Origin of the sequence: Pseudomonas sp. FDAARGOS_380 (assembly GCF_002591235.1) — a bacterium.
Classification (GTDB): domain Bacteria; phylum Pseudomonadota; class Gammaproteobacteria; order Pseudomonadales; family Pseudomonadaceae; genus Aquipseudomonas; species Aquipseudomonas salmasensis.
The window spans coordinates 5,144,092-5,201,762 of record NZ_CP023969.1 but is presented as its reverse complement, the minus strand read 5'-3'; the positions used below and the strand labels follow the sequence as shown (position 1 = coordinate 5,201,762).

General features: G+C 60.2%; 47 protein-coding genes and 2 pseudogenes (2 of these 49 only partly in view). 13 read left to right on the top strand and 36 right to left on the bottom strand.

All coding sequences use genetic code 11. The annotated features are described in order from the left end of the window. Window positions 1-775 carry the 3' portion of a C4-dicarboxylate TRAP transporter large permease protein DctM gene (gene dctM, locus CRN80_RS24415; protein WP_014718351.1) on the top strand. It extends 506 nt beyond the left edge of the window, so the window shows 775 of its 1,281 coding nt (coding positions 507-1,281); the start codon falls outside the window, past its left edge; its stop codon occupies window positions 773-775. A 47-nt stretch (window positions 776-822) separates the two neighbouring features. Here the strand turns inward: dctM and CRN80_RS24410 are convergent, their stop codons facing one another. Beyond that, window positions 823-2,457 (bottom strand): methyl-accepting chemotaxis protein, encoded by a 1,635-nt coding sequence (locus CRN80_RS24410; protein ID WP_032892009.1) that lies wholly within the window; start codon window positions 2,455-2,457, stop codon window positions 823-825. 226 nt (window positions 2,458-2,683) lie between these two features. On the opposite strand from CRN80_RS24410, the gene CRN80_RS24405 reads away from it, so the two are divergent. Continuing rightward, window positions 2,684-3,514 carry an undecaprenyl-diphosphate phosphatase gene (locus tag CRN80_RS24405; protein WP_003191045.1) on the top strand — a complete coding sequence of 277 codons (831 nt, stop codon included), beginning with the start codon at window positions 2,684-2,686 and terminating at the stop codon, window positions 3,512-3,514. Continuing rightward, on the top strand, window positions 3,511-3,894 hold the full coding sequence (locus tag CRN80_RS24400; RefSeq protein WP_032892008.1) for a DUF1294 domain-containing protein: 384 nt from the start codon (window positions 3,511-3,513) through the stop codon (window positions 3,892-3,894). The genes CRN80_RS24405 and CRN80_RS24400 overlap by 4 nt, the downstream gene beginning before the upstream one ends. Here CRN80_RS24400 and CRN80_RS24395 read toward each other — a convergent pair. Both CRN80_RS24395 and CRN80_RS24390 read right to left on the bottom strand, forming a co-directional pair. Continuing rightward, window positions 3,883-4,239 carry an MmcQ/YjbR family DNA-binding protein gene (locus tag CRN80_RS24395; protein ID WP_003191047.1) on the bottom strand — a complete coding sequence of 119 codons (357 nt, stop codon included), beginning with the start codon at window positions 4,237-4,239 and terminating at the stop codon, window positions 3,883-3,885. The genes CRN80_RS24400 and CRN80_RS24395 overlap by 12 nt on opposite strands. After that, window positions 4,236-5,144, bottom strand: coding sequence for a LysR substrate-binding domain-containing protein (locus CRN80_RS24390; RefSeq protein ID WP_032892007.1), 909 nt, complete (start codon window positions 5,142-5,144; stop codon window positions 4,236-4,238). Before CRN80_RS24390 ends, CRN80_RS24395 begins: the two co-directional genes overlap by 4 nt. 125 nt (window positions 5,145-5,269) lie before the next feature. Between CRN80_RS24390 and CRN80_RS24385 the strand changes: the two genes are divergently transcribed. Next, entirely contained in the window at window positions 5,270-5,881 is a 612-nt protein-coding gene (locus tag CRN80_RS24385; RefSeq protein ID WP_003191051.1) for an FMN-dependent NADH-azoreductase, read from the top strand. Window positions 5,882-6,072: 191 nt separating this feature from the next. Then, a complete protein-coding gene (locus CRN80_RS24380; protein ID WP_098951605.1) occupies window positions 6,073-7,110 on the top strand; it encodes a dienelactone hydrolase in 1,038 nt (345 codons plus the stop codon). On the opposite strand, the gene CRN80_RS24375 is transcribed toward CRN80_RS24380, so the two are convergent. The 3 genes from CRN80_RS24375 to CRN80_RS24360 form a co-directional block, all read right to left on the bottom strand. Then, complete coding sequence (locus CRN80_RS24375) at window positions 7,104-8,276, bottom strand: MFS transporter (RefSeq protein WP_098951603.1); 1,173 nt, start codon at window positions 8,274-8,276, stop codon at window positions 7,104-7,106. The genes CRN80_RS24380 and CRN80_RS24375 overlap by 7 nt on opposite strands. Before the next feature lie 216 nt (window positions 8,277-8,492). Next, complete coding sequence (locus CRN80_RS24365; protein ID WP_003191057.1) at window positions 8,493-10,079, bottom strand: ABC-F family ATPase; 1,587 nt, start codon at window positions 10,077-10,079, stop codon at window positions 8,493-8,495. A 142-nt stretch (window positions 10,080-10,221) separates the two neighbouring features. Further along, window positions 10,222-11,460, bottom strand: a complete 1,239-nt coding sequence (locus tag CRN80_RS24360; protein ID WP_098952680.1) for an MFS transporter — start codon at window positions 11,458-11,460, stop codon at window positions 10,222-10,224. Between the two features lie 155 nt (window positions 11,461-11,615). On the opposite strand from CRN80_RS24360, the gene CRN80_RS24355 reads away from it, so the two are divergent. After that, the gene (locus CRN80_RS24355) at window positions 11,616-12,428 is read left to right on the top strand and encodes a bifunctional 2-polyprenyl-6-hydroxyphenol methylase/3-demethylubiquinol 3-O-methyltransferase UbiG (RefSeq protein ID WP_098951602.1); all 813 of its coding nucleotides are present in this window, start codon (window positions 11,616-11,618) and stop codon (window positions 12,426-12,428) included. A gap of 242 nt (window positions 12,429-12,670) precedes the next feature. Here CRN80_RS24355 and CRN80_RS24350 read toward each other — a convergent pair whose 3' ends face one another. Beyond that, on the bottom strand, window positions 12,671-13,057 hold the full coding sequence (locus CRN80_RS24350) for a TIGR03067 domain-containing protein (protein ID WP_098951600.1): 387 nt from the start codon (window positions 13,055-13,057) through the stop codon (window positions 12,671-12,673). A 340-nt stretch (window positions 13,058-13,397) separates the two neighbouring features. Between CRN80_RS24350 and CRN80_RS24345 the strand changes: the two genes are divergently transcribed. Both CRN80_RS24345 and lpxO read left to right on the top strand, forming a co-directional pair. Continuing rightward, window positions 13,398-14,723: a Wzz/FepE/Etk N-terminal domain-containing protein gene (locus CRN80_RS24345; RefSeq protein WP_098951599.1), complete on the top strand. Its 1,326-nt coding sequence runs from the start codon at window positions 13,398-13,400 to the stop codon at window positions 14,721-14,723. Between the two features lie 264 nt (window positions 14,724-14,987). After that, entirely contained in the window at window positions 14,988-15,887 is a 900-nt protein-coding gene (gene lpxO, locus CRN80_RS24340) for a lipid A hydroxylase LpxO (protein WP_003191066.1), read from the top strand. Between the two features lie 18 nt (window positions 15,888-15,905). Here the strand turns inward: lpxO and ligD are convergent, their stop codons facing one another. Together ligD and CRN80_RS24330 are read right to left on the bottom strand one after the other, a co-directional pair. Beyond that, complete coding sequence (gene ligD, locus CRN80_RS24335; protein ID WP_098951597.1) at window positions 15,906-18,422, bottom strand: DNA ligase D; 2,517 nt, start codon at window positions 18,420-18,422, stop codon at window positions 15,906-15,908. Window positions 18,423-18,446: 24 nt separating this feature from the next. Next, entirely contained in the window at window positions 18,447-19,286 is an 840-nt protein-coding gene (locus CRN80_RS24330; protein ID WP_003191069.1) for a Ku protein, read from the bottom strand. A gap of 185 nt (window positions 19,287-19,471) precedes the next feature. On the opposite strand from CRN80_RS24330, the gene CRN80_RS24325 reads away from it, so the two are divergent. Next, window positions 19,472-19,783, top strand: coding sequence for a hypothetical protein (locus CRN80_RS24325; RefSeq protein WP_032892000.1), 312 nt, complete (start codon window positions 19,472-19,474; stop codon window positions 19,781-19,783). A gap of 12 nt (window positions 19,784-19,795) precedes the next feature. Then, window positions 19,796-20,953 (top strand): PQQ-dependent sugar dehydrogenase, encoded by a 1,158-nt coding sequence (locus tag CRN80_RS24320; RefSeq protein ID WP_098951595.1) that lies wholly within the window; start codon window positions 19,796-19,798, stop codon window positions 20,951-20,953. A gap of 526 nt (window positions 20,954-21,479) precedes the next feature. Here CRN80_RS24320 and CRN80_RS24310 read toward each other — a convergent pair. Continuing rightward, on the bottom strand, window positions 21,480-21,959 hold the full coding sequence (locus CRN80_RS24310; protein ID WP_032891998.1) for a nuclear transport factor 2 family protein: 480 nt from the start codon (window positions 21,957-21,959) through the stop codon (window positions 21,480-21,482). Between the two features lie 54 nt (window positions 21,960-22,013). Then, window positions 22,014-22,577 carry a TetR/AcrR family transcriptional regulator gene (locus CRN80_RS24305; RefSeq protein ID WP_098951592.1) on the bottom strand — a complete coding sequence of 188 codons (564 nt, stop codon included), beginning with the start codon at window positions 22,575-22,577 and terminating at the stop codon, window positions 22,014-22,016. A 125-nt stretch (window positions 22,578-22,702) separates the two neighbouring features. Here CRN80_RS24305 and pssA point away from each other — a divergent pair, with 125 nt between their 5' ends. Then, complete coding sequence (gene pssA, locus CRN80_RS24300) at window positions 22,703-24,046, top strand: CDP-diacylglycerol--serine O-phosphatidyltransferase (protein ID WP_032891996.1); 1,344 nt, start codon at window positions 22,703-22,705, stop codon at window positions 24,044-24,046. A gap of 71 nt (window positions 24,047-24,117) precedes the next feature. Here the strand turns inward: pssA and efeO (CRN80_RS24295) are convergent, their stop codons facing one another. Genes efeO (CRN80_RS24295) through efeU form a run of 4 tightly spaced genes read right to left on the bottom strand, consistent with a single transcriptional unit; the run spans window position 24,118 to window position 28,336 of the window. After that, window positions 24,118-24,933 carry an iron uptake system protein EfeO gene (gene efeO / locus CRN80_RS24295; RefSeq protein WP_098951590.1) on the bottom strand — a complete coding sequence of 272 codons (816 nt, stop codon included), beginning with the start codon at window positions 24,931-24,933 and terminating at the stop codon, window positions 24,118-24,120. 25 nt (window positions 24,934-24,958) lie between these two features. Then, window positions 24,959-26,263 (bottom strand): iron uptake transporter deferrochelatase/peroxidase subunit, encoded by a 1,305-nt coding sequence (gene efeB / locus CRN80_RS24290; RefSeq protein ID WP_098952679.1) that lies wholly within the window; start codon window positions 26,261-26,263, stop codon window positions 24,959-24,961. A gap of 14 nt (window positions 26,264-26,277) precedes the next feature. Beyond that, on the bottom strand, window positions 26,278-27,480 hold the full coding sequence (gene efeO / locus CRN80_RS24285) for an iron uptake system protein EfeO (RefSeq protein ID WP_098951589.1): 1,203 nt from the start codon (window positions 27,478-27,480) through the stop codon (window positions 26,278-26,280). Window positions 27,481-27,490: 10 nt separating this feature from the next. Beyond that, entirely contained in the window at window positions 27,491-28,336 is an 846-nt protein-coding gene (gene efeU, locus CRN80_RS24280; RefSeq protein WP_098951587.1) for an iron uptake transporter permease EfeU, read from the bottom strand. 167 nt (window positions 28,337-28,503) lie between these two features. Between efeU and CRN80_RS24275 the strand changes: the two genes are divergently transcribed. After that, window positions 28,504-29,523 (top strand): AraC family transcriptional regulator, encoded by a 1,020-nt coding sequence (locus CRN80_RS24275; protein ID WP_098951585.1) that lies wholly within the window; start codon window positions 28,504-28,506, stop codon window positions 29,521-29,523. Window positions 29,524-30,248: 725 nt separating this feature from the next. On the opposite strand, the gene CRN80_RS24270 is transcribed toward CRN80_RS24275, so the two are convergent. From CRN80_RS24270 to CRN80_RS24180, 19 genes and pseudogenes are all read right to left on the bottom strand, one after another. Beyond that, window positions 30,249-30,773, bottom strand: coding sequence for a hypothetical protein (locus CRN80_RS24270; RefSeq protein WP_098951584.1), 525 nt, complete (start codon window positions 30,771-30,773; stop codon window positions 30,249-30,251). Window positions 30,774-31,063: 290 nt separating this feature from the next. Further along, window positions 31,064-32,479 (bottom strand): efflux transporter outer membrane subunit, encoded by a 1,416-nt coding sequence (locus tag CRN80_RS24265; protein WP_098951582.1) that lies wholly within the window; start codon window positions 32,477-32,479, stop codon window positions 31,064-31,066. After that, complete coding sequence (locus tag CRN80_RS24260; RefSeq protein ID WP_044273664.1) at window positions 32,476-35,655, bottom strand: efflux RND transporter permease subunit; 3,180 nt, start codon at window positions 35,653-35,655, stop codon at window positions 32,476-32,478. The genes CRN80_RS24265 and CRN80_RS24260 overlap by 4 nt, the downstream gene beginning before the upstream one ends. A 12-nt stretch (window positions 35,656-35,667) precedes the next feature. Then, window positions 35,668-36,909 (bottom strand): multidrug efflux RND transporter periplasmic adaptor subunit MexE, encoded by a 1,242-nt coding sequence (gene mexE / locus CRN80_RS24255; RefSeq protein WP_098952677.1) that lies wholly within the window; start codon window positions 36,907-36,909, stop codon window positions 35,668-35,670. A 217-nt stretch (window positions 36,910-37,126) separates the two neighbouring features. Next, window positions 37,127-38,023: a LysR substrate-binding domain-containing protein gene (locus CRN80_RS24250; protein WP_098951581.1), complete on the bottom strand. Its 897-nt coding sequence runs from the start codon at window positions 38,021-38,023 to the stop codon at window positions 37,127-37,129. A gap of 84 nt (window positions 38,024-38,107) precedes the next feature. Further along, on the bottom strand, window positions 38,108-39,451 hold the full coding sequence (locus CRN80_RS24245) for a TolC family outer membrane protein (protein ID WP_098951579.1): 1,344 nt from the start codon (window positions 39,449-39,451) through the stop codon (window positions 38,108-38,110). Window positions 39,452-39,473: 22 nt separating this feature from the next. After that, the gene (locus CRN80_RS24240; protein ID WP_098951577.1) at window positions 39,474-40,991 is read right to left on the bottom strand and encodes a DHA2 family efflux MFS transporter permease subunit; all 1,518 of its coding nucleotides are present in this window, start codon (window positions 40,989-40,991) and stop codon (window positions 39,474-39,476) included. After that, window positions 40,988-42,055 carry an HlyD family secretion protein gene (locus CRN80_RS24235; RefSeq protein ID WP_098951576.1) on the bottom strand — a complete coding sequence of 356 codons (1,068 nt, stop codon included), beginning with the start codon at window positions 42,053-42,055 and terminating at the stop codon, window positions 40,988-40,990. Before CRN80_RS24235 ends, CRN80_RS24240 begins: the two co-directional genes overlap by 4 nt. 229 nt (window positions 42,056-42,284) lie before the next feature. Beyond that, complete coding sequence (locus CRN80_RS24230; protein ID WP_098951574.1) at window positions 42,285-43,013, bottom strand: AraC family transcriptional regulator; 729 nt, start codon at window positions 43,011-43,013, stop codon at window positions 42,285-42,287. A 747-nt stretch (window positions 43,014-43,760) separates the two neighbouring features. Continuing rightward, the gene (locus tag CRN80_RS24220) at window positions 43,761-44,342 is read right to left on the bottom strand and encodes a TetR/AcrR family transcriptional regulator (RefSeq protein ID WP_098951572.1); all 582 of its coding nucleotides are present in this window, start codon (window positions 44,340-44,342) and stop codon (window positions 43,761-43,763) included. Next, window positions 44,339-45,979, bottom strand: coding sequence for an AMP-binding protein (locus tag CRN80_RS24215; RefSeq protein ID WP_098951570.1), 1,641 nt, complete (start codon window positions 45,977-45,979; stop codon window positions 44,339-44,341). The genes CRN80_RS24220 and CRN80_RS24215 overlap by 4 nt, the downstream gene beginning before the upstream one ends. A 93-nt stretch (window positions 45,980-46,072) precedes the next feature. Then, window positions 46,073-46,264 (bottom strand): annotated as a pseudogene (locus tag CRN80_RS32190) (methyl-accepting chemotaxis protein); the annotation flags it as partial. A gap of 126 nt (window positions 46,265-46,390) precedes the next feature. Continuing rightward, a pseudogene (locus CRN80_RS32185) lies at window positions 46,391-47,005 on the bottom strand (PAS domain-containing protein); the annotation flags it as partial. A gap of 354 nt (window positions 47,006-47,359) precedes the next feature. Further along, window positions 47,360-48,604 (bottom strand): GTP-binding protein, encoded by a 1,245-nt coding sequence (locus CRN80_RS24205; RefSeq protein ID WP_032891982.1) that lies wholly within the window; start codon window positions 48,602-48,604, stop codon window positions 47,360-47,362. Beyond that, window positions 48,601-49,257, bottom strand: coding sequence for a nitrile hydratase subunit beta (gene nthB / locus CRN80_RS24200; protein ID WP_032891981.1), 657 nt, complete (start codon window positions 49,255-49,257; stop codon window positions 48,601-48,603). The genes CRN80_RS24205 and nthB overlap by 4 nt, the downstream gene beginning before the upstream one ends. Before the next feature lie 41 nt (window positions 49,258-49,298). Continuing rightward, window positions 49,299-49,892 (bottom strand): nitrile hydratase subunit alpha, encoded by a 594-nt coding sequence (gene nthA / locus CRN80_RS24195; protein ID WP_098951567.1) that lies wholly within the window; start codon window positions 49,890-49,892, stop codon window positions 49,299-49,301. Window positions 49,893-49,967: 75 nt separating this feature from the next. Continuing rightward, window positions 49,968-51,482, bottom strand: coding sequence for an amidase (locus CRN80_RS24190; RefSeq protein ID WP_032891979.1), 1,515 nt, complete (start codon window positions 51,480-51,482; stop codon window positions 49,968-49,970). 169 nt (window positions 51,483-51,651) lie between these two features. Then, window positions 51,652-52,518: a transporter gene (locus CRN80_RS24185; RefSeq protein ID WP_098951565.1), complete on the bottom strand. Its 867-nt coding sequence runs from the start codon at window positions 52,516-52,518 to the stop codon at window positions 51,652-51,654. A gap of 83 nt (window positions 52,519-52,601) precedes the next feature. Further along, window positions 52,602-53,660 carry a phenylacetaldoxime dehydratase family protein gene (locus CRN80_RS24180; RefSeq protein WP_098951563.1) on the bottom strand — a complete coding sequence of 353 codons (1,059 nt, stop codon included), beginning with the start codon at window positions 53,658-53,660 and terminating at the stop codon, window positions 52,602-52,604. Between the two features lie 882 nt (window positions 53,661-54,542). Between CRN80_RS24180 and CRN80_RS24170 the strand changes: the two genes are divergently transcribed. Further along, window positions 54,543-55,478 carry a helix-turn-helix domain-containing protein gene (locus CRN80_RS24170; protein WP_032897442.1) on the top strand — a complete coding sequence of 312 codons (936 nt, stop codon included), beginning with the start codon at window positions 54,543-54,545 and terminating at the stop codon, window positions 55,476-55,478. A gap of 486 nt (window positions 55,479-55,964) precedes the next feature. Here CRN80_RS24170 and CRN80_RS24165 read toward each other — a convergent pair whose 3' ends face one another. Together CRN80_RS24165 and CRN80_RS24160 are read right to left on the bottom strand one after the other, a co-directional pair. Further along, entirely contained in the window at window positions 55,965-56,693 is a 729-nt protein-coding gene (locus tag CRN80_RS24165; protein ID WP_218197443.1) for a hypothetical protein, read from the bottom strand. A gap of 172 nt (window positions 56,694-56,865) precedes the next feature. Then, window positions 56,866-57,671, bottom strand: partial view of a hypothetical protein gene (locus CRN80_RS24160; protein ID WP_098951562.1) — the 3' portion only. The gene runs 196 nt beyond the window's last position; 806 of the gene's 1,002 nt are visible here — the last part of the coding sequence; its start codon lies off the right edge, out of view; the stop codon is at window positions 56,866-56,868.

The following is a 57,671-nucleotide window of genomic DNA, read 5'->3' as shown; positions in this document are numbered from 1 at the left end:
ATTGTTCATGGCCGGGGTGATTCCGGGTTTGCTGCTGGGCCTGATGTTGATGGTCGCGATCTACATCGTCGCCCGCATCAAGAAGCTGCCAGCGCAACCCCGGGCGACATTCCGTGAGTGGCTGAGCTGCGCACGCCGGGCGTTCTGGGGCCTGTTGCTGCTGGTGATCATCCTTGGGGGCATTTACAGCGGCATGTTCACCCCGACCGAGGCGGCGGCGGTGGCGGCGGTGTATTCGGCGTTTGTCGCGCTGTTCGTCTACAAGGACATGAAGCTGCGCGACTGCCCCAAGGTGCTGCTGGAATCCGGGCGATTGTCGATCATGCTGATGTTCATCATCGCCAACGCCATGCTGTTTGCCCACGTGCTGACCACCGAGCAGATCCCCCAGCAAATTACTGCTTGGGTGATCTCCGAAGGGCTGACGCCGATTGGCTTTTTGATCATGGTCAACGTGGTGCTGCTGATTGCCGGCAGCTTTATGGAGCCTTCGGCCATTGTGCTGATCCTGGCGCCGATCTTTTTCCCGATTGCGATGAAGCTGGGTATTGATCCGATTCACCTGGGCATCGTGATGGTGGTGAACATGGAAATCGGCCTGGTGCATCCACCGGTGGGGCTGAACCTGTTCGTGACCTCGGCGGTGACGGGGCTGACCCTGGGGCAGACCATCCGCGCGGCGATGCCGTGGCTGATGATCCTGTTGGTGTTCCTGATCATGGTCACCTACCTGCCGTTCATTTCCCTCGCGCTGCCGCAGTGGCTGGGGATGTGAGGCCGCTAGGCGGTGGGAGAGGGCAGCCCTCCCACCGCTCAGGGGCTTTAGACCTTGAACTGACGCAAAAGCCCATCAAGCTGCTCGCTCAAGCCACGCAACTGTGCACTCGCCACGCTGGATTGCTCCGCCGCCAGCGCGGTGCTGTGGGACAGCCCGGCCGCTTGGGTGACGTTCTGGTTGATGTCTTCCACCACGTGGGCCTGTTGCAGGGTGGCGCTGGCAATCGAGGCGTTCAGGCCGTTGAGGTTGTGCAGCGCCTGGCCGATGGCGGTGAGGCTTGCGCCCGCCTGGCCGGCTTGTTCGATGGTCAGTTGCGAGGCGCTGTGGCTGTCGCTGATCACCTTGACCGCCGCTTCCGAATGGCCTTGCAGGCGCTCGATCATCACCTGGATCTCGGCGGTGGATTTCTGCGTGCGCTGGGCCAGCAGGCGCACCTCATCGGCGACCACCGCAAACCCACGGCCTTGCTCACCGGCGCGGGCGGCTTCGATGGCGGCATTGAGGGCGAGCAGGTTGGTTTGGTCGGCAATGGAGCGGATCACTTCCAGTACGCCGCCGATCTGCGTGCTTTCGCTGGAGAGCGTGCGGATCACCTCCACAGCCTGGCTGATAGTGGTGGAGAGCTGGTCGATCTGCTGCAAGCTACCGTCGATATTGACCTGGCCCTGTTGTGCCTGGGCCTGGGCATCGCGCATTTCGCTGGCAGCGTGCTCGGCATTCTTGGCCACGTCCTGCACGCCGTAGGTGACTTCGTTGATGGCGGTGGCCACCAGTTCCATCTGCTGCGATTGCTGCTGGCTGCGGTCGTGGGCCTGGCTGGCGTTGTGGCCCAGCTCGGTGGACGACTGGCCCAGGGCGTTCGCGCACACCTGCAACTGGCCGACCACCTGGCGCAGCTTGGCGGTAAAGCTATTGAAGTGCTGGGCCAGTTGCGTCAATTCGTCACGGCCGTGGGTGTCGAGGCTGTGGGTCAGGTCGCTTTCGCCGCTGGCGATATTGCCCATGGCATTTACCGCCGCCTGCAACGGCTGCACGATGCTGCGGGCAATCAGCACCACTAGCACTGCCATCATCAACGCAATGCCCAGGCCAATCGCCGAGGCCTTCCACACCTGGCCCCTGAATTCGGCCTGCACATCGTCCACGTAGACGCCGGAGCCGATAATCCAGCCCCAGGGTTCGAACAGTTGGATGTACGAGGTTTTCTCTACCGGCGCTTCGGCGCCGGGCTTCGGCCAGCGGTAGTTGACGATGCCGGCGCCCTTGGCCTTGGCCAGGCTCACGAATTCGTTGAACACGGCGAAACCGTCCGGGTCGCGAATCGCCGAAAGGTTCTGGCCGTCGAGCTTGGGGTTGGCCGCGTGCATGATCATCACGGGGGTGAGGTCGTTGATCCAGAAGTAATCATCGTGGTCATAACGCAGGCCGCGCACCGCGCTCAAGGCCTGTTGTTGCGCGGCGTCGCGGGTCAGTACGCCGGTTTTCTCCAGGTTCTGGTAATACCCGAGTACGCCACTGGCGGTCTGCACCACGTGCTGGGTCTGCTGGCGCTTGGCCTGGTAGAGGTCGCCGTGGATCTGGTTGAGCATCAACAGCCCCAAGGCCAGCAGCATCAACACGGCGACTATCAGGATCAGCCAAAGGCGGCGGCTAATCGACATGCTGCGCAAACTGTTCATCGTCCTGTCACTCCCTGCTCTTTATAATTGTGGTGCTGCTTCGAGATTTCCGGCGTGTCTGATAGGCTTTCGGCCCGGAATCGAAAAACCTGAGTACTGCCTGATTTTTCACGGAATTTTTGCAGACCGGCGTTGAGAATCAACCGCGGGCGCTTGTGTGCGCTCGTCGTCAGTGAACTTAAAAAAGACTAAGAGGCATGCCCCGTGCATGACCTTTGGAGACAGCATGGATTTTTGGACCGCCATACAGGCATTGATTCTCGGCATCGTCGAGGGGCTTACGGAGTTCTTGCCGATCTCCAGCACCGGCCACCAGATCATCGTCGCCGACCTGATCAATTTTGGCGGCGAGCGTTTCGAAGCCTTCAATATCATCATCCAGCTCGGCGCGATCCTGGCGGTAGTCTGGGAGTTTCGCCGCAAGATCTTTGACGTGGTCATCGGCCTGCCGACCCAACCCAAAGCCCGGCGTTTCACGGTCAACCTGATCATTGCCGTATTGCCGGCAGTGGTACTTGGGGTGATCTTCGCCGACCTGATCAAGCACTACCTGTTCAACCCGATCACCGTGGCCACGGCGCTGGTGGTGGGCGGCGTGATCATGTTGTGGGCTGAACGCCGCCAACATGCGGTGCGGGCTGAGAGCGTCGATGACATCACCTGGAAAGACGCCCTGAAAGTCGGCCTGGCCCAGTGCCTGGCCATGATCCCTGGCACCTCGCGCTCCGGTGCGACGATCATCGGCGGCCTGTTGTTCGGCCTGTCACGCAAGACCGCCACCGAGTTCTCGTTCTTCCTGGCGATGCCGACCATGGTGGGTGCAGCGGTGTACTCAGGCTATAAATACCGTGACCTGTTCCAGCCCGCGGACCTGCCGGTGTTCGCCATTGGCTTTGTCACCTCATTCATCTTCGCGATGATTGCGGTCAAGGCCCTGCTCAAGTTCATCGCCAGCCACAGCTATGCGGCGTTTGCCTGGTACCGGATTGCCTTTGGCCTGGTGATCCTGGCGACCTGGCAATTCGGCTGGATCGACTGGACTGCGGTCAAGCCATGAGCATCCAGCACCCACGCCTGAAGGCGCTGATCTTTGTGCTGCTGTGTGCCGCGCCGCTGCTGGGCTCGGCCTTGCTGTGGTATCGCGGCGAAACGGTCATCCCATTGATGGCTTACGGCGTGGTCAGTGTAGTGGCGTTCTTCCTGTACTGGAGCGATAAGCGCAAAGCACAGACTGAAGGCTGGCGCACCCCGGAAAACATCCTGCATGCGGTGGAGCTGGCCGGCGGTTGGCCGGGGGCGTTGATCGCCCAGCAGGTGTTCCGGCACAAGACGCGCAAGGTGTCTTACCAGGTGCTGTTCTGGGTGATTGTGCTGTTGCACCAGGTGTTCTGGCTGGACCAGTTGTTCTTGGGCGGCACCTTGCTGTCAATCCTCTAGCCGCAAGCCAATCTGCGTGCGCTTGGGCAGCTTGCTCACCACCAACTGGTGGGAGCGCTGCAACAAGCCGCGCAGTTCCTCAGCGCCCAAAGGGTAGGGCGTGTTCATGATGACCCACTGCGCCCTCGCCAGGTAAGGCGCCGGGTGAATGCCCGGCCGGTCGACGTGGCCCAGGAACAGCTCCTTGTCGACCTTGAAGGCCAGCGATTCACCGCGCAGGTTCTGTAAGGCGAACATCTTGTTGCCGGCAATCGAAAACACCCTCACGCCGCCCCATTTATAGTCTTCCCGTGCGCCTGGCAGGCTCAGGCAGAAACCTGCGACTTGTTCTTCTGTCATGCTCATAACAGCCGATCTCCACAGCCCTTGAAGCCTTCTTCCAGATAGTCGATCCAGGCCCGGATGGCCGGCAGCACACCGCGCCGGTGCGGGTACACCGCCTGAAGCCAGCCGCCCGGCAACGACCACTCCGGTAGCAATTGCACCAGGCGGCCATTAGCCAGTTCTGCTTCGCAGTACATCATTGGCAGCACCGTAAAGCCCACGCCCATCATTGCGCTGGCCTTGCGCACGATAAAGTCTTCGATGCCCAAGCGCGCCTCCATCACTAGTTCGTGCATGTTGCCCTGGGGGTCGATGATGCGTTGGTGCACCATTCGGTCGGCCTCGAGTGCGCCAAGGATTGGCAGCTGCTTGAGGTCTTCCAGGGTTTCGACCCGCCGCTCACGCATGAAAACGGGGCTGGCCACCAGCACGGTATGCGCCTGGCGCAGGCGTTTGGTGACCAGCAACGGGTCTTCGTCGCCCAGTTCGCGTACGCGCAGCGCTACATCAATGCCTTCGGCCACCAGGTCGACGCGGCGATTCACCAGGGTCATGTCCAACTGCACCAACGGGTGGGCGGCCAAAAAACCGGCTACCAGCTCCGGCAGGATCTGCTGGGCCAAGCCCACCGGGCAACTGACCCGAAGCCGCCCACGCGGCTCGCTGGACATACTGGCCACGGCCTCGTCGGCCATTTCCGCTTCCAGCAACATGGCCTGGCAGTGGCGCAAGTAGCGCTCACCCACGGCGGTAAGGGTCAGTTGCCGGGTGGTGCGTTGCAGCAGGCGTGCACCCAGGCGGTCTTCCAGTTCGGCAATGCGCCGTGACAGCCTGGATTTGGGAATCCCGAGTAGCCGGCCAGCCGCAGCAAAACCGCCGGCTTCGACGACTTTAGCGAAATAGTAGAGGTCGTTGAGGTCTTGCATGGTGGGCCTATTGTCCTGTCAGTGGGACAAACTATCGCATTTCAGATGGCTTATCGACCATTGGTTTCATGCGTAGCATCACCACCATCTGATCGCCACTGTCGATCCCACCTCGGAGATCCATCATGAAACTGTTGCACATCGATTCCAGCATCCTCGGCGACAACTCGGCCTCCCGTCAGCTCAGCGCGGGTGTGGTCAAGGCATGGCAAGCCGCCCAGCCGGGCGTGGAAGTGACTTACCGTGACCTCGCCAGCGAAGGCATCAACCATTTCTCCGGCGCTACCCTGGGTGCATTGGGCACTGCCGCCGAACTGCGCGATGCGGCGCAAAAGCACGAGGCTGAACTGAGTGCATCGTCGCTGGCTGAGTTCCTTGCCGCCGATGCCGTGGTAGTCGGTGCGCCGATGTACAACTTCACCATCCCCACCCAGTTGAAAGCCTGGATCGACCGCATCGCGGTAGCCGGCCAGACCTTCCGTTACACCGAAGCCGGCCCTGAAGGCCTGTGCGGCAACAAGAAGGTCATTATTGTCTCCACCGCCGGCGGCCTGCATGCCGACCAAGCTTCGGGCGCTGCCCACGAAGGCTACTTGAAGCTGCTGTTCGGTTTCCTCGGCATCACCGACATCGAGATCGTTCGCGCCGAAGGCCTGGCCTACGGTGATGAAGTGCGCAGCAAAGCCATGAGCGACGCCAACGTGCGCATCAACGAGCAACTGTTCGCCGCTGCGTAAGGCTTATGTAAATTTGCTCCATCCTCGGTTTCATTCTGAAACCGGGCGCCTAAACTCTGTATTCTGATCGCCTGAGCGCGAGCGGAGTACGGAGTTTTTTCGTTGTGGCCCAGGTTATGCAGACATCCATTCGATACCCTGGACTTTTTATTCGACAGGCCGGTTCTTGTGCAGCAAAGGTGGACATCCCCATGATGCGTCTTTGTGCTGTTTTGGTTCTTTCGCTGTTGGGCGGCCTGGTTTCAGTGCACGCCGCGCCGGCACCGCACCCCCATTGGAGCGTGGGGTTTCATCGCATGAGTTTTCTCGACCCGCTGGATGCGCAGCCGATGAAAGCCATCGCGTTCTACCCCTCCACCGATGCCGAGCGCTCCACCGCGCTGGGCGCCTACCATGTGGCGGCCAGCGAAGATGCCAAGGTGGCGATCGGGCGATTCCCGATGCTGATGTTGTCCCACGGCAATACCGGCACGCCGCTGGCCCTGCATGACCTGGCCACCGCCTTGGCACGCAAGGGCTTTGTGGTGGTGGCGGTACTGCATCCCGGTGACAACTACAAGGACCACAGCCGCCTGGGCACCGTGAGCAATTTGTACGGTCGGCCGATCCAGATTTCCCAGGCGATCACCGCCGCCTTGGCCGAGCCGATGCTGTCGCCCTTTGTGGATATCGATCAGATCGGCGTCATCGGTTATTCCGCCGGTGGCGAGACGGCATTGATCCTGGCCGGCGCCAAGCCTGATTTCGAACGTCTGCGCCGCTACTGCCAGGAGCGCCCCGAAGACCGCGATGCGTGCACCACCAAGGGCGAACTGGTGGTCGACCGCGACGATTTGCAACCCCAGGCCGACCCGCGCATCCATGCCTTGATGCTGATGGCGCCGCTGAGCTTGATGTTTGGCCGCCACACCCTGGCCGACGTGCATGTGCCGGTGCTGCTCTACAGTGGCGATGGCGACCAGCTGGTGGCCGTGGACAAAAACGCCGCCGCCCTGGCGCGCAAGTTGCCGCAGCCACCGGATTTCAAACTGTTGGCCGGGGCCGGGCACTTCGTGTTCATGGCGCCGTGTGACAGTGACCAACTGGCGAGCATGCCGGCCATTTGCACAGATGCCGATGGCGTCGATCGCGAAGGCATCCACCGCGACCTGGTCTCCGAGGCCGGGCGTTTTTTCAGCCATACCCTGGGTGAGGCCACCCGCGCCGGCTTGCAAACCGCTGATCAGTAGGCGCGGCGCCTGAGCAGTACGGTCAGGCCGAGCGCGCTGACCGACAGCAACGCCGCGCAGAAGAAGATCCAGCCATAGCCGAGGTTCAACGCCACGGCGCCCATCAACGGCCCGGCAATCGCCAGGGCCAGGTCGAAAAACACCGCATAGGCGCTCAGCCCCGCGCCGCGGCTGCTGTCCGGCACTTGCTTGATGGCTTCCACGCCGAGCGCCGGGTACACCAACGACAAGCCAAAGCCGGTCAACCCGGCGCCGATCAAGGCCACGCCGGTAGACGGCGCCAGCCACAACAGCGTCAGGCCCAGGGTTTCGATCAGCATGCAGGCGATGGCGGCGGTGAACCCGCCAAACCGGCTGATGGCTGAGATAAACACCAGGCGCGAGAGAATAAAGCACACACCAAATACCGTCAGGCAATACGCCGCACCGGTCCAGCCACGATTGAGGTAATACAGGGTGATGAAGGTCGTCAGCGTGCCGTAGCCAATCGAAGCCAGGCACAGGCTGGCGCCGAATGGCGCGATACGCCCGAACACCGCCCAAAACGGCAGCCGCTCGCCACGCACCACTGGCACCGAGGGTTTATTGCGGATCAGCACCAGGCCCAACGCCGCCAACACCGCCAGGGCGAGACCGAGGCTGGTGTAGCCGTAGTCAGCCACCATCACCACGCCAAGGGGCGCACCAATGGCGATTGCGCCATAAGAGGCGATGCCATTCCAGGAGATCGAGCGAGCGGTGTGCTCAGCGCCCACGGCGCCCATGCACCAACTGATGGTCCCCACGCCAATCAGGCCCTGGGCTACGCCCAGCAGCAGGCGACCGGCGATCAGAATACCCAGGCTCACGCTCGGTAGGCTTTCCAGCAGCGTGGCGATGAAGGTCAGTACACCGCTGATCAGAATGCCGGCCAGGCCCAGCACGATCGCGCGCTTGGTACCGACGTTATCTGACATGCGCCCGGCCATCGGGCGGCTGAGCAGCGTGGCCAGGTATTGCGAGCCGATGGTCACCCCGGCCACGACGGCGCTGAAGCCCAGTTGCTCATGCACATAGCCTGGAATCACCGCGATCGGCAGGCCGATGCAGATAAAGGCAATGAAGGTGTAGAAGACGATGGAAACGATCTGCAGGGTGATCGACAAGGAGGAGGGGGCGGCAGGCATGAATACTCAATCGCTGGCGGGCGGTAAAGCATCATGGCATATCCCGCCTGCCTGTAGGAGCGAGCTTGCTCGCGAAGAACGTCAACGATAACGCGGGTTGCCTGATTCTGCGCGGTGCTCTCAGGTTTTTCGCGAGCAAGCTCGCTCCTACAGTAGTGTGCATGCGAAAAGCCCCGTCACAGGGACAGGGCTTTTGCTTGCAGCTAAGTGCTGTTCTTAGAACACCACACCCTGGCTGCGCAGATAGTCGTCATAGGTGCCGCTGAAGTCGATCACGCCGCTAGGGCTCAACTCGATAATGCGGGTGGCCAGGGACGATACGAACTCACGGTCGTGGCTGACGAAGATCAGCGTGCCCGGGTAGTTCTCCAGCGCCAGGTTCAGCGCTTCGATGGATTCCATGTCCAAGTGGTTGGTCGGTTCGTCCATGATCAGCACGTTCGGCTTTTGCAGGATCAGCTTGCCGAACAGCATGCGCCCTTGTTCACCACCGGAGATCACTTTGACCGACTTCTGGATCTCGTCGTTGGAGAACAACATGCGGCCCAGGGTGCCACGAATCATTTGCTCGCCTTGGGTCCATTGGCCCATCCAGTCGAACAGGCTCACGTCGTCTTCGAAGTCGTGGGCGTGGTCCTGGGCGTAGTAGCCCAGCTCGGCGGCGTCGGTCCACTTGATGCTGCCGGCGTCCGGGGTCAGTTCGTTGACCAGGGTGCGCAACAGGGTGGTCTTGCCGATACCGTTAGGGCCGATGATCGCCACGCGTTCGCCGGCTTCAACCTGGAAGCTGAAGTCTTTGAACAGCGGCTTGCCGTCAAAACCCTTGGCCATTTTTTCGACCATGACCGCCTGGCGGTGCAGCTTTTTGTTCTGCTCGAAACGGATGAACGGGCTCACACGGCTCGACGGTTTGACTTCGGCCAGCTGGATCTTGTCGATCGCCTTGGCGCGGGAGGTGGCCTGCTTGGCTTTCGAGGCGTTGGCCGAGAAGCGGCTGACGAAGGATTGCAGTTCGGAGATCTGCGCTTTCTTCTTGGCGTTGTCCGACAGCAATTGCTCGCGGGACTGGGTCGCCACGGTCATGTACTCGTCATAGTTGCCCGGGAACAGGCGCAGCTCGCCGTAGTCCAGGTCAGCCATGTGGGTGCACACGCTGTTCAGGAAGTGACGGTCGTGAGAGATGATGATCATCAGGCTGGAGCGCTGGGTCAGGATGTTTTCCAGCCAGCGGATGGTGTTGATGTCCAAGTGGTTGGTCGGTTCGTCGAGCAACAGCACTTCAGGATCCGAGAACAGCGCCTGGGCCAGCAATACGCGCAGCTTCCAGCCTGGGGACACTTCACTCATCGGGCCGAAATGCTGTTCCAGGGGAATGCCCAGGCCCAGCAGCAGCTCACCGGCGCGGGATTCGGCGGTGTAGCCGTCCATCTCGGCGAACTCGGTTTCCAGCTCGGCCACGGCCATGCCGTCTTCTTCGCTCATTTCCGGCAGCGAGTAGATGCGATCGCGCTCGGCCTTGACCTTCCACAGCTCCTCGTGGCCCATGATCACGGTGTCGAGCACGGTGAATTCTTCGTAGGCGAACTGGTCCTGGCGCAGTTTACCCAGGCGTACATTCGGCTCGAGCATGACCTGGCCGCCGGACGGGTCGAGGTCGCCACCGAGGATTTTCATGAAGGTCGACTTGCCGCAACCGTTGGCACCGATCAAACCATAGCGGTTGCCGGCGCCGAACTTGACCGAGACGTTCTCGAAGAGCGGCTTGGCGCCGAACTGCATGGTGATGTTAGCTGTGGAGATCAATTACTTTACCTATCAATGGGTTGCGAGCGTGACGGCAGGTGCCTTCAGGCATGCGTCAACAGCGACATCAAGGCGCGAAACCCGGTCGCTGAACACAAAATTTGGGATGTGTGTTGGAATTTGGCGCGCATTGTCGCATATGTCAGGCGACAGTTGTATGGCGAGCGAAGGATGGTTTTGCCAAGGTCTCCGGCATGGCCAGCCACAACAGCATCAAGGCAGCGGCCGCAACCGCCGCCAACGTCAGGAACGCCGCGTTGTAGCCAGCCTGCTGCACCACGAAACCGGCCAGGCTGCTACTGAGCGCCGCGCCGAGGCCAAATACGGTGGAGAGGGCGCCCAGGCTGACGTTGAAGCGCCCGGTGCCTTGGGTCAGGTCTTTGACGATCACTGGGAACAGGGCGCCGAAAATGCCGGCGCCGATACCGTCGAGCATCTGCACGGCCACCAGCCAGTAGGGGTCGCTGGACAAGGTATAGAGCACGCCACGCAGCGGCAGTATCAGGAAACCTGCAAGCAACAGCGGCTTGCGCCCCCAGACATCGGCCTTGAGCCCGACCAGCCAGGCCATCGGCACCATCACCAACTGCGCGGCGACGATGCAGGCTGACGTCAGCGGGGTGGCCATCTGCAGATTGATTTGCGCCAGTTTTTGGCTGACCAGCGGCAACATTGCAGCGTTGGCCAAGTGAAACAGTGCGCAGCAGATGGCGAACAATAACAGCGGCTGGTTGGTCAGCAACGCTTTCAGGCCCGAGGGTTGTTCATGGTCGGTGTGATGGGCCGGATCGAAACCACGGGCGGCCTCATGATCAATCGCCTTGGCCGGCACGCAACTGACCGCAATGACACTGGCGACCGCCATAAAGGCCATCAGGTAGAACACCACCACCGGCCCGAACAGGTAGGCCAACCCGCCGGCCAGCAACGCGGCCACGGCATTACCCGCGTGGTTGAAGGTCTCGTTGCGCCCGGTACGCCGGGTGAAGGCGCGGGGCCCGGTAATCCCCAGCGAGATGGCGGAAATTGCCGGGGCAAAGACAGAGGCAGCTACGGCGCTGGCGGCCTGGGTCAACGCCACCCAGCCAAATGAGCTGACGAAGGGCAGCATCAGGCAACTGCCCGTCACCAGCAGCGCAGCAATGGCCACCACCGCGCGTTTGCTGCGAGTGCGGTCGATCAGCGCACCAGCGGGGCCTTGGGTCAGCAAGGCCGCGATGCCTGCCAGGGTCATGACCACGCCAATGCTGGCCGGCTCCCATTGATGCACGGCCAACAGATAGATCGCCAGGTACGGTCCGAGACCGTCGCGCACATCGGCGAGAAAGAAGTTCAGGCTGTCCAGGGATAAAGCGATGCGCAGGTCTGAATGACGGGCCACGGTGCGGACCTTCAAGAGCGGCGCTCAGGGGCTGAACGCGCATTGGGTTAGTGACCTGTGAGCTGGGTGATAAGTTTCGCGGTCGGGGAGGCTTTCCTCCTGCGTGCATTTAACTTACTTTCCAAAGCCCCCTGTAATGAGTTTCTGGAGAAGCAATGGACATGCCCTCAGCGCAAGAGGCGATTACCAGCAACAAAACTGCCTGGGATGAGTCTGCCGGGTTGCACAAAGATACCGCGACCTGGACGGCACTACTGACCGCGGTAGCCGAGCCTGATTTTTCCTGCCTTGACCCGACCATCACCACCTTGCTGCAAGAAGTGGGCGTGGTGGGCAAGGACGTGGTGCAGTTGTGCTGCAACAACGGGCGCGAAAGCCTATCGCTGTATGGCTTGGGCGCGCGTTCGGTGGTGGGGGTCGATCAATCCCGGGCGTTTCTTGAACAGGCGCGGGAATTGGCCGAGGTCTCGCCGCATAGCCCTGAGTTCATTGAGACCGATATCCACCATTTGCCCGAGCGTTTGCAGGCACGGTTCGATATTGCCCTGGTGACCATTGGCGTGCTGGGCTGGATGCCGGATGTCGCGCTGTTCATGCGCCAGGTTGCCAGTGTGCTGAAGCCCGGGGGCACGCTGGTCATGTACGAAACCCATCCCTTTCTCGAGGTGTTTGACCCCTGTGGGGCCAACCCGATGCAGCCTGCCAGTTCTTACTTTCAGCGCGAGCCCTTTGTACTGCAGGAGGCAATTGTCTATGAAGGGAAGGATGAACGGCCCGGGCCGACCTCCTATTGGTACGTACATACCCTGGGCAGCGTGGTCAGCGGGGCTATCGCAGCGCAGTTGCAGATCGCCCATTTGCAGGAATACCCGCATTGCAACCGGGAAGAACTTTACGAACAGTATGAGCATCAGGCCGCGCAACTGCCCTTGTGTTTTACCCTGACAGCGACCAAACGTGATGGCTGATCAAGGTTTGCGCAGGCAAAAAAAGGCCCGCGAGGAGAGGGCGGGCCAAGGGATTCACTGGAGTAGGTAGGCTTCACCCTATAGGTGGAAAAGTGAAGGCCTTGTGAAAATGCCGTGATCAAATCGGATGACGTGTAGGAGCGAGCTTGCTCGCGAAGAACGCTAACGATTACGCGTGTTGCCTGAATGAACGCAGCGTCTGTGAGTTTTTCGCGAGCAAGCTCGCTCCTACAGAGGGGCATTCATGAGCGCCGTACGAAGGTGCGCATGGTTTGCCCAGGGCCGGTGCTGAACACGGTGGGCCTGAGCATGCCTTCATCCGCTGCGATAAATACGAAATCATCGCCGTCGAGCCGGTAACTGGCGGGGAGCTGCTTGCCTGCGTCTTCGCCAATGGCATCTGTCCAGGTAATGCTTTTGGGCGTGGTACTGGCGTCCAGCTCGAACCGACCCGCCAATAATAGTTCGCCACTGACCGTGGTCACTTCGAAGCGATCCCCTGCAATGGTCGTGATCGCGCCTGGCGCGCTGTGGGCATCCACGGGGTTACGCACGCCACTGTCTTCAAGGGCTGTTTGTTCCCAAGTGCCTTGCAATGCGTGAAAGTCCGAGGCTGAAAGCGGTGACATGCAAACTCCTTATTGCTGTTCAAAAAAATGTTCAATTGTATTAAGGCTGACACTGTCCCACAGGTAGGCGAAATTTTTTTCTTTATAAGACAGGTATTTGACAGCTTTTTCATGTTGTATTGACTACGCTTGCAACCAGATCAGTCTGACATGGCTGTGTCATTTGGCTTACTCACCGAAATGAAACAGAAATAATCCCTAAGTTTGTGGGATATTTCAGGGGGCGGAGTGGTCACATCGCCATTGGTCTGCCGTATCCAGGGCGTTGTCCCTGATTTTTGAAGTCTTTTAGACTTCTGAGAATGATGGCCTTTTAGTATTATTTTAAGGTGTTCTTATTTTGAATCGTACTTCCCCGCTTCCGCCTTCCGCAGCGTCTGATGAAATTGATTTGTTTGAATTGTTTCACGCCATCTGGCGACAAAAAAAGCTGGTGGTCGGGTGTACGCTTCTGGCCGGGGTATTAGGCGCAGGTTATGCCTTCCTGGCACCCAAGACGTATGAAGTCAGCAGTGTGTTGCGGCCTGCTGCAATCAACGAGCTAGACGCCTTGAACCGTTCGGAAGTGTATAAGTTGCCGCCTGCCGATGCGTTGCTCAAAGTGGGCGCACAGCTGGACTCTTATGATGCGCGCCTGGGGTTCTTCAAGGACCATGAGGAGTTGTTCAAGGCGTTCAAGAAACCGGGGCAAACCCTTGAGCAGAGCTTTGAGGCGTTCAACCGCAATTCGGTCAATCTGATTTTGCCCGATCCGAAGAAATCCGATTCGTTGAGCAGCTATATTCGTCTGGAGCTGCAATACCCGACCGACGTCGACGGTGTTGCGATTCTCAACGGTTTTGTTGACTACGCCATTGCCGCCGAGCGTCAGCAGGTGGGTGCTGACCTGAAGGTGATCGTCAATAACCGTTTGAGCGAGCTCAAGGGCAAGATCGACGCCGCCCGCGCCAACTACGATACCGATAAAGAATCCAAGATCGCCAAGCTGCTGGAAGCCGACCGGCTCAAGCGTGCTCAACTGCAGGATGAACTGAGCGCTTTGCGCCTGCAGATGAAGATGGAACGCACCAACCGCCTGGCCGAGTTGGCCGAAGCCATCAGCATTGCCAAGTCCATGGGCATCCGTACACCGACAACGCCGTCCTCTATGGCCGACTCCACCCGCACGGGTTCGAGCCAGGTCATGCGTACCGAGGTGAACAACCAGAAGATCCCGTTGTATTTCATGGGGACCGAGGCGTTGGAAGCCGAGCGCGCTGCATTGCAACAGCGTACCAGTGATGACTTCACCAACCCGCGTATCGCCGAGATCGGCAAAGACCTGCAACTGCTTGAAAGCAACCGTGAGGTTGAAGTGTTGCGCAAGCGTGGCAACGAAGACATCTTCTTGCAGGACGTCGAGCCGCTTCGCGCTGAAGTCGCCAGGTTGCGTGGTTTGAACATCGACATGAGCAACCTCAAGCTGGTGACGATTGACCGTCGAGCCCAGGAGCCTCTGTCGCCGATCAAGCCGAAGAAGCCGCTGGTCATCGCGTTGAGCCTCGTCGGCGGCCTGTTGCTGGGCCTGATGATTGCGCTGATCCGCTACTTCGTTCGCAGCCGCGCTCAAGCCGTACCCTATACGGCATTAGGCGATCGCCGCGAGGGTAACGATTCGCCGCTGTAACCCTGCAAACGCCCTCAAACAGGCAGGCTCAAGGGCCTGCTTGCTCCTACCCCCAGCACACTCAGTAGACAGCTTTTCACAATTCTTAGTTAACCTTTGGTTACAAAGTGTGGCTAAATAACTGCCAATGGTGGCACGCAGGCGGTTATCCCGCCGGCCGTGTTGCCTGTATGTGAATTGTGATTTCAGGTGCTGCTTATCCATCCTCGGCCGTTGTGAGCCCGCAGGAGCAGCCTGTTCTCTCCCTGACGTGTGACGAATCCCTTGAAACTCATCATTGTTGCTCTCTACGTTGCTTCCATTGCGTATGTACACCTGCGCGGTCGGGTGCGACACAAGCTGGGTCGCCAGCTTAGCGATCACTCGACGTTCCTGGCGCCGATCAACTGTTTCCTGTACCTGTTCTCCAAGCAGCCCAGCCGTCCCTATCTCTCACCCAGCGACTTTCCGGACCTGAGCCCGTTGCAGGAGCACTGGGAAGAGATCCGCGAAGAAGGCCAGAACCTGATGCGAGCGGGGGAGATCAAGCGCTCGGAGCAATACAACGACGTAGGTTTCAATTCGTTCTTCAAGACCGGCTGGAAGCGTTTCTACCTCAAGTGGTACGGCGACAGCCACCCGTCGGCGATGAAGCTGTGCCCACGCACCACCGAACTGGTGCAGAGCATCGGCTCGATCAAGGCGGCGATGTTCGCCGAGCTGCCACCGGGCTCCAAGCTGGTGCGCCACCGTGACCCGTACGCGGGCTCGTACCGTTATCACCTGGGGCTGGATACGCCTAATGACCCGGGCTGCTATATCAACGTGGATGGTGAAAACTATTACTGGCGCGACGGTGAGCCGGTAATGTTTGACGAGACTTACATTCACTACGCGGAAAACACCACGCAACAGAACCGCATCATTTTGTTCTGCGACATCGAACGGCCGATGAAGTACCGCTGGGCGGCGGCGTTCAACCGTTGGTTCAGCCGCAATGTGATGGCCGCTGCGGGTTCGCCCAACGACGAGGGCGACAAGACCGGCGGCCTCAACCGTGCCTTCACTCGCTTGTACAAGATTCGCTTGCGTGGCAAAGAGCTTAAAAAGCGTAATCGCACGCGCTACTACCTGGAAAAGTGGGCGATCTTTGCCGGTCTGGCGCTGATCTTCATTCTTATCTGACCTGGCTCAGGGCGCGGATCACTCAGGGGGTTGCGCGCCCAGCTTGTCCCACATCTTTTTGCTGATCTTCTGCCGATTGGCATACCCGGCCCACGGGTCGTCCTTCAACGCTTGTAGCCGCTGATGCAGGTTCGCCACTGTCCACTGCTGGGCGCCGCGCAACCCTTTCAACTCCTCTCGACTCACCGGCACCGACACTGGCAGGCCCGGGCGTGCCCGCACTGAATACGCCGCCACGGTACTGGCGCCACGGGCGTTGCGCAGGTAATCGATAAAGATCTTGCCCACGCGGTTCTTGGGGCCACTGGTGGCGGTAAAGCGTTCGGGCAGTTGGCGGGTCATGAATTGGGCAATGGCTTTGGCGAACGCCTTCACGGTGTCCCAGCCATCGCGCCGGGCCAACGGCACGATCAAATGCAGGCCCTTGCCGCCGCTGGTTTTAACGAAGGCTTGCAAGCCCAGCTCATCGAGTACCGACAGGGTCAGTTGGGCGGCTTCCAGCATGGCTTTCCAGGGCAGTGCCGGGTCCGGGTCGAGATCGAGAACAAACAGGTCAGGCGTTTCGATCTTGTCTGCGGTGGCCCCCCAGGTGTGAAACTCGATCGTACCCATTTGCACGGCGCCGACCAGGGCATCCACGCTGTCTATTTCCATCAGGCGCGCATGACCTGGGTCCAGCGCCGGGTCCAATTGCTTGATGTGCGGGATTGCCATGCGCTCTGAGTGCTTCTGGAAGAACTGCTCACCTTCAATACCTTCCGGCGCCCGCAACAATGACACGGCACGTCCACGCAGGAAGGGCAGTATCCATTCACTGATATCGGTGTAGAACTGCGCCAGTTGCTGTTTCTGCGTGCCGCTGTGCGTGTCGATAATGCGCTCGGGGTGAGTGATTTTCACGTTCTTCACCGTTGCCTGGGCTTTACCGGCTTTCGATGCCCCGGATGCCTTGACCGACTTGGCCGCACGCGGCTGTTCATGAATGATCTGCGAGGCTGGCTTGTCGGTACGCAGGCCCACAAACGCGGCCTGGCGCACCACGCCTTCACGGGTCCACTCGGCAAATTGCACTTCACCGACCAGGCTCGGCTCAACCCAGTGCACGCCACGGGCCTGGGCACTGGTCAGCGGCTTTTGCAGTGGCGAGTCCTTGCGCTCAAGCGGGGTGAGCTGGGCATAGATACTTTTCAGCGCCGCCTGATCAAAGCCCGTGCCTACGCGCCCGGCATAGACCAGGCCGGTGTCATCGTTGACCGCCAGCAGCAGCGCACCAAAGCCGCTGCGCGAACCTTGGGGGCGGGTGTAGCCGACGATCACGAATTCCTGGCGCAGGCGGCATTTGAGCTTGATCCAGTTGTCACTGCGCCGCGACACGTAGGGGCTGCCAGCACGCTTGCCGATCACACCTTCGAGCGCCAGGTCACAGGCGCTTTCGAAAATATCGCGCTGGCTGGCGGCAAAGGCTTCGGAAAAGCGCAGCAGTTTACTTCGGCTGCCGGACAGTGCGGATTTAAGCGCAGCACGACGCTCTTCGACCGGGTCTTCGCGTTGGTCGCGGCCGTTCAAAAACGGGGCGTCGAACAGGTAATAGACGATGTCGAGACTACGGCCGATATCGAATGCGTTTTGCAGCGCCTGGAAATCCGGCAGCCCGTCGCCATTGAGGCTGACCACTTCGCCATCGAGCCAACTGTCCTTGAGCTTGAGGGCTTGCAAGGCTTTGCACTGACGCGGCAGGCGCTCGGTCCAGTCGTGGCCGTTGCGGGTGAACAGGCGCACTTCACCGTCGCGAATGCGCGCCATGATGCGGTAGCCATCGAACTTGATCTCGTAGCGCCAATCACCTTCGGGCGCCCGGTCCACCAGGGTTGCCAATTGAGGGGCGAACTCATCCGGCAGGGCAGCGGTACGCTTGGGCGCTTTGGCTTTTGGCGCGGCCTTGGGTTTGGCCTTGGCCGTGGCTTTTGGCTTACCCACCACCGCATCGCTGAGCACGCTGGCGGGTTCGGCCTCGACAATATCGAATTCAGAGGCCGGGCGCGCCTGCTGATCGTTTTCCTTGATCAACAGCCATTGCTCTTTGTCGCCGCTGCCCTTGAGCCGGGTTCGTACCAGAGCCCAGTCACCGGAGAGCTTCTCACCGATCAGGGTGAATTTGAGTTTGCCCGCCGCATAGGCCTTGCGCGGGTCATCGTGGGGTTGCCAAATGCCTCGGTCCCACACGATTACATCCCCCGCACCGTATTGGCCGGCGGGAATGCTGCCCTCGAAACTGCCGTAGCTCAGTGGGTGGTCTTCCACATGCACCGCGAGGCGTTTCTGGCTCGGGTCCAGGCTCGGGCCCTTGGGCACCGCCCAGCTCAACAGCACGCCATCAAGTTCCAGGCGAAAGTCGTAATGCAGGTTGCGCGCATCGTGCTTTTGAATCACAAAGCTTAGGGCCGAGGCTTTACGTTTGCTGGGTGAGCTGCCGGCGGGTTCGGCGGTGATCTTGAAATCACGCTTGCGGTTGTACTCGCTCAGGGGCTTTGCCATGTTGTGCTCCCGTCAATGGCAGGCTCAAGAGGCCTTGTTATTGGACTTTTTCGCGGTGCTCTTTTTCGCCGCAGGTTTACCCGCCAGGCTGCGTTTGAGCAGTTCGGTCAGGTCGATGACATCGGCGGACTTGCGCTCTTCGCCGCCTTCGGCCGTTTCCACGTCTTCGATCTTGCCGGCCTTGGCCTTTTTCGCTACCAGTGCCCGGATCTTGTCCTGGAAGCTGTCACGGTATTCATCGGGCTGCCAGTCGGCGCTCATGTCTTCCACTAGGCGCTTGGCCATGTCCAATTCACCTTTGGCCAGGGTCGGTTTTGTCACATCGCTGCCCAGTTCCAGTTCATCCAGGCTGCGCACTTCGGCGGGCCAGCGCAGCATGACTAGCACCAGGGCCGACTCCAGCGGCATCAACGCAGCCAGGTGTTGCTTGGTGTGCAGCACCACGTTGGCTAGCGCGACCTTGCCGGTTTTTTTCAGCGCTTCGCGCAGCAGGGCATAGACCTTGCCGCCGCGTTTATCCGGAGCGAGGAAGTAGGGGGTGTCGATGTTTTGCAGGGGGATCTGGTCGCTGGCGACGAAGGCGATGATTTCGATGGTCTGGGTGGACTTGGGGTGGGCCGAGCGAATCTCGTCTTCGCTGAGCACCACGTAGCGTCCTTTTTCAAAGGCCACGCCCTTGACGATATTTTCCTTGGTGACTTCCTTGCCGGTGGTTTTGTTGATGCGCTTGTAGCCCACCGGGTCCATGCTGCGCTTGTCCAGCCAGTCAAAGTCGACGCCTTGTGACGAGGTCGCCGAGACCAGCGATACCGGGATGTGAACCAAGCCAAAACTGATGGCGCCTTTCCAGATTGCCCGTGGCATAGGTGTGATTCCTCAACGAAGAGCCTGTGTGCTGGTGACTCGCAGCGCAGGGCAAAAGTTTCGGCGGATAGATGCTCGGACAGATCGTGTTACACCTGATGAGAAACTATTTAGTGTCACAACCCGAACCCACGGCGTAGCGTGTTATCGAAAGCACGTAGTACCTGGCATAGAGAGGTTTGGCCATGAACCCTTGTGTACGTCATCTTGCAGCACTGGCGCTGGGCCTGGCCCTTGCGCCGTTGGCCCAGGCGCAAAACCTGCCGGGCCGCAGCAGCGACCACGGCCCTATTCACCGGGCCAACCCCAATAGCATGCAGGGCACCCAGCCCAATGCACCGGCGGTTCGCAGTATCCAGCCTGTCCCGGCCAACCCGCGGCCGACGCTGGAAAACGGCGGCATCGGCAACCGCTACCCCAAGCAGGAGGCGGCACCCAGCCGTCCGGCCACCGCACCCAAAGCGCCCACCTATGATGCCAACGGCAATCGCCGCTAAGGATTTCGCCTTATGTTCGTACGTAAAACCCTGCTAGCCGCCCTGTGCGCCGCCGCGTTACTGCCGTTGAGCGCGGTGTATGCCGCCGATAGCCAACAGTTCCCCAGCGAGCAAGGCAGCATCACCGCAACACCGATCGCCAAGGGCCTGGACCATCCGTGGGCGTTGGCGTTTCTGCCCGACCAGCAAGGTTTCCTGGTGACCGAACGGCCTGGAAACCTGCGCTTTGTCAGCCCGGACGGCAAGCTGTCTGCACCCTTGAACGGCGTGCCGCAGGTATGGGCCAAAGGGCAGGGCGGGTTGCTGGATGTGGTGCTGTCGCCAGACTTCAAGCAGGACCGCCTGGTGTACCTGTCGTACGCCGAAGGCGGTGGCGAGGGTGGCAAGGCCGGCACGGCCGTAGGGCGTGGGCGTTTGGCGGCCGACTTGAGCGGCTTGGAAGACTTCAAGGTGATTCTGCGCCAGGAGCCCAAGCTGTCTACCGGCAACCATTTCGGCTCGCGCCTGGCCTTTGACCGGGACGGCTACCTGTTCGTGACCCTGGGTGAAAACAACGACCGCCCCACGGCCCAGGACCTGGACAAGCTGCAAGGCAAAGTGGTGCGCATCTACCCGGATGGGCGCGTGCCGGATGACAACCCCTTTGTCGGTCAACCCGGCGTGCGTCCCGAGATCTGGTCCTACGGGCAGCGCAACCCGCAAGGGCTGGCCCTGAACCCGTGGAGCGGCACGATCTGGGAAAATGAACACGGGCCCCGTGGCGGTGATGAAGTCAATATCATCGAGCGCGGCAAGAACTATGGCTGGCCGCTGGCGACCCATGGCATCAACTATTCCCTGCTGCCGATTCCCGAAGCCAAGGGCAAAACGGCAGAGGGCACAGTGGCGCCCCATCATGTGTGGGAGAAGTCGCCGGGCATCAGTGGCATGGCGTTCTATGACGGCGACCGGTTCAAGGCCTGGCAGCACAACCTGTTTATCGGTGCGCTGGTCAGCCAGGAGCTGATTCGCTTGCAGTTCGAGGGTGACAAGGTGGTTCACGAGGAACGCTTGCTGGGCGAATTGAAAGCGCGGATTCGCGATGTGCGGCAGGGGCCGGATGGGTTTCTGTATGTGCTGACGGATGAGGATGACGGTGTGTTGTATCGAGTGGGGCTGAATCAGGACTAAACGTGTGGGAGGGCGCTGTTAGCAGACGTTGATCCAATTGATGCCCCGCGATCCAAATGTGTGAGCTGGCTTGCGAAGGCATAGGTATCTACACGACTTTGTGGGTTGTAACAGCAGACGGTAACCACGATGCGAAGCGAGCCGCTCTTGATCTTGATCTGCTTGTGATCTTGATCTCAGGCGCCCCGTTAAACCACGCTGGCCGGAATTCGACAGGGATTTGGGGGGTAAACCGGCAGGGATGCCGGTTTAGCCGCCCCGCGCCATGGATGGCGCGTGGCGGCGGCCCCCCAAATCACTGGCGGATTACGGGCACACCGAGCCTAAGCGAGGTGCCGAGTGGTGGGGCAAGAGCGTTTTGCTTACTTTTGCGCTTTTCAAAAGTGAGCCGCCGTCAGGGCGGAACCCTATGTGGCCGTTACCGCAGCAATGGATATGTACTCGGTATAACGGTGTCGACTGTAAGGCCGTCTTCGCAGGCAAGCCAGCTCCCACATTGGATCTCACGCTGCCTACAGAATCGGGGTTATAGCCCCAGTTCTGACAGGCCCGGATGCTCATCCGGGCGCCGCCCCAGCGGCCAATGGAATTTGCGCTCGCTCTCCTTGATCGGCATATCGTTGATGCAGGCAAAGCGGTTGGCCATCAAGCCGTTCTCATCGAACTCCCAGTTCTCATTGCCGTACGAGCGAAACCAGTTACCCGAATCATCGTGCCATTCATAGGCGTAGCGCACGGCGATGCGGTTATCGGTGAAGGCCCACAATTCCTTGATCAGTCGATAATCCAGCTCTTTGGCCCATTTGCGGGTCAGGAACTGCTTGGCTTCTTCGCGGTTATGGGCAAATTCGGCGCGGTTACGCCAGTTCGTATCCAGTGTATAAGCCAGGGACACGCGCTGCGGGTCGCGGGAGTTCCAGCCATCTTCGGCCAGGCGGACTTTTTCGATGGCAGACGTGCGGGTAAACGGCGGCAGGGGCGGGCGGACTTCTTCTTGGGCTGACATGGGCGACTCCTCAATGCAATAAAGGTTGGGTCGAAAGTTGCCTGGGCTGTGGGTTTACAGTTGCAGTAAGGTTTGCGCCATGCATTGCGCATTATCGGCAGCTGTTGAATCACCCATGACCAGGGCAACGGTAATGGCGCCATCGATCAGGATCAGCAGTTGCGCGGCCTGCTGCTCCGGGGCGGGGGTGCCATGTGCTTGGCACAGTTCAAGTGCGTACTCGAACAGTTTGCGTTTATGGGCCTTGGCCAACAGGCGCACCGGGTCTTGGGCATCGCCGGTTTCACCACTGGTGTTGATAAAGGCGCAGCCGCGAAAGTCTGCCGAGCCGAACCAGCGCTTGAGCGCGCTGAACAGCCCCAGCAGGCGCTCGCCGCTGTCGTCACTGCGTTCCACTTCGCTGCGCAGCCACTGCATCCAGCGTTCGTCGCGGCGTTGCAGGGCGGCCACCACTAACTCATCCTTGTTGGCGAAGTAGCGGTAGATACTTTTTCTCGACACACCGGCGGTTTTCACCAGTAAGTCCATGCCGGTGGCAGCGATGCCGTGGCGATAGATCAACTTCTCGGTGACGTCGAGGATGATGTCGCGGGTTTCATTCTGGGTTATATCGTTCATGTCGAGTACAGTAGAACGATCGTTCTTCATGGTCAACAGGATTTTTTAAATTACCCGCCGCGAGACCTGAGCAGCCTCATGGTGTAAGCTTTGGGCCTCTTCGGATTCGACCCATTGCGAGCCCTATGCCGTCGTTCTTCAAACGCTCCCTGTTGCCCAAGCTGCGCGGTTTTCCGTTGTCCAACGAGGCCATTGAGGTGCTGCCCAGCGCCGACGCCTATCGTCGCTGCCTGCTGGAGAAAATCGCCCAGGCCACGCGGCGTATCTACATCGTTGCCTTGTACTTGCAGCAGGACGAGGCGGGGCAGGAAATCTACGACGCGCTACACGCCGCCAAGGCCGCACGGCCTGAACTGGACATCGTGGTGATGGTGGATTGGCTGCGCGCCCAGCGCGGGTTGATCGGCGCGGGCAAGCAACCGGGCAACAGCGCCTGGTACCAGGCGATGACCCAGCGCCACGCCACCGAAGTGCCGGTGTACGGCGTGCCGGTGCAAACCCGCGAGCTGTTCGGCGTGTTGCACCTCAAGGGTTTCGTGATCGATGACAGTGTGCTCTACAGCGGCGCCAGCCTGAACAATGTGTACCTGCACAAGTTCGACAAATACCGCTTCGACCGTTACCACCTGATCCATAGCCAACCCTTGGCCGATTCGATGCAGCACCTGGTGGAACACGGCCTGGTAGCGTCCAAGGCCGTGCATCGCCTGGACCTGCCGAACCCGCCCACCACCCGCAGCTTGCGCAACGACATCGGCGACCTGCGCAGCCGTCTCAAGCATGCGACCTACGACACCACGGCCGGGCAATTGCCCAACGGCCATCTGTCGGTCAGCCCCTTGCTGGGCGTCGGCAAGAACAACCCGTTGAGCCGGGTGATCCTCGAACTGATCGCCAGCGCCCAGCAGCAACTGACTATTTGCACGCCGTATTTCAACCTGCCATTGCCGGTGACCCGTGAGATCAACCGCGCCCTGGCACGCGGCGTGAAGATCGACATCGTGGTGGGCGACAAGACCGCCAACGACTTCTACATTCCGCCCACCGAGCCTTTCAAGGTGATTGCGGCGTTGCCGTACCTGTACGAGATCAGCCTGCGACGCTTTGCCAAGCGGCACCAGCCGATGATCAACAGCGGCCAGTTGAACCTGCACTTATGGCGCGACGGCGATAACACCTACCACCTCAAGGGCATGTGGGTGGATGAGCGCTACACCTTGCTCACCGGCAACAACCTCAACCCTCGGGCATTTCGCCTTGATCTGGAAAATGGCTTGCTGATTGACGACCCTCAAGGCCAATGGCTGGAGCCGCGAAGCGCCGAGCTTGCGAATATTTTCCAGCACACCACGCGTATCCAGGGTTACCAGCAATTGCAGACGCTGGTGGATTACCCGCCCGCTGTCGGCAAGTTCCTGCGGCGTGTCAGCCGGGTGCGGATCGAGCGCTTGCTGTATCGCATTCTCTAGCTGAGCAACGTGCCCGCAAAAAAACACCCAGCCCCTTCGACAGGGACTGGGTGTTTTTTTGTGCGCGGCAGTTAGTTCAAACCCAGCTTGCCGCGCAGGGTCGAGAGGTCTTCGGCCAGGGTGTTGACCGGGCCGACCAACGCCTTGCGGTCGTTGTCCTTGACCTTGTCATAGGTCTCAAAGCCGCCGTCCTTGGTTTTGTACTTGGCCAGGATCTTGTCGACGCTGGCAAAGTTCTTGTCGACTTTGGCCAGGAAGGCCTGGTCCTGCTGCCCGATCTGGCCACGGAACAGGTCGACGATTTTTTTCGCGCCGTCGATGTTGCCCTGGAAGTCGTACAGGTCGGTATGGCTGTAACGGTCTTCCTCACCGGAGATTTTGGTGGCCGCGACTTCTTCCAGCAACGCAGCGGCACCACCGACGACTTTCTCCGGCGGGAAAGTCAGGCCATCGACGCGGGTCTTGAGGTCATTCACATCGGCGTTGAGCTTGGCGGTCAGCGCTTGCAGGCCCTGGGTCGAGTTCTGCGAGAACAGCGCATATTCAATGCGGTGAAAGCCGGTGAAGTCTTCCGCCGTCACGCCTTTTTCATGGTCGTCGACACGCGAATCGATGGACGCGTCGAGGTCGCTGAACAACTCGGCGATCGGCTCGATGGACTCATAGTGCACGCGAGTCGGCGCATAGAGCTTCTTGGCCGTGGCCAGGTCGCCCTTATTGATGGCGTCGGTGAACGCCTGGGTCTGGGTGACCAGTTCGCCGATTTCTTCGGTGACGTAGATCTTGTAATCCGACACCGGGCCCACCAGGTCCAACGGCGCAGTACCGGCGAAGCTTGCCAGTGGCGAAAGGCTGAGTAACAACAACGCGATAGACGACTTCTTCATGGGAGACATTCCGCTCTGGTGTGTTTTAGGTCTTGGCAGGTTCGTGAGGGTGCGTTGCAGCCAGCAGCGTGCGCCCGATGAAATCCTTGGGCCCGGTGACCCCGGGCAAGGTGAAGAAATACCCGCCACCCACGGGCTTGAGGTACTCCTCCAGCGGCTCGCCGTTGAGCCGGGTTTGCACGCTGATAAAGCCTTTCTCCAGGTCAGCCTGGTAGCAGATGAACAACAAGCCCATGTCCAGTTGACCGTTTTTGTTGACGCCGTTGGAGTAGTTGAACGGCCGCCGCAGGATCAGGTTGGCCTGGGTCTGCGGGGTGCGCGGGTTGGCCAGGCGGATGTGGGCATCGAGCTTGGTCAACTTGCCTTCAGGGTCCTTGCTGTAGTCCGGGACCTGGGTTTCATGCTGGCCGTCCATGGGCGCACCCGTGGGTTTGACACGGCCGATGATGCTTTCCTGTTCTTGCAGCGGGGTGCGATCCCAGCGCTCGACAAAGTTACGGATGATGCGCACGGCCTGGTAACTGCCATGGGCGGCCCAGGCCGGTTCGTCGCTGGTGGGCTGTACCCAGACGATCTGGTCCATGGCCTTGTCATCGTTAGAATTGGGGTTGGCCGAGCCATCGCGAAAGCCCAGGAAGTTGCGCGCACTCTGCGCCGGCTCACCGGGTTTGGTCGGTGCCTGGGGCGGCACGCTACCTTCTTGCTTCCAGCGCACCAGCAGCAGGTCGGGCAGGTTTTTGACGATGTCGCGCAGGGCGTGGATATTGGTGTCCGGCGTGTTGGAACTGAACTGCAGGCTCAGGTCGCCGTGGCACTGCGCCGGTTCCAGCGCGTCGTTGGGGAAACCGACCATGCGGCTCAGGCGCTTGGGTTTGGCTGCCGCGAGGCCGAAGCGTTCGTCGAACAATGACTCGCCGACCGACACGGTGATGGTCAGGTTATCTGGCGTGACCACCGGGCCAAGGATGCCGGAATCGGTGGGCGGTAATTTCGGGTCGACCTGGGGCACGGTGCCGCCGGTCATCAGGAACGCGATGCGCTCGTTGAGGGTGCGGAACAGGCGTTCCAGGTCTTCGCGGTCGCTGGCCAGTACATCGAACGCCACGACCATGCCGCAGGCCGGGCGCGGGGTGACGATGCCGCTTTGGTGCTTGCCGAAAAACGCCTGGTGGTCCTGGGTCTTGTCACTGCGCGGTGCGGTGGTGACTTGCTCGGCCGCTGCCGCCATCGCCGGGCAGCTCAGGCTGCCGCCGGCAATCGCAACGCCGGTGGCCGCCATGCCCAACAGGACGCGGCGACGTTGGAGGTCAAACTGTTGTGTATCACTCATGTATGCGGTCGTCTTCACTGCAGGCCGGAAAGGCCAAGGGCGGGGTCGATTCCATCGAGTGCAACGGCCAGTGCCTTGGCCTTGTCGGCGATCTGCTTGCGCTGATCGGCTGTAACCTTGTCGTAGGTTGGGTAGCGGTCATTCACCTTGAGCCCGTTGAGTTCGGCGTCGAAGGCGCCGAGCGCGCTGTCGATAGTGGGGAGCAGTTCGGCGGCGGACTTGCCCAGCAACGGGCGCATCAGGTCGACCACTTTGTGCGCGACCTGCTGGTTGGCGGCAAAGCCGTTCAAGTCGATGTGGCTGTAGCGTTCTTCTTCACCGCTCGCCGCACGCACGTCCGCCAGGCTGTTGAGGTTGCGTACCACAATGCTCACCAGTTGCTCCGGTGGCAGGGACTGGGCCAGTAACTGTTGCTTGAGCGTGGTGACGTCGGTAACCAGGCGTTGGGCGACCGGCGCCAGGCCATCGAGGCTGTGTTGTTGGAACAGGCTGTATTCGAGGCGGTGGAAGCCGCTGAAGGCGGGGTCTTGCTCGCGCTGTTCAAAATAATCGGCGCGGGCGTTGATCGCGTTATCCAATTCGGCCAGGCGCTGGGACGCCGGCGCCAAGCGCTGATACGCCTCGCGAGCCGGTACATACAGCGCCTGTGCCTGGGCCAGGTCACCAGCGGCGATGGCCTGTTGCAGGGCCGTCACGGCCTTGACCAGCGCACCGCCTTGGCTGCTCAGGTACACGCGAAACTCCGACAACGGGCCGATAAAGGCCACCATCGACGGCTTGGCCTTGGCCTGGGCGTCAGACTCTGCCGTGGGCGTGACATGCAAGGTGCCGCGCGGGTTGCTCAGCAGGCCACAGGTAATGGCGTAGTCGCCGGGCAGCAGGTTGGCGTTGATCACCTGGCTCAGGCCCGGGGCAATGTTTTCCCGTTCTTCGACCACCAGCACGCCGTCGAGGATTTCCCACTCCACCGCGCGGTCGGAACGGTTGATGATGCGAAAGCTGGCATGCCCGGCCGGTACCGTCAGGGCGTTAGGCTCGCAGGCGTGGCCGTGGATGGTCACCGCGATTTCATTGTGGTTGGCCTGGCGCTTGCCGGCGGCCAATTGCGAGGCGTAGTAGAACAGGCCACCGGCGGCGATCATCACCACCACCGAGCCGGTGACGCCCCAGCGCAGGGCGCGGGACGGCGGGGCCGATTGAGGGGTTGGGTTGGACAAGAGACGGTCCTTACTGGCTGGAAACGGAAGAAGTGTTGGCAACGGGCTGGGTAGGAGGCGAGGGCAGGAAGAACATCACCAGGGCCACCACCAGGTAAATCAGATAGGCGCCCAGGGTGCTGATGGTCGGCGCCTCCTGGTAACCGAACATGCCGGCCAGTACTGAACCGAGTGGGCTGTCCATGGGCAATGCGGTGCTGAAGTCGAACAGCACGGTCTGCCAGTGATTCCACACGCCGGCTTCATGCAGGGCTTGCACCGAGTTGGCGAGAATGCCGGCTGCGACCACCAGGATGAACAGGCCGGTCCAGCGGAAAAATGCGCCGAGGTTCAGGCGCATGCTGCCGGAATAAATCAGCAAACCCACGACGATGGCCAACATCAGGCCGAGCAGGGCGCCCACCAAAGCACCTGGGCCTTCGCTCTGCTGAAACACGGCCAACAGGAAGAACACCGTCTCCAGCCCTTCGCGGGCAACGGCGAAAAACACCATGGCGATCAGGGCGAACACCTGATGCCTGGAGCCGGCCAGTGCATGGTCTAGGGACTCATGCAGCGAATGCTTAATCGAGCGCGCCACCTTGCGCATCCAGAACACCATGGAACTGAGGATGCCCACGGCGACCAGCCCGACGACTCCTTCAAACAATTCCTGCTGCTTTTGCGGGAATTCCGCACTGACCAACTCCAGGCCACCGCCCACCAGCAGCGCCAGCGCCGCCGCAAGGAACACGCCGATCCACACTGCGGGCATCCACTGGCCACGCCCGGTCTGTTGCAGGTAACTGGCGATAATGCCAACGATCAATGCCGCTTCAATGCCTTCGCGCAGCATGATTAAAAAAGGAACGAGCATCGGGCACCCGGGCGCAACTAGTTAGGGAGCTAAGTTGTAACATAATGATACTCATTGCTAAACAAGAAATATTGACCTTTGCTGAACGTGGGCTGAACAGTGGTGGCGAAGCGCAACCGCCCTTATGATGCAGGCCAACCAGACCGCAGCCGGACAGCTCAACGCCCATGTCGGAAAAAGACACCATCTCCATCCACCTCGTGCGCGAAGCGTTGTTGCACAGTTGCGCGTCGGGAGCGGCCACCGTTGAGGCATTGAGCAAAGTCGGGATTGCCCCGGCGTTGCTTGAGCAGCCCGAGGCTCGCGTGGCGGCCACCGCCTATGCACGCCTGTGGCGTTTGCTGGCGCGGCGCAGGGATGATGAATTCTTTGGCATGGACCCGCGCAAGCTCAAGTCCGGCAGCCTGGCGTTCCTGTGTCGCGCCGCCATGGCGCAACCCAGCCTGGCGGCCGGCCTGGAAACCGGCTTGGGGTTTCTCTCGCTGATGCTGGAGCACCTGCCAGCCCTGCTGGTGCGCCAACAGAGCCTGGCGGAAATTGTCCTGCTTGAGCCTGATGAGCCCAAGCGTGCGTTTACCTACTTCACCTATTGGATGATCGTCCACGGCGTCGCCTGCTGGCTGGCCGGGCGGCGAATTCCGATCCTCGCCATTGAGCTGCGTTGCGCGCAGCCGGACTTCTGTGACGATTATCAGGTGATGTTTTCTGACAACCTGCGCTTTGATCGACCACGCACCCGCATGATCTTTTCCGCTGATTGCCTGGACCTGCCGATCAAGCGCAGCCCGCAAGAGCTCCAGCGTTTCCTGGCTCATGCACCGGCTAACATCCTGGTCAAATACCGCGACCCGGAAAGCCTCGCCACGCGCATCAAGCACGACCTTCGGCAGATGCCCCCCGACACCTGGCCGGAAACCGAGGGGCTTGCCGCCAGGTTGTGTATTTCTGCGTCCACACTACGCCGCCGCCTGGCGGAAGAGGGGCAGACCTATCAAGGCCTCAAGGACAGCGTGCGCAAGGAACTGGCGATTGTGTGGCTGGCTGAACCGCAAATCAGCTTTGCGGAAATTGCCACGCGGTTGGGGTTTGCCGATGCGAGTTCGTTCTACAAGGCGTTTCGTAAGTGGTCTGGATCGAATCCCGGGCATTATCGGAGTTTGATTTTGAACGAGCCGAGTCGACTCTAACTTCCGTCATGCGGGATTAGGACAGTTCTCACTTATTCCTTCACCCAAGTATGACAGAACGCTCCTTCTATATTTTAGGACGTGGCTGGCATATTTAGCGCTTGATTTCGTGCACCGTAAGCAACGTGTTCCCACCCGCATTAGTGGGTGCTTGATATCTGCTGGGTTGATATCGAGTGTCGTGTGCTGGCAGCCATTGCTTAACTGTGAGGTGCGCTTATGGGGAAATAAAAGATCAGATATTTCGAGTGGGTATTTATTTACTATTTGCTGATTTGAGGTGAGATCATGAAATGTCTTATTGCGTTGCCGTGTCTCGCGTTAATGCTTTTGTCTGCTCAGGTGCCGGCCTTGTGTCTGTATATAAGTGACAGCTATAGCGGGCTTTTGCCGCCTGGTGTCGAAACGACAGTGTATGGTCCGTTCGCCATAACTTCCGCGAATGGATGTGCGGGTGCGACTATTGACGCCTCAGCTTCCACGGGAGGAGGGCGGGCGCCACAGTTGATTATCCAAAAGCAGTTGGGAGCCTCTTGGCAATCTGTTGCGACAAGCTTTGGGAGCAGCGCTTCATACTCTGGATCGTTTGGTACCTATCGAGTCGCTATGTTCAATTCCGACCCTGATGTGAAATCCTACTCAGGCATCGCCAAGTACGGCCGCTGAAGGCCTGCATTGGCAGTGCGTTAAGATCCTCCTTAGCGCACTGCCCAAACGACTTGGATTCAAGCTTGCTCATGAATCTTTAAATCACTGCTGGAAGAGTTGACGAAGTAGGTCAATGCACCTATCGCGTGATTGGCATCTATCATCCCCCGCCGCCACCTCAAAGTATCTTCTTTCACGTCTGCAGGATTATTCTCAAGGAAATCATTGTAGTCCTCAAGCCGCTCATTAAACAAAGCGATGGCGTTGAATTTAACGTCTGTTTCTGTAGGAAGGCCATCTGCACCACTCGCCAAATTGCCTTCGGCGAATATTACAAATGCATGTATATCTATCATTTCATTGTCGAATAATCGTCGCGCTACTTTTCTGAGGTCATCTGAGCTTATGGCTGTCATGTCAAAGCCCTTTAAATATTCTTTCAGGTCGGCGATTTTTTTTGTTTCACCAAGATTTAGTGTGTCAGCTGCTACGGACTCCTCAGTGATTGTGAATTCATTCGTTATTTGCTCAGGGTTTTTAATAACGTAAGCGTTGGTTGCCTTGGTATGCCTCATCTGCTCAGCAGTCAACATGATAGCCATGTCGCCTTCCTCCATTAGTAAGTGGCACTTGGTTGTCGACACGTGCGCCAATTACTTTAACGTGGGGTGCTGTTTGCCTACATGAAAACGCACTGTTGTTTCTGAAGTATTTAAAGCTGGAAGCCAGGTATAGCGCAGTACTAGGAAATTACCTACGAAGGACTTCCTAATTGGCTTACAGAAATAACTTTCAACATTTTAGGAAGTCCTGGCAAAAAAAAGCCCCACGACCGAATGGACCGCAGGGCTAAAAATTGGCTGGATGCGACCAACCAAAGGAGCTCTTTACCTCACTTGTTGCTGGCGACTACCGTATCCGGCTGCCAGCCACCACCCAGCGCCTTGTAGATCGCCACTATCCCGCGATACAGGTCGACTTCAGCCTGGGCCTGGGAATCTTCGGCGGCCAGGCGTTCGCGTTGGGCGTCGAGCAGGACCAGGAAGTCCACGGTGCCTTCGCGGTAGCGGATCGCCGCGAGGTCGGCGGCGGCGCGGCTGGATTCGCTTTGGCGGATCAGCGAGACCAGGCGTTGCTGGCGCTTGCCGTAGTCGCTGAAGGCGTTCTCGGACTCTTCCAGCGCCAGCAGCACTTGCTGTTCATAGGTCGCCAAGGCGCCGTCGGCTTCGGCATTCGCGCCACGCAGACGCGCGCGCACGCTGCCCAGGTCAAACGCGGCCCAGGTGATGCTCGGGCCCAGGGACCAGGCATTTGCCGCGGCCGAGCCGATCTGCGAACCGCGCCCGGCGGTGAAGCCGAGGAAGCCGCTGAGGCTCACCCGTGGGAACAGGTCGGCCTTGGCCACGCCAATACGTGCGGTGGCGGCGGCCAGTTTGCGTTCGGCGCTGAGGATGTCCGGGCGTCGTTGCAGCAGTTGCCCCGGGTCGCCAATTGGCAACGCCTTGGCAATCGCTGGCAGGTCTTTCGGGCTCAGGTCCACGCTCAGTTTGTCGGGGCGCTGGCCGAGGAGGGTGGCGATGCGGTTGCGCTCACGCACTTGTTCGGCCTGCAGTTGCGGCACGCTGGCTTCAACCGCTGCCAGGCGCGCGTCGGCGCGTTCGACGTCGAGTTGATCACCAACGCCGGCATCGCGCAGGCTGACGGTGATGGTGCGCGACTCCTGCTGGTTCTTCAGGTTGTCCAGGGCGATGCGTTCACGCAGTTGCGCGCCGCGCAGTTGGCCGTAGGCGTCCACCAGTTCGGCAATCATGGTGACTTGCAGTTGGTACAGGTCGGCTTCGGCCACTTGTTGGTCGGCGTCGCTGGCTTCCAGGTTGCGACGGATACGCCCGAACAAATCCACTTCCCAGGCCATGTCCAGGCCCAGGTCGTAGCGCTCGCTGTTGACACGCTTGGTGGTCTGGCCGGGAATCTGGCCCTTGCCCACATCGCTGCTGGCGCGGGAGGTGACCACCGGCATGATGTCGTTGGCCGCATCATCACGGATGGCCCGTGCCGCCCGCAGACGGGCGAAGGCCACGCGTAAATCACGGTTGCCGCTCAGGGACTGGGTCACCAACTGGTTGAGGGTCGGGTCGTCGAACTGCTGCCACCAGATACCTTCGTACTTGGCGTGGTCGTAGCTCTTGGTGTCGGCGGCGGCCGTGATGTTGGCCGCCTCCAGTTGCTGGGTCTTGTAGTCCGGGCCTACGGCACAGGCGGCGAGCGCCAGCACCAGCAGGCTCGGCAGGAATATTTTCACACTCATTGCTGTGTCTCCAGCTTCAAGGCCTTGGCCGCTTTGCGCGCTTCACTGCGCTCGACATAGCGACGGATCAGTACGTAGAACACTGGCGTCAGCAACAGACCGAAGAAGGTCACACCGATCATCCCGGAGAACACCGCCACGCCCATGGCATGGCGCATCTCGGCGCCGGCACCGCTGGAGAGTACCAGTGGCACCACACCCATGATGAACGCGAACGAGGTCATCAGGATCGGCCGCAGACGCAGGCGGCAGGCTTCCAGTACCGCGGCGAGCGGGTCGAGGCCTTCCTGCTGTTTATCCTTGGCGAACTCGACGATCAGGATCGCGTTTTTGCACGCCAGGCCCACCAGTACGATCAGGCCGATCTGGGTGAAGATGTTGTTGTCGCCGCCCGAGATGATTACCCCGGTGATGGCCGACAGCAGCGTCATCGGTACGATCAGGATCACCGCCAGTGGCAGGCTCCAGCTTTCGTATTGGGCGGCGAGCACCAGGAACGCCAGCAGTACGCAGAGCGGGAACACAAACAGCGCGGTATTGCCCGAGAGGATTTGCTGATAGGTCAGGTCGGTCCACTCGTAGGTCATGCCGTTGGGCAGTTCATCTTTGAGCAGTTTTTCAATCGCGGCCTGGGCCTGGCCAGAGCTGTAGCCCGGCGCGGCGTTGCCGTTGATTTCTGCGGTGATGAAGCCGTTGTAGTGCATCACACGGTCCGGGCCCGAGGTGTCGCTGACCTTGATAAAGGTCGCCAGGGGGATCATCTCGCCTCTGTTATTGCGCACTTTCAGCTGGCCGATCTGGTCGGCGTCCTGGCGGAACTGTTGCTCGGCCTGCACGTTGACCTGATAGGTGCGCCCGAAGCGGTTGAAGTCGTTGGCATACAACGAGCCCAGGTAGACCTGCAGGGTGTCGAAGATGTCACTGATCGCCACGCCGTGGGTCTTGGCCTTTTCGCGGTCAATGGCCGCGTCCACTTGCGGCACGTTCACCGTGTAGCTGGTGAACAGGCCGAACAGCTCAGGCACGCCGTGGCTCTTGGCAATCACGTTCTGCACTTCTTTGTACAACTCGTCATAGCCGAGGTTGCCACGGTCTTCGATCTGCAGGCGGAAACCACCGATGGTGCCCAGGCCTTGTACCGGCGGCGGCGGGAAGATCGCCATGTAGGCTTCTTCGATATTGGCGTATTGGCCGTTCAGTGCACCGGCAATCGCACCGGCGGACATGCTCGGGTCTTTGCGCTCATCGAAGGGCTTCAAGGTCACGAACACGATGCCGCTGTTCGGGCTGTTGGTGAACCCGTTGATCGACAGGCCCGGGAAGGCAATTGCAGCTTCCACGCCGGGTTGTTTCAGGGCGATCTCCGACATGCGCTTCATCACGTTTTCGGTACGGTCCAGGCTTGCGGCGTCGGGCAGTTGGGCGAAAGCCACCAGGTATTGCTTGTCCTGGGCCGGTACGAAACCGGTCGGCGTGTGGGCAAACCCGAAGAACGTCAGCACCATCAAACCTGCGTAGACGAACAAGGCAATACCGCTGCCGCGAATCACCCGGCGCACGGTGCCTACGTAGCCATGGCTGGCCTTTTCGAAAAAGCGGTTGAAGGGACGGAACAGCCAGCCACCGAAGACCTTGTCGAGGAACTTGGAGAAACGGTCCTTCGGCGCGTCGTGACCGCGCAGCAACACAGCGGCCAGCGCCGGGGACAGGGTCAGGGAGTTGAACGCCGAGATCACGGTTGAGATCGCGATGGTCAAGGCGAACTGCTTGTAGAACTGCCCGGTCAAGCCACTGATAAAGGCGGCCGGAATGAACACCGCACACAGCACCAGCGCCGTAGCGATGATGGGGCCGGTCACTTCACTCATGGCTTTTTCGGTCGCCGGGAAGGGCTCAAGGCCCAGCTCGATATTACGCTCGACGTTCTCCACCACCACGATGGCGTCGTCCACCACGATACCGATGGCCAGTACCAGGCCGAACAATGACAGGGCGTTGAGTGAGAACCCGAACAGGTGCATCACCGCAAACGTACCGATCAACGAAACCGGCACCGCCACCAAGGGGATGATCGAGGCGCGCCAGGTCTGCAGGAACAGGATCACCACCAGCACCACGAGAATCAGTGCTTCAAACAGGGTATGCACCACCGCTTCGATCGAACCGCGTACAAAGATGGTCGGGTCGTAGGCGATGCGGTAATCCATCCCCGCCGGAAAGCTCTTTTTCAGCTCGGCCATCTTGCTGCGCACATCGTTGGAGATGTCGATGGCATTGGAGCCGGGACGCTGGAAAATCGGAATCGCGACGGCGGGCTGGTTATCGATCAGCGAGCGCAGCGCGTATTGGCTGGAGCCCAGTTCGACCCTGGCGATGTCCTTGAGGCGCGTGATTTCACCGTTGGCGCCGGCGCGAATCACGATGTTCTCGAACTCTTCCTCAGTGACCAGGCGGCCCTGGGTATTCACCGACAACTGGAAACTGGTGTCGCTAGGCGCAGGCTGGGCGCCCAGGGCACCGGCTGCCACCTGGCGGTTCTGCTCGCGGATCGCCGTGACCACATCGGTGGCGGTCAGGTTGCGCGAAGCGGTTTTGTTCGGGTCGAGCCACACGCGCAGGGAGTAGTCGCCCATGCCGAACAACTGCACGTCACCGACGCCGCCCAGGCGTGCCAGTTCATCCTTGATATTGAGGATCGCGTAGTTGGACAGGTACAGCATGTCGTAGCGCTGATCCGGGGAGGTCAAGTGCACCACCATGGTCAGGTCGGGGGAGGCCTTGTCCACGGTAATGCCGATGCGCGTCACTTCCTCCGGCAGCTTGGGCTGGGTGCGCGTCACACGGTTTTGCACCTGCACTTGCGCGTTGTCCAGGTCGGTGCCCAGGGCGAAGGTGATGGTCAGGGTCAGCTTGCCGTCGGCAGTGGACTGCGAAGACATGTAGAGCATGTTCTCGACGCCAGTGATGGCTTGCTCCAACGGCGCGGCCACGGTTTCACCGATGACTTTGGGGTTGGCGCCCGGGAAGTTGGCGCGCACCACCACGGTCGGCGGCACCACTTCCGGGTATTCGCTGATCGGCAGTTGGAACAGCGAGATTGCACCGGCGATCAGGATCAACAGCGACAGCACCGCTGCGAAGATCGGCCGTGAAATGAAGAACTTGGAAAAATTCATCTTAAGTATCCCTTAACCGCGTGGAGCCGCGACGCTTGCGAGCTTGGGCGCTGCGGTTTGCGGCGCTACTTGCTCCAGGTTGCTGGCTTCAAGCGCTTGTCGTTGTTGGGCCAAGGCGGCGAGGGTTTCCTTGCTGGCCATCGGGATGGTTTCCGGCGCGACCGGCGAGCCTGGGCGCACACGTTGCAGGCCCTTGACGATCACGGTGTCGTCCTTGGTCAGGCCACTGCGTACGATGCGCAAGCCTTCGATTTTCGGCCCCAGTTCCACCGCGCGATAAGCCGGCTTGTCGCCGTCCATCACCAGCACGAACTTCTTGCCCAGGTCGGTGCCGACCGCTTCGTCATTGATCAACACGGCCGAATAGGTGCCGCTGCCGACCAGCTTCAAGCGCGCATACAGGCCAGGGGTGTATTCGCCCTTGCTGTTATCGAACACCGCACGGCCACGGATGGTGCCAGTGGCCGGGTTGACCTGGTTGTCGACGAAGTTCATCTGACCCAGGTGCGGGTTGCCGGTTTCGTTGGACAGGCCCAGGTACACAGGGGTGGTTGCGCCACGCCGGCCTTCACGGGCCAGTTCGGTGTACTTGAGGAACACGCGCTCATCGGCGTCGAAGTAGGCGTAGACCTTGTCGGTGGACACCACGCTGGTGAGCGCAGTGGTATCGGCGGTCACCAGGTTGCCGGCGGTGATTTCGGCACGGCTGACGCGGCCACTGATGGGCGAGGTCACGCGGGTGAAGCTCAGGTTCAGCTTGGCCAGGTCCAACTGCGCCTGGATCCCGGCCATGGCGGCGCGGGCTTCCTGGGCGGCGGTGGTGCGCGAGTCGGCCAGTTCGGCGGAGATCGCATTGCTCTGGCGCAGGCGCTCGCCACGTTGCGCTTCGTTTTCACTGCGGGTGGCGGCGGCTTTGGTCTGTGCAAGCTGGGCCTCGAGGCGGCGCACTTCGGCCTGGAACGGGCGAGGGTCGATCTGGAACAGCAGGTCGCCTTTCTTCACCAAAGCGCCTTCAGTAAAAGCGACTTGGTCAATCTGGCCAGACACCCGAGGACGAATCTGCACGGTTTCCGGGGCTTCAAGGCGCCCGGTGAACTCGTCCCATTCGTTGACCGGTTGTTCCAACACCTTGGCCACGCTGACCTTAGCTGGAGGCATGGCGGCCGCTTGTTCCGGGGTCTTGCCGCACGCGCTCATCACCACCACGGCCAAGATCGCCAGGGGGAAGCGCAAATGTTTGAGTGACTGTTCCATGAGGTGCATCCGCCAATGTATTTGAGATGGGCGGATCATGCGCGGGGAGGCGGTATGTCACGAATCGAATGAAGCAAAGGTAACTATCATTCGGAATGATATAAGCGCGGAGTCAGCCCTCTAGCATGGGGGTTTTGTTAGGGAGCTATCAATGTGATTGATGACAAAAGACTGTTGCTCAGGGTGCAAGGAACTTTCCCAGCACCGCGTGGGAGCCTCACGGCGCCTCAAACGCATCGCCCAGAAAGTCGATCAAGGACCGCACCGACGGCATGAGCCCGCGCCTGGAGGGGAACACGGCGGTGATCACGCCCTCAGCGGGTTGCCATGCAGGCAAGACGGCAATCAGGCGGCCATCGGCCAGTTCCTCTTTCACCACCATCCTCGGCAGGTTGGCGATGCCCACGCCCGCCAGTGCTGCGTTTTTCAGGGTGGACATGTCATCACTGATCAGGCGTGGCGTGTGCAACACCTGCGCCGTGGTGCCGTCCAGGCCGGTCAGTTCCCACAGGTACTGAAGCAAAGGGTTGCCCCAATGGATAGACGGCAGTCCGGCAAGGTCTGGCGGTAGTGAGGGCAGGGGAGAACCCTGCAAAAAAGCTGCGCTCGCCACCAGCACTTGAGGACTTTTAGCCAACACTTTCATGACCAGCTCACTGCTTTCCAGCGGCGGGAAACACAGGTTCAAGGCCATGTCATAGCCTTCGCTGATGATGTCGACCTTGCGGTTGAAGCTTTTCACGTTCAGTTCGACGCTGGCGCATTGCGCCATGAATTGGGCGAGCATCGGCGCCACCCAATAGTTGAGCAGTGCGGTGGTGCAGCTTAAGCGGATCACACCGCGCGGCTCTGATTTGTTGAAGGCAATCACATCTTCGGCCGACTCGGCCTCGCTAATCATCGCCACGCAATGGCGGTAGTAAGCCAAGCCGATATCGGTGACCTGGAACTGGCGCGTCGAACGCTGTATCAGCCGTGCCCCCAGCCTGGCTTCAAGCTGGCTGACTCTGCGGCTCAAGGTCGATTTGGGCAGGTTCAGCGCACGGCCCGCCGCCGCAAAGCCGCCGTGCTCGACCACCTTGGCGTAGAGGAAGAGTTCGTTGAGGTCGAACATGGGCAGTGTTCCATTTTTGAGATGGCCAAGCTTAATCCAACTCAGCCCCTACGTTGGGCAAATGTCAGCGCTTTCATCCGCGCCTCAGTTCAGTGTACGGCTGACCTCACGCAGGCGCACGTCGCTCAGGTTGCCGGTGGAGGCCAGCAGGTGCAACTGCGCCATCAGGATCGCATAGCGCTGTTGGGCCAAGCGTTGCTGGGTATCGGTGACTTTCTGTTGGGCATCCAGTACATCGATGTTGATACGCGAGCCGGCTTCGAAGCCGTGGGTCACGGCGGTAAGGTTGATCAGGCTGGAGTTCAAGGCCTGCTTGAGTGCCTGGTATTGGCTCACGCCGTTGGTGACTTGCAGGTAGGCCTGACGTGCCTTCATGCCGGCGTTGCGGCGTGCATCTTCGACTTCGTCCGCCGCCTTGCTTTGCAGTGCATGGGCTTCGCGCACGCGACTGCTGGTGCGGCCACCGCTGTACAGCGGAACGCTCAGTTTGACCCCGACCACGGTCTGGTTATAGCGGTTTTCCGGCAACGTCACATCGTAGACATCACCGCCGACAGAGGCGAAGCGGCCATGGGCGGCGATCAGGTCCAGGGTCGGCAAATGGCCGGCCCGTTCCTTGTCGATGTCCATTTCGGCCAGGCGCTGGGCAATCTGCGCCGCCTGTACGGCAAGGTTGCCTTGTTGCGCGGTCGTGGCCCAATCATCGATGGCAGCGGGCACCGGGGCACTGAACTGCGGCTCTTTGCCTGACCAAGGGCCCGCCTGCGCGGCGGTCAATTGGGTGAGTGTTTCGTTGGCTATGTCCAGTGCGCCACGGGCGGCCACCTGTTCGGCGAATGCCTGGTCGTACTTGGCCTGCACCTGGGCGAGCGCATTAGCGGTGGTGGCGCCGTCGGCCAGCAGTCGCTGGCTGCGCATCTGGCTCTCGCGCAGGGTTTGTAGCTGTTGCGTGCGGGTGTTCAACAGTTCCTGATTGAGCAGTACGTCGAAATAAGCGCGGGCGACGCGCAGCATCAGGGCTTGGCGCGCCTGTTCGGTGTGCAGTTCACTGGCGCTGATCAACAGTTTGCTTTGGTCGTGAGCGATCACATTCTGCCAACGCAGCAGCGGCTGTGTGAGGACCACGGCATAGGCGTTGGTGTTATTGCGATTGCGATGATAGTCGGACGAATCCTCGGCATCGACCCAGGCCGCGCCGCCAGTGACAGACAGGTCCGGCAGCAGGTTGGCACGGCTTTGCGGTTCCTTTTCTGCCGTGGCCAATTGCTGGGCCTGTGCGGCGGCGAACTGCATGTCGTGGGTCAGCGCCTTCTGGTACAGGTGGTACAAGTCATCTGCCGATACCTGGGTGGGCGCGCAGGCGAGTGCCAGCCAATACAGCGGCATGAGCAGCGGGGTGGTGTTGAGATGCAGGCCTGGAATACGCAAGGGGTGTGCTCCACTGAAAGATTTATCGACTGATGTGGCTTCTGCGCATCATCAGCACCATGGGAATCCCGATGGCCATCACCGCTCCCAAGGTGCCGAACAGCATGCTGAACGCCAGCATTTGCCCCTGTTCGCGCGCTTGCAGGTAGGGCATCAGCGCCAGGGCTTGTTGATGGCTCGCCAGGCCCAGGGAAAGAAACAACGGGTCGGTTTCCACACCTCCCCAACCACTGGCCACCAGGCTCGATTCGGTGACATGCTCGGAGAGCAGGCGATAGCGTTCCCACGAGAACCGTGTGAGCAAGGTGGCTGCGATGGCGATGCCCACGCTGCCCCCCAACTGGCGCATCAGGTTGAGTACGCCTGAGGCGCCGGAGATCAATGTCAGCGGCAGGCGACGCATCGCCAGGTTGGTCAGCGGCACGAAGATCACGCCCAGGCCCAGGCCGCGGATCACCAAGGGCCAGTACAGCGAGTCGGGGTTACTGTCGAGGGTGAACTGGGTGTGCAGGAACATCGCATAGCAGTACATGACAATGCCCAGGGTGACGAACACACGCTCGTCGATCTTGTTTTCCTGGGACAGCTTGCCGATCACCAAGGTGCTGATGGCGCTGGCCACCGCCCCGGGGAAAATCACCAACCCGCTCTGGTAAGCGCTCTGCGCCAGCAGGGTCTGCAAGAACAGCGGCACCATGAACAGCGTGCTGTACAGCCCGAAGCCCACGCAAAACGCGCAGATGCACCCCATCAGGAACTCGCGGTTCTGGAACAGCGCGACGTTGACGATCGGGTTGGCCACACGCCGCTCCCACCAGAAGAAACCCACCAGGCTGAAGCTGCTGAGCAACAGGCAGGCCACGGTCCAGTTGGACGCCATCCAGTCCCAGTGTTCGCCGCGCTCCAGCAGGATCTGCACGCTGCCGACGCCCAGGGCCAGCAAGCAGAAGCCGCTGTAGTCGACACTGGAAGGTTTTTGTTCGTTGGGCGAGTCGTTGATACACAGCCAGCACAGCAACAAGGCCACGGCACCGATCGGCAAGTTGATCAAAAAGATCCAATGCCACGACAACGTGTCGATCAGGTAGCCGCCGACGGTCGGACCCAAGGTGGGCCCCATCATCACGCCCACGCCATACAGCGCCATGCCGCTGCTGACTTTTTCCTTGGGGAACACGTCGTAGATGATTGCCTGGGAAATCCCCAACAATCCGCCGCCCGCCAGGCCTTGCAGCACCCGGAACGCGACCAGTTGCCAAAGTTCGGCAGACATCGCGCAGCCCAATGATGCCAGCACGAACAGCGCGGTAGAGACCAGGTAATAAGTCCGCCGGCCGAACCACGCCGACAGCCAGCCACTGACCGGCAGAATCACCACGTTGGCCACCACATAACCGGTGGAGACCCAGGAGATTTCATCCACCGACGCCCCGTAGGTGCCCATCAGGCTGGGAATCGCTACGTTGACGATGGTGACATCGAGCAACTCCATCATCGAGACCAGCGTGACGGTCAGCGCAATCAGGTAAGGCGACTTCATAGCGTCTGGCCGGTGTCGTCAGGTGCGGCCACTTCGACAAACGCGCTCATGCCCGGGCTCAACAACAACTTGTAGTCATCTGGCACATCGTTGAGCGCGATCCGCACCTGCACGCGCTGCACCACCTTGGTGAAGTTGCCCGTGGCATTCTCCTGGGGCAGCAATGAGAACTTGGCTCCGGTGGCCGGTGCCAGGCTTTCGACGACGCCGTCGAAGGCGTGCCCGGGGAAGGCGTCCACGGTGACACGGGCATTCTGGCCCACGCGCACGCGGCCCACCTGGGTCTCCTTGAAGTTGGCGGTAATCCACAGTGCGTCGGTGGCGATCAGGCTCAGGAGCTTTTGGCCAGCAACCACAAACTGGCCGGGTTCAACCTCTTTTTTCGAGACAATGCTGCGCATCGGCGCGGTCTGGCGGGTGTCGTCGAGCTGGATCCTGGATTGTTCCAACTCAGCTTGCGCGGCCGCGATCCGATAGTCCTGCACCTTGAGTTCGGCCTTGTTGGCCAAGGTACTCTGGGCGGCGGCCTGGGCGTTTTTGCGCGCCACCTCCTGGGCATGACTGAGGGCGTCGAAACGCGCCTTGGCCACTTCCAGGTCCTGGGTGCTCAGCACGCCTTGGGCGCCGAGGCGACGGGCACGCTGGTAGTCGTTGCGCGCTTGCTCAAGGTTGGCGCTCGCTTGAGCCAGGGCCGCCTGCGCGGCCTCGCGCATGGCCACCGCGCTGAGCACCTGGCTGTCCAGCGCCCCCGGCACGCCCGCGCGCCCGGCGGCGGCGAGCAGCGCTTGCCACTGTGCTTCGCGCTGCTGCAACTGGTAGCGGTATTCGCTATCGCGGATCTGAAACAGCAGGTCGCCGCTCTTTACCGTGACGTTGTCCACCACCGGCACACTGATCACCACGCCCGAAAGCTTGGCCCGTACCGGGATGATCACCCCGTCGAGCTCGGCGTTGTCGGTACTCACGTAGGTGCTGGAATACTGCCAGCGCTGCCAGCCCAGTATCAGCAACCCGCCGACCACGACGCCGCACAGCGTCAGTTTTATCAACTTGCCTTTAGTCATGTGGTACTCCCTGTCGATGCGCGTTGAGGTCAAGCAGGCTCAGAAACGCTGTGGGCCTCCCGTGCAGGGCGATCCACGGTGGGCTGGGCACTTGCGACCAAATAGTCGATTCGCAGACACGGGCGTCCGGGCGAACACTCTTTTATTCACTTTCAGTGGGGCTGAGTGTTCTGCAGGAGGGTGTTGACGTTGTTGCGAATCGAATGCGATGGATGTTGGCGTTTTGCTGTCAGTGCGTCTTGAACGAAACGCTTGTCTTGCGCAAAACCTCAGCGGCAGTGCGCGGCGTCATGCCAATCATGCGGCGCATCATGCGAGCCAGATGCGCCTGGTCAGAGAAACCGCCGTCGGCAGCGGCGTCCGACAACGTCGAACCCCCGGCCAGGGATTTGGAGGCCCTTTCCAATTTGTTCCAGATGATCCACTGAGAGAGGGAAACACCCATCTGGTGGGTGGCGACGAAGCGCAAGCGCGGGCTGGACAACCCCACCGCCTGGGCAGCGCGACTGACGCAACCTGGACCGTCGCGGTCCAGGCGCAGAATATTCAAGGCTTTGTGAAGCCTATGGTCGATCGGCGGGGTAATTGCCAGCAGCCGTGAGAGGGCGTCAACAAAGTGCGACAGGGACGTGCTATGACGAAAGCACTCCAGCAGTTCATCACTGGCCAGGGCGATGCCATCGTCTTGCAGCAACGCATTGAGCGCACGGCCCAACGCCGTGTCCGGGCTGACATACAAAAATGCCACCGGATGACTTTCGGCCACGGCACGGTGTTCGACGTTGGGACCGATGATCACGCCTGCCGCACGGATGACTTTTCCGGGCAGCTCCAGGGTGGCGGGTTGGCCTACGCCGATGCACAGTTGGATGGCGACATGGGAGTGAGCAGTGTTTTGATCCGCACGGCCAATGTAACCGGCCCATGAGTCGCCAAAGGTAACGCTGCCATCCCACATTTGAAGTCTTCCTTGACGTGTTGGGTGATTGTTCGACGCGTGCAGGGTAGGCCTGGGCGGGTTTGGATTCAAGCGTGGGGCGGGTCGGACGCAAGACAGTCGTCACTCAGAATACGGTTGTGGGCCTCGTCTGCTTTTTTTGACTTGAGTTATCCGACTTAATAGGCGCTGATGCTAATTCTATAATTTTGGGCGCTAACTGGCGCAGAAGGGGATAAGTACAGGTTATGTTGGATTTAAGCTTCAGCAAGCCGAGTGAAGTCGTCAAGCGCCTCTAGAGCGCTTGGTGCTGGACATGAACGCAACTTCAGGATGACGCCGAACCTGTGGCGAGGGAGCTTGCTCCCGCGACGGCCTGACAGCCGACGCCTACCTACCTGACACCCTAACGATCCAACTGTGGGAGCGGGCTTGCCCGCGAAGGCGACCTGGCAGTCAACACAGTTGGATTGTGTTCATATCCATTGCTGCGGTAACGGCTACTTAGGGTTCCGCCCTGACGGCGGGTCACTTTGGAAAAGAGCCGGAATGCCGGCCCAGCCCAAAGTAACCAAAGGGCTCTTGCCCCACCACTCGGCACCTCGCTTAGGCTCGGTGTGCCCGTAATCCGCCAGTGATTTGGGGGCCCCAAATCCCTGTCGAATTCCGGCCAGCGTGGTTTAACGGGGCGCCTGAGATCAAGATCACAAGCAGATCAAGATCAAGAGCGGCTCGCTTCGCATCGTGGTTACCGTTGGGTGTGGTCACTCATGGCAGGGAATTTATCGCCTTTATGACCGCATCGGCGATGGTCTTTGTAATAAGCCGACGCTGACGGTGATCAATCTTTGGGCTCAGCCATGTGGGCAGGCTGTTCAGCACGGGCAGAATCGCCGTGAGCGCGCCCTCGCGCAACGGCCCGCCGGGCTGATGGCCCAGTTGGCCGACCACTTTCATGAGTTCCGACTCGTAGGCTAGCCTCAATCGCTCAACGCTCGCCTGCATCGGCGCGCCCAGGCAAGTGGCGTCCATGACCGCCAACTTGAAGTGCCCGGTCATCTGTTCATGCAATTGAAGGTGGCCTTCAATCAGCTTTGCCAGGCGTTGCGCGGGCGTCAATCTACGGGTGTTGATCCGGTCGACGTGCGACAACAGCGTCTGATACAGCTCTGTCAGCCACTCAAACAGCATGGCTTCCTTGCTCTCTACATGGTGATAAATCGCGCCCGGGCTGATGCCGACATGCGCCGCCAATTCGCGCATGCTGACCTGGCTGAAGCTACGTTCCTTGAACAGCTCCAGGGCTCTGCGCTGGAACTCCGAGCGGCTGAGCGCGGGAGCCGTCCTCATGTGTCGAGTGCCTGCTGCTTGGCAATTTCCTGGTTGCGCAGGATGAACCGCTGCAATTTGCCACTGGGGGTCTTGGGCAGTTGCTCAACGAACTCGATTTCCCGTGGGTACGCATGTGCGGCCAGGCGCTGTCGGACATGCAAGCGCAAGACTTCCGCCAACTCGACACTGGGCAGGTACTCGCGGTTGAGCACGACAAACGCTTTGATCAGCTCGGTACGTTGCGGGTCGGGCTTGCCGATCACCGCGGTTTCGACCACTGCCGGGTGTTCGATAAGCGCGCTCTCTACATCGAAAGGCCCCACGCGGTAGCCGGACGTGGTGATCACATCGTCGTTACGGCCGACAAAGCTGATACTGCCGTCCTCATTGAGCTCCACGATATCGCCGCTCAAGTAGTAACGGCCCACAAACGCCTTGGTGGGCATGTGAAGGTAGCCATTGAACCAGCACAGGGGCGAGCGCTCGCGATCCACCGCGAGGACGCCCGGTTGGCCTGTCGGCAACTCCCGCTGCGCATCGTCCAGCACGACAATCCGGTACCCCGGCACCGCATAACCGGCAGAACCCTCACGGACCCGATGGCGTAACCCATGGTGATTGCACAGCACCATGCCGATTTCGGTTTGGCCGTAATGGTCGTGAATGACCACGCCGAGCTGTTCGGCGAACCAACGGATGACTTGCGGGTTGAGCGGTTCGCCGGCGCTGCTGACGATACGCAGTTGGCCACGCACGGCGTCGGCGAACTCCGCCCCGGCATCAATCAGCAGGCGAAAGGCCGTAGGCGAGCCGGCCAGGTTGCTGATCCCGTACTTGGCGATAATCCGGCTGGTGCTTTGTACGGTGAAAGGGCCGTCATGGAACAACGTGGCGCGGCCGCAGGCCAGTGGCCCGGTCACGGCGTAATACAAGCCATAGGCCCAGCCGGGGTCGGCGAGGTTCCAGAAACGGTCGTCTTCGCGCAGGTCGATTGAATCGCGCATATAACTTTTGAAGGCCAGGATGGCGCTCAAAGGCACCTCCAGCGGCTTGGCCGGCCCGGTGGTGCCCGAGGTGCACATCAGCAGGAACGGCGCACGGGCGTCCAGCAGCTCAGGTGTGCAGTCGGGTTGCTGATGCTCCAGCACCTCCCAAAACGCGTAGTCGCTGGGGCGCTGTGGGGGGGCGTCGGTCACGATGACGCGGGGGCAGTCGAGGAGCTCGTCCAGCTTGGGACGGTTGTGGGCGTCGGTCACGATCCAGCGCGCGTTGGAACAGTCCAGTCGCTGTTCAATGGCCTTGGGGCCGAACGCGGTAAAGAGCGGTTGGTAGACCGCCCCGATGCGCCAGGTTCCCAGGAGGGCAATCACCAATTCAACCGTGCGTGGCATCAGGCCGGCAACCCGATCCCCCGGCTGCACGCCATGGGCGCGTAGGAAGTTGCCGAAGCGCGCCGCGTGCGCCTGCAGTTCGCTGAAGGTGTACTGCGTGGCGCGGCCATCGCGCGTTTCGCAATACAACGCCACGGCATTGCCCTGGGCGTGCCGGTCGCAGCATTCAATGCAAGCATTCAAGGCGCCGAGTTCGCCGTGCAAGTCCTGGGCAGCCAGGTGTAGATAATCGAAGGATGAGACTGCTGAGTCGTAATCGCGCATAACGTACCTGATTATTATTGTTGGAATTTGTGCTGTGCCCACGCAGGTTGCGCGGGCGCTTGGATGTTGCTAGTGGTCCATCATTTGGGCCGCTTGCTGGGTCGCGTGGCTGGTCCGCGTGGCCAGCTTGCGCACTTCGTCGGCGACCACCGCAAACCCGCGACCGGCTTCGCCAGCTCGCGCCGCTTCGATGGCGGCATTCAATGCCAACAGGTTGGTCTGGCTGGCAATGCCCTGAATGGTGGCGACAATCTGCGTCAGCTTGGTGAGGGTTTCCTGCATCACCTGGTGTTGTTGCGCCTGCGCCTCGCGCATCGCACTTTCTTCATGGTGGGCATGGATATCGGTGATGGCACCCACCACCCGTTGCGGCGCGCCGTCCGGTGCGCGGCGGGTTTGCCCACGGCCGCGAAACCAGCGGTAAGTGCCATTGGTGTGTTTGAGTCGATACTCCACATCGAACGGAGTTTTGCCGCTGCGGTCGTCCACATGGGCGACGAACGCGCCGATGGCCCGTGCGCTATCCTCGGGATGCAAGCGCGAGGTCCAGCTTTCCAGGGTGTTGGGGAACTCCTCCACCGTGTTGCACCCCAGCAGCCGACGCATCTGCGAAGACCACCAAATGGTGTTGTTCGGGTTCGCTGGGTCACCGGCCACCACCTCGATATCCCAGAGCCCGTCGTGCAGCATTTCTCGAGAAATATCGAAACGTGTGGCCGCCAGTTCGAGCGCCTCGTGGTGCAGGTACTGTTCATGAATGTCACGCACGGTTCCCCCCATGGCAAGCGCTGTGCCCTGCGCATCGCGTCGGGCGGCTCCGCTGATCCGGCACCAGCGATAGTCATTGCCGAGTGCCGACTTCATCCGCACGTCGAGCGCAAAGGCCGTACGCCCGCTGCGGTCGGCAAGGTGCCGGGCGAGCGCCGCCCGATGCGCTGGCTGGTCATCCGGGTGCAGTTGTTCGCTCCAGCCGCCAAGCTGGTCAATCGCCTGGGCCAGGTTCGACGCAGACCCCGTCCACGTCATCGCAGCACCCGGTGCGGGGGTAGCAGCGCCATCCAGTTCCAGCTCCCAGAACCGTTCACCTGCGCCCTGTGTGATCAGCGCCCAGCGCGCCTCCCACTGCCGCACCAGCTGTTCATGGCAGGCCAGGCGCTCTTCCAGTTGGCGGGTTTCCAACGTCTGTGCGCGGGCCTGCTCCTTGAGGACTCGCCGTTCTTGCAGCAGTTGTTCGACGCTTGCCAGGATGCGGCGCAACAACGGGTGGCTTGACGACAGCGGTGTACCTGGCTGGTCAGGCTGCTCCAGTCGGTCGGCGAGCGGTGCCAATACGTAGCGGGTGGTTCGGCTGAAAAAGAGCATGGGGCACCTCTACCGCGGTCAAATGGGGTCAGCCTGCAAGGACGGCGTCGGCGCCGATAAGGCCTGGGAGTCAAAGATTGCCGCCCCCGGCAGGGCCTGCCAGGCCGAGGGGCCAGCGGCGATTTCCTGAGCGCTCAGCAGGCAATTGTCGAGTGCGCGCTGCAGCGCTTGGGTGTCCAGGCCCTGGCCGATAAAGACCAGCTCCTGCCGGCAATCGCCGACAATGCTGTCCCACTTGGCCATGATGTTCTGCAACCGATATTCATCCTGCGGCCATTGCGACTGCTCGATGAAGTTCCACCAATGCCCGACGTAGTCCCACTGGAACTGCCTGCCGCTTTGCACCAGCAGGCCGGTTTCCAAGTGCCTGCTGGCGAGCCAGAAGTAACCTTTGCTGCGCAACAGGCGCCCGTTGTGCCAGGGCTGCTGGAGAAAATCGAGTAATCGCTGTGGGTGAAACGGGGCACGCTCGCGGTACACCCAGGAGGTCACGCCATAGGTGTCCGATTCAGAGGCCGGCGCGTCGTCGGCCTGCATTTTTTTCATCCAGCCGGGCGAGGCCGCAAGGCTAGGCAAATCAAACAGGTGAGTACCGAGGATGGCGGATAACTCCACGTTACCCTGAGCCATCGGGATGATCCGCGCGCTTGGGTTAAGGCCGGCGAGGATCGCGTGCACGGCCTGGTAGCCGGGCTCGTCGATCAGGTCCAGTTTGTTGACGAGAATGACGTTGGCGTATTCCACTTGCTCGATCAGCAGGTCGGTCAGATGGCGCATGGGGGCTTCCTCGCGGGCCACCATGCCCGGCGATTCGAGCAATGCTTCAAAGCGACTGCCATCGACCACCGTCACCAAGGTGTCGAGCCGCGCCAGTTCGCTGAGGCTGAAGCCCTGCGCGTCAAGGAAGGCGAACGTCTCGGCTACCGGCATCGGCTCGGAGATCCCCGTGGACTCGATCAGCAAGTAGTCGAAACGTTGCTGGCGCGCCAGGGCGCTGATCTGCTCGAGCAAATCGGCGCGCAGCGTGCAGCAGATGCAGCCATTGCTCATCTCGATCAACTCATCGCGACCCCGGTGCAGCGCCACGTCGCGCTGCACCTGCTCGGCATCGATGTTGACCTCGCTCATATCATTGACGATGACCGCTACGCGCAGGCCGTCGCGATTGCGCAGGATATGGTTGAGCAGGGTGGTTTTGCCGGCGCCGAGGAAGCCGGAAAGCACCGTCACCGGCAGTCGGCCTGTCAGGGCGCCGCCCATCATGCGTTCACCGTGCTATCGGCGTGGTCCAGGTAGCTTTCGAACAGGTCGACCACCACGAACCCCTCATCTGCTGCGTCGCCCCAGAGCTCTTTCACGCGAAACTCGACGTGGTAGGTCGGCTGATGCGCCGCGCTCAGATCACCGTGGCCGATCGCGTCGGGGAAGGGCCACTTTTGCGTGGTGCGGTGCACAACCACGCCTTCTTTGCCGCGCACATAGGCCGGCATGCGGGTATGCCCGGCCACATACTCGTCTCGCACCACCACCCGGTCGCCCACCTCAAAGGGCGCGCGGCCGGTGATTGCTGGGCGCCCACTGGCATGCGCGGGGTTCGCCAGCTTGAAGTGCGAGCCCAGGGCCTGATCGAGTTCCGCCTGGGTGATTACACCGGTTTCGACCAGCAGGGTGGCGGTCGCGATGACATAGCGTTCGTAGTATTGGGTGCCGACATGTTGGCGCACATCCAGGCGCTCCACGGCATGGCGCACTTCGTCCACGCTGAACTTTTTCAAGTGATCGGCGCCGACAAACATCAGGCTGTAGGCCAGGTGCTCCCAGTCCTGCTTGAACACGGGTTGGTAGCTCAGGCTGTTGATGGTGTGAGGGACTTTGCCAAAGCCTTGAAACCCACCGAGATCGTGAAAGCCATCCATTGTGAATACCTCTGAAAAATGCAAAAAACAAAGGGCACCGGTTACGCCACGTAAGGCAGGGCCACGCCGATAAGCACATCCTTGGTGATCAGTTTTCGCAGCGCCTCTTCATCCATGGCTTCGCTGCCCTTGGGCCGTACAGGCAGCACCAGATAGCGGGTTTCGGCGCTGGTGTCCCAGACCTTGACGATGACGTCGGCCGGCAGCTCGGTGCCCAGCTCCCGCAGCACGGTGCGCCCTTCGCGCACCAGTCGGGCGCGGAACTCGAAGCCCTTGTACCACTCCGGCGGCAAGCCGAGGACAGGCCAGTTGGTGCAGGAGCACAGGCTGCACACAATCACGTTTTTCACGCTGGGCGTGTCTGGCAGCGCAACAATGTATTCACCCTGCGGGCCGGTATAGCCAAATTGGGCGCACGCCGCGGTGCCGTCTTTGAGCAGCAGTTCGCGAAACTGCGGGTCTACCCAGGCCTTGGCCACCACCCGAGCTCCGTTCTCCGGGCTCCATTGGTGCGCCATCAGCTGTGTCATGTGTTCGATGTAACCGTCGGGGATCAGATCCTTCTGCTTGAGCACCTGCAGTAGCGCTTGCGAGCGTTCGCCCGGTGTTGATGTGGTTGCTTGATGTGCGCTCATAAGTTGACTCCTCATCGTTGAGCTTCTGGGCAGCGCCTGGCGGCTTGTTCTTTTTGCGCTGCGCGGGATTACCGGCTAACAGTTTTTCCAATCAACCGACGCCTCGAACGCTGCGGCGGCCTGGTAAATCGTGCCTTCGGCGTAGTGCTTGCCAACCAGCATCAGCCCGACAGGTAGACCGTCTACCAGGCCGCAGGGAATCGACATGGCCGGATGGCCGGTGATGTCCTGGGCGGAGGCATTGCCGATCATTTCCAGCGCACGGGCGACGTACTCGGTAACCGAGCAACCCGGCTGCGGGTGGGGCTGGGCGATGATCGGCACGGTGGGCATCACCAGCAGGTCATAGCGCGCCAACGCGGCGTCATACCCGGCGCGTGCCACGCGCCTGAGGTTTTGTGCCTTGGCGTAGAACCGCCCGTTGTAGCGCTCCAGACCGTATTGCCCGACGAACATGCACAGCTTGAGAGAGGCGGATAGCTCATTGGCTTGAGCGCGCCATCCGGCTTGCTGGTCCAGCAAGCCGACGTCATACAGCCCTTGCCAGTTAAAGCCGGCCCCATTGCCGTGCATCATCTGCATCATCAAGCCTTCGCAGCCGATGGGGTGCCACAGCGAACCGGCAATGCTGTGCTCAGGCACCGACACCTCCTCGATCTGCGCGCCCAGCCGCGCAAACGCTGCAATGGCCTGGCGTACGCACGACGCCACACGCGGGTCCTGGTTGGCCAATTCAAAACCTTCGCGCAGGATGCCGATCCTCAGCCCGCTGACACCGCGCTCCAGGTAATCACTGTAAGCGTCGACCTGCGGCGCGGCTTGTCGCGGATCAAGCCCATCGGCGCCGGCCATCACCTCCAGCATCAAGGCGTTGTCGCGTACGTTTGCGGTAATGGGGCCGGCGTGATCGATAGTCGCCTCGATGGCCATGATGCCGGTGTAGGGCACCAGCCCGTGGGTCGGCTTCATGCCGTAAGTGCCGCAGAAGGCGGAAGGGATGCGGATTGAGCCGCCCTGGTCACCGCCGACGGCCAGGTCGACCTCGCCGGCAGCGACCAGCGCTGCGCTGCCGGAAGACGAACCACCCGAGGCAAACCCTTGGCGATAGGGGTTGTGCACCGGTGCAGGATCGGAGGTGTGGCTGCCGCCGGACAGGCAGTAGTGTTCGCACGTTGCCTTGCCGAGAATGGTGGCGCCGGCATCCAGCAAGCGCGTGACAACCGTGGCGTCGAAAGCGGGGACGAAGCCTTCAAGCGGCTTGGCACCATTCATCATGGGCACGCCAGCCAGCGAAATATTGTCCTTGAGGGCGACCGTTTTACCCGCCAGCTTGCCTTCGCGCGCACCGTTGACTTCGGTGCGGAAGTACCAGGCGTTGAGCGGGTTGTGTGCGGCTGAGGGGCGGTAGCCTGAGCTGCGTTCATAACGCACCGGGGGGATGAAGTCCGGCAGCTCGTCAACCAGGTCATAGGCATCGAAGCTTGCCTGCATAAGCGCCAGGTATTCATCGGCTTGCTGCGCATCGAGCTGCATGTGCAGGCTGCTCGAAATAGCCAATAGCTGTTCAAGGGTGGGGCGAGCGATTGCCATGGTTGGCTGTCCTTATCGTAAATGGCCGAAGAGCACTGCATGCTCACTATCAGCGGGCCTGGGGCTCAAGATAGTCCGCGCATCCAGCCGGTGGCTTGGTTGAGAAAGACATCGACTTGGCTGAGCGGGACACCCTGGCGCCAGGGGCGCGCGTTCGCAGTGTCTGGCGTTAAAAAATGTGCGCGTAACGCAGGTTCATGCGGAAGTCTTCGCGGGTGCCGTTGTCCACCGAGAGGTCTTTGCCCAATTGCAGTTGCACCTGGTCGGTGGGGGTGACGAATTTGGTGGCGGTAAGGCGCACGTTGGTGGTGCCCAACTCGTTGTCCTGATTGACATGCTCGATGTTTGTCTCGCCTCCCCAGGTACGCCCAAAGCCAATACCAAAGGTGGTGGTGGCGTCCGGCATGTAACGCCCCATGATCTGCGCTGCGTAGGACACGTCCTGCTTCAGGCGGTCGGCATTGGCACCGTAATCGGTGTTGTCGCCATACCAGGTCGCGCCGCCGACCAGGTCCATCGCCCATTTCTCTGTGAAGTGCTTGACGTAGGCACTCTGCAGTTCGAACTTCCAGCGGTTCTCCCCGAGGTTGAGTGCGTCATCCTTGTCATACGTGCCCGAAGGCACATACACATAGGGGGCGATACTGAGGGTGTCGCGGGCTTCGTTGAACCGCCATTTCACCGGCGCGGTGAGGATCAAGTCGCCCACGCCGCGAGTACTGCCCAGTGCGGAGGCGTCACCTGCGCCGGAGACGTGGCCGAAAGGCAAAAGAAATTGCGGGTCGATGGTGACCGTGTCGCTGAGTGCATACACATGGAGCAGACGCAGGATGCCCACGTCGGAGGTCACCCTGAAGTCAGAGCTGGCCTTGTGGCCGTTGGCGTAAGCCGAGTCCGTAGTGGCGTGCTGGTAATAAATCGCCCCGATAGTGGCACCGACCGGATATTGCTCGTAGTCGCCAGGCGCGACTTCACCCGCGTTCGCGTGAAGGGCGGGCAACAGGGTGGAGAGGGTCAGCAGGCGGATCTTATTCATCGTTTATTCCTCGCACAGGGGACCGGGCCACCCGTGGAGGGTGGCAAGGCGGTAGAAGCAGGGGGGTTAAACGCCGAGGGCGCTCAGGCTGTGGGCGGCAGGGCGTCGCGCAACATCCCGGTTTGCGCGTGACAGTTGATGTACTCGAAGACCTGGCTCTTGGCGTCGGACACGGACACCTCGTGGTACAGCCTCAACTTCTTCAAGCCCGCGGCCACGCGAAAGAACGTCACGAAAATACGCAGGTGGGTCGGGTGGGATTCGGCCCAGCGTTCGAGTTTCTCCACTGAGCGCCAGTGACCGATGTTGTAGCTCAGGTCGAGCACGTTGCCGTCCAGGTCGATATTGCGCACGAACCTGTTGCTGTAGCAGCCCAACGGTTGGCCGTTGTCCCGCAGGAAATCCATGCCGTCCTGCAACGTCGGTAAAATTTCGTCGAGGTAGAGCGAGCGTTCCTCTGCCTCGGCATCCGCCCAGTCCTGGCCTGAACGAATCAGTGTGAGGTTGTCATGCCCCAGCACCACCACGCGTCCGCCCTTGGCCGGGTCGCCCGCAACCACTTGCAGCTCGCTCGTGGGCTTCATCCAGTCGGTCTGGGAGATGGGGAAACGGTCGCGCATCGAGCCCCAGTAGCCGTGTTCTTCGATCTCGCCACTGGTGGCATCCATAACTGCGCCAACACCCGGCAGGTTCTCCTGGAAGGCGTACAGCGTCTCGAACTGCTCGGCACGCGGCGCGGTGATTTCGCGGAAGTAACCCAGGCCTTCACCCAGGCGATCCGGCGAACTCCACCAGTCATTCACCTGGGGTGAACGCAACCAGCGGCAATGGGCGGCAGGGTCTTTCCAGTACCCGACCACAATCAGATTATCAAAGCCGCTGCTGTCGGTGTGCTGGGTCAAATCGTAGTTCTGCGGGCCGTCGGCCTGGCTGAAACTGCCGACGATGTGACGCATCGCCTGCAAAGCAGCCTCGTGCTGGGCATCGCCTTGAAATTGCACGCCCAGATAAGCCATCACCACTTGTTGCAGTTGCTCGTCAGCGCGCGCCACCCACATCGGGAACGGCGGTTGATACTCCTCGGGCACGCGGCGGGACAGGGTGCGTGGGCATTTGAGATGTGTGTCGATTGCAGATTCCATCTTGAGGTCCTCGTTATTTTGGTTCAGGCCTACGGGTGGGCGTCAGCGCGTCGGCGGCAGGGGGCGCTTGGCGGCCTGCCGTCGGTGCAGCAGCTGCATGGTTCCCCATTCAATCAACCAATAAGCCGACTCCTCAGGTGCGAGATCGCGCCGTTGCAGAAGCCAGGAGGAGTCAGCCAATCGGGGTGAAGAGTGTCGATGCATGGCGTACCTCATCAGCGGGGTATGAGCTGCTGTGAGGTGGAAATTAGGCCGGCAGAGGAGGGCGCGCTTTGTTCGGTGAGACAACCGCTTGGTTGGCAAAGACAGGCCGGCTACGGAGGTTTACCTGTGGTCTGCGTTGGTGCACGCGGGCTGATGATGTGATGTGCTGTGCCCTTAAACGGGCCACAACTGCGGTGCGACGCGGGCCAACTGTGGGAGCTGGCTTGCCTGCGATGACGCCCTGCCAGCCGACACTCATCTACCTGACACCCCGCGGTCAAACTTGTGGGAGCGGGCTTGCTCGCGAAGGCGGCCTGGCGGTCAACACAGTTGGATTGTGTGCATATCCATTGCTGCGGTAACGGCCGCTTAGGGTTCCGCCTGACGGCGGGTCACTTTGGAAAAGAGCCCCAAAGTAACCAAAGGGCTCTTGCCCCACCACTCGGCACCTCGCTTGGGCTCGGTGTGCCCGTAATCCGCCAGCGTGGTTTGACGGGGCGCCTAAGATCAAAAGCAGATCAAGAGCAAGAGCGGCTCGCTTCGCATCGTGGTTACCGTTGGCTGCAACCTAAGCCGGCCTGCCATTGCGTTTGGCGTGTTAATTGCTTTGATGGCTGACAATCGGCCGCACGTTACAACTTCTCGCGCGCCTATTGCATCGTTGTCGAGGTCAGCGTCATGAACCCGAACACTCAGTATTCGACCCTTGCCGTCCCTGCAACACGTCGGTTTGATTATTGGAAAGAAGTGGTCTGCCGCCATTGCCTGGCGGCCGATAGCAAACCCTTGTCCCAGAGCCGCTTTGATGGCTCGCTCACCCTTAATACAGTCGGTGCGCTGGACATCTGTACGCTGTCGTCACCGTTGCATTACTGGGAGCGTTCCGAGCAGCACCTGCGCAGCGGCCCGGCTGAAGATTTATGGTTGGGTTTCGCTCGAAAGGGCCATGGGCAAATCGAACAAGGCTCAAGAAAAGCCAACCTGGCAACGGGCAATTTGTTTCTTTATGACGCAACACAGGCGTTTCGCTTCAGCCTGGGTGGTACCGAAAACCACTTGATCCGTATTCCAAGAGCGTTGCTCACCGAGCGCCTGCCGCGTATTGCCGAGTACACCGCGATGGTCCTCGACGACCGGCGCCCAGGTGTAGTGCCCTTGCGCGAAATGCTGCACCAGGCCGCGAGCACGCCCGCGTCGCTGCAGGATGAGCGCATCTCCAATCGTTACTCAAGTGCTGTGCTTGATCTGCTGGTGATCAGCCTGGAACTCCAGGACCTGAAAGCCAGCCATCAGGAAATGGACCTCTACGGCCGCATCATGCAGTACATCCAACGCCACCTGACCGAGCCGGATCTGTCGATCGAAGCCATCGCCAAAGCCCACAATGTATCCACCCGCACCGTTACACGGGCCTTCGCCCGCTACCAGAAAACCCCCGTTGCAGAGATCTGGAAAGAGCGCCTGAATGCCAGCCGAGAAGCGATCGAGCGTGGCCAGGTGCGCAGTGTGTCCGAAGCGGCGCTGGACTTTGGGTTCTCTGACTTCTCGCATTTCAGCCATGCGTTTCGTAAGGCGTTTGGGGTGGCACCGAATACGCTTTTGCGCCGGGATTGAGATTTGGCGGGGGTATTAAATGGCTTTTGCCGGGTAGCGAGCCTCTGAAAAGCCAGGAATGATCAGCCTTCCCGGCGACGCCTAGAGGATATCCGGATCCCCGTAGAACATTTTGACTTGGCTCTAGCTCAGTATTTTCAGGTCGGAAAAAACTAAAATATGCCCCCAGTTTTGCTCCTAGGAGCGCGGGTTATGCGGGCGATCGAGATTGGCGATCTGTGAGGCGGAGCAGGGTGGTCGTCGATGGCTTTTTGTGTACGTCGGCTCGGCTTGCTGGATGATTGGCCGCATAGGGCAAGGCACTAAGAGCCTGGTAGGACACCAAATCACATTCGGTGTCCGGTGTGTCATAGCTCAACGACAGATATTACGGCTAGCTGCTTACGCTGCTAGCCGTAATATCAGTGTTGGGAGAAGTCTATTGATAAAAGAGCGTGCCTGCACTCGCCCCTATAGTTGAAGACCAGGCGTGCGCCGCAACGAATGCTAGCGTCCGCCTCGTAGATCTAGGCGGTCTAGCTCCTCAAGAGTTTGGACAACGACCTCGACAAGTTCCCCGTCAAAGTCATCGCGGTCTGCCTCCTCAGGAGTGTCTTTGTTCAGGTAGGTCCAGATAAGATTACTGACTGGAATACTGGTATACCGCAAAATGCGGCCATACGCAGCAAGAAGTGGCTCTCTGTTCGCATGGTCGAAGGTGTGGGCATCTCCCAATTTCTTGACCAACGCTTCGCATAGATTTCTTAATACAGGCTTGGCACCGACGCCAGCCAACATGAGATTCAACACGCCTTGGTCATGACTTCCAAGCCACCGCCAAGCCTTATCGCTCAGCATCTCCAAGGCTTGGCGAGAGGCAGCGAGCGTATCCCGGTCGTTGAGCGCTTCTCTTGCTGCCCTGGCCTTGGCGATGTAGTTCACACTCGGTACGTTGCCGGTAACTCGAGGTTGATAGTTGCCATCGTGATGTCGGAGCAGGTAGACCTGCCATGCATTTCTGCAATGGGCAGGAAGGTGTTGTTGGATGTCTTTGATGAACTCGTTGCTATGACAGGTGACGATTAGTTGGATTTGAGCGAAGTGGTCGCCCTCAAAGATCGCTTCTCGGATTCCGCCTCGATGGTCATGGCCGATGGTATTGATTGCGTCGTCGAAACGATAACTGGGCAGCCGATGCTCTTCGCTTTGGTCATCAAAATGGCAAGGCCGGGACAACGTATATGCCCCTCGCTCAGAACGTGAAGCGCATCGACGGGGATCTCAGGGTTTCCTCGAAAGCTGATTTCGATTTTTTCTTCGCTAGTCAAAGGCAGATGCAGCGCTGATAGCTTGCCCTCGTCGCGATCACTGCGATTGAACGCGTAATTCGGTATGAGGTGGTGTCATGCTATTCCGCCGGAACATCTGCTTCGTCGGATTTGCGGAATATCCTCTTTTTCAAGTCATATAGCAAAATAAGAATTGCGTTGATCTGAGGGCGTATGCCCGCTGCAGCTTTTGCGAGTTTTAACGACAGTGCGAATATTATAATGTAAGGCCAGTAATAGAGCTGAAATCTGTAGAAGGCAATATCGACTTTTGATTTGGCCGCCCTAAGCTCTATATTTTGCCTATCGATTATCTTCAGAGTACTTTCACTTTTTTCCTTCCATTCGTTTACTGCTTTCAGTTGATCCATATCTGCCGCCATGCATGGTAATAAGCCTTGCAGCATTGAGCTTGCGTTTCTGATTTGCGCTTCACGGGTTTCCTTAATAAATTGGCCTACGTTCGAGCGGGAATATACAGCCTTGTCTAGCATCTGAAGATCTTCGAGGCTGGCTTGCTCAAGCTCCTGTTGAGCTTTTGGTATAGCACCGTATGCGCCGATTCCCAATTTTTTCTGCGAGATCTCCCTAAAGCCCTTGATCAAATAGTTAGTGGTGCTACTCAGCAACTCGCCTTCTTTTTCAAATTCAAGTAGCAGATTTTGCGCTGCGTTGCAGGTGCTGATAATTCTTTTTTCAATAGCCTCTTTTCTGTGAGGGGCTATTTCATTGATAAATTTCTCAATCGGTGGATTAATTGTTCGGGCTGCCTCGCACTCAGGTGAATAAAAACTACCGCAACTTTTATTCATTATTGAAGAGAATGTCAAAAGCTCCAAGGATGTCCTGTATAGATCTTCGCTAACATTATAGCTCATGGCGGGCT

Coding starts and splice junctions, on each gene's coding strand:
- CRN80_RS24410 (WP_032892009.1), bottom strand. CDS start 2,457: ATGAACAGTTTGCGCAGCATGTCGATTAGCCGCCGCCTTTGGCTGATC.
- CRN80_RS24405 (WP_003191045.1), top strand. CDS start 2,684: ATGGATTTTTGGACCGCCATACAGGCATTGATTCTCGGCATCGTCGAG.
- CRN80_RS24400 (WP_032892008.1), top strand. CDS start 3,511: ATGAGCATCCAGCACCCACGCCTGAAGGCGCTGATCTTTGTGCTGCTG.
- CRN80_RS24395 (WP_003191047.1), bottom strand. CDS start 4,239: ATGAGCATGACAGAAGAACAAGTCGCAGGTTTCTGCCTGAGCCTGCCA.
- CRN80_RS24390 (WP_032892007.1), bottom strand. CDS start 5,144: ATGCAAGACCTCAACGACCTCTACTATTTCGCTAAAGTCGTCGAAGCC.
- CRN80_RS24385 (WP_003191051.1), top strand. CDS start 5,270: ATGAAACTGTTGCACATCGATTCCAGCATCCTCGGCGACAACTCGGCC.
- CRN80_RS24380 (WP_098951605.1), top strand. CDS start 6,073: ATGATGCGTCTTTGTGCTGTTTTGGTTCTTTCGCTGTTGGGCGGCCTG.
- CRN80_RS24375 (WP_098951603.1), bottom strand. CDS start 8,276: ATGCCTGCCGCCCCCTCCTCCTTGTCGATCACCCTGCAGATCGTTTCC.
- CRN80_RS24355 (WP_098951602.1), top strand. CDS start 11,616: ATGGACATGCCCTCAGCGCAAGAGGCGATTACCAGCAACAAAACTGCC.
- CRN80_RS24350 (WP_098951600.1), bottom strand. CDS start 13,057: ATGTCACCGCTTTCAGCCTCGGACTTTCACGCATTGCAAGGCACTTGG.
- ligD (WP_098951597.1), bottom strand. CDS start 18,422: ATGGCAAAGCCCCTGAGCGAGTACAACCGCAAGCGTGATTTCAAGATC.
- CRN80_RS24330 (WP_003191069.1), bottom strand. CDS start 19,286: ATGCCACGGGCAATCTGGAAAGGCGCCATCAGTTTTGGCTTGGTTCAC.
- CRN80_RS24325 (WP_032892000.1), top strand. CDS start 19,472: ATGAACCCTTGTGTACGTCATCTTGCAGCACTGGCGCTGGGCCTGGCC.
- CRN80_RS24320 (WP_098951595.1), top strand. CDS start 19,796: ATGTTCGTACGTAAAACCCTGCTAGCCGCCCTGTGCGCCGCCGCGTTA.
- CRN80_RS24310 (WP_032891998.1), bottom strand. CDS start 21,959: ATGTCAGCCCAAGAAGAAGTCCGCCCGCCCCTGCCGCCGTTTACCCGC.
- CRN80_RS24305 (WP_098951592.1), bottom strand. CDS start 22,577: ATGAACGATATAACCCAGAATGAAACCCGCGACATCATCCTCGACGTC.
- pssA (WP_032891996.1), top strand. CDS start 22,703: ATGCCGTCGTTCTTCAAACGCTCCCTGTTGCCCAAGCTGCGCGGTTTT.
- efeO (WP_098951590.1), bottom strand. CDS start 24,933: ATGAAGAAGTCGTCTATCGCGTTGTTGTTACTCAGCCTTTCGCCACTG.
- efeB (WP_098952679.1), bottom strand. CDS start 26,263: ATGAGTGATACACAACAGTTTGACCTCCAACGTCGCCGCGTCCTGTTG.
- efeU (WP_098951587.1), bottom strand. CDS start 28,336: ATGCTCGTTCCTTTTTTAATCATGCTGCGCGAAGGCATTGAAGCGGCA.
- CRN80_RS24275 (WP_098951585.1), top strand. CDS start 28,504: ATGTCGGAAAAAGACACCATCTCCATCCACCTCGTGCGCGAAGCGTTG.
- CRN80_RS24270 (WP_098951584.1), bottom strand. CDS start 30,773: ATGGCTATCATGTTGACTGCTGAGCAGATGAGGCATACCAAGGCAACC.
- CRN80_RS24265 (WP_098951582.1), bottom strand. CDS start 32,479: ATGAGTGTGAAAATATTCCTGCCGAGCCTGCTGGTGCTGGCGCTCGCC.
- CRN80_RS24260 (WP_044273664.1), bottom strand. CDS start 35,655: ATGAATTTTTCCAAGTTCTTCATTTCACGGCCGATCTTCGCAGCGGTG.
- mexE (WP_098952677.1), bottom strand. CDS start 36,909: ATGGAACAGTCACTCAAACATTTGCGCTTCCCCCTGGCGATCTTGGCC.
- CRN80_RS24250 (WP_098951581.1), bottom strand. CDS start 38,023: ATGTTCGACCTCAACGAACTCTTCCTCTACGCCAAGGTGGTCGAGCAC.
- CRN80_RS24240 (WP_098951577.1), bottom strand. CDS start 40,991: ATGAAGTCGCCTTACCTGATTGCGCTGACCGTCACGCTGGTCTCGATG.
- CRN80_RS24235 (WP_098951576.1), bottom strand. CDS start 42,055: ATGACTAAAGGCAAGTTGATAAAACTGACGCTGTGCGGCGTCGTGGTC.
- CRN80_RS24230 (WP_098951574.1), bottom strand. CDS start 43,013: ATGTGGGATGGCAGCGTTACCTTTGGCGACTCATGGGCCGGTTACATT.
- CRN80_RS24220 (WP_098951572.1), bottom strand. CDS start 44,342: ATGAGGACGGCTCCCGCGCTCAGCCGCTCGGAGTTCCAGCGCAGAGCC.
- CRN80_RS24215 (WP_098951570.1), bottom strand. CDS start 45,979: ATGCGCGATTACGACTCAGCAGTCTCATCCTTCGATTATCTACACCTG.
- CRN80_RS24205 (WP_032891982.1), bottom strand. CDS start 48,604: ATGATGGGCGGCGCCCTGACAGGCCGACTGCCGGTGACGGTGCTTTCC.
- nthB (WP_032891981.1), bottom strand. CDS start 49,257: ATGGATGGCTTTCACGATCTCGGTGGGTTTCAAGGCTTTGGCAAAGTC.
- nthA (WP_098951567.1), bottom strand. CDS start 49,892: ATGAGCGCACATCAAGCAACCACATCAACACCGGGCGAACGCTCGCAA.
- CRN80_RS24190 (WP_032891979.1), bottom strand. CDS start 51,482: ATGGCAATCGCTCGCCCCACCCTTGAACAGCTATTGGCTATTTCGAGC.
- CRN80_RS24185 (WP_098951565.1), bottom strand. CDS start 52,518: ATGAATAAGATCCGCCTGCTGACCCTCTCCACCCTGTTGCCCGCCCTT.
- CRN80_RS24180 (WP_098951563.1), bottom strand. CDS start 53,660: ATGGAATCTGCAATCGACACACATCTCAAATGCCCACGCACCCTGTCC.
- CRN80_RS24170 (WP_032897442.1), top strand. CDS start 54,543: ATGAACCCGAACACTCAGTATTCGACCCTTGCCGTCCCTGCAACACGT.